General features: G+C 68.6%; 52 protein-coding genes and 1 riboswitch (1 of these 53 only partly in view). Of the genes, 20 read left to right on the forward strand and 32 right to left on the reverse strand.

Going from position 1 to position 55443, the window contains the following annotated elements; all coding sequences use genetic code 11:
- The first annotated feature begins 156 nt into the window (after positions 1-156).
- Positions 157-933, forward strand: a complete 777-nt coding sequence (locus EV657_RS00800) for a gamma-glutamyl-gamma-aminobutyrate hydrolase family protein (RefSeq protein WP_075786480.1) — start codon at positions 157-159, stop codon at positions 931-933.
- A gap of 39 nt (positions 934-972) precedes the next feature.
- Here EV657_RS00800 and EV657_RS00805 read toward each other — a convergent pair whose 3' ends face one another.
- Positions 973-1491, reverse strand: coding sequence for a GNAT family N-acetyltransferase (locus EV657_RS00805; protein WP_134076838.1), 519 nt, complete (start codon positions 1489-1491; stop codon positions 973-975).
- Entirely contained in the window at positions 1449-2642 is a 1194-nt protein-coding gene (kynU, locus tag EV657_RS00810) for a kynureninase (RefSeq protein ID WP_075786478.1), read from the reverse strand. The genes EV657_RS00805 and kynU overlap by 43 nt, the downstream gene beginning before the upstream one ends.
- A gap of 109 nt (positions 2643-2751) precedes the next feature.
- Here kynU and EV657_RS00815 point away from each other — a divergent pair, with 109 nt between their 5' ends.
- The 4 genes from EV657_RS00815 (at position 2752) to EV657_RS00830 (ending at position 7947) form a co-directional block, all read left to right on the forward strand.
- Positions 2752-3225, forward strand: coding sequence for a methyltransferase family protein (locus EV657_RS00815; protein ID WP_166673615.1), 474 nt, complete (start codon positions 2752-2754; stop codon positions 3223-3225).
- A gap of 119 nt (positions 3226-3344) precedes the next feature.
- On the forward strand, positions 3345-4919 hold the full coding sequence (locus tag EV657_RS00820) for a Re/Si-specific NAD(P)(+) transhydrogenase subunit alpha (protein WP_134076840.1): 1575 nt from the start codon (positions 3345-3347) through the stop codon (positions 4917-4919).
- 13 nt (positions 4920-4932) lie between these two features.
- Positions 4933-6378: an NAD(P)(+) transhydrogenase (Re/Si-specific) subunit beta gene (locus EV657_RS00825; RefSeq protein ID WP_113668359.1), complete on the forward strand. Its 1446-nt coding sequence runs from the start codon at positions 4933-4935 to the stop codon at positions 6376-6378.
- A gap of 285 nt (positions 6379-6663) precedes the next feature.
- On the forward strand, positions 6664-7947 hold the full coding sequence (locus EV657_RS00830) for a DUF3422 family protein (RefSeq protein ID WP_134076841.1): 1284 nt from the start codon (positions 6664-6666) through the stop codon (positions 7945-7947).
- 19 nt (positions 7948-7966) lie between these two features.
- Here EV657_RS00830 and EV657_RS00835 read toward each other — a convergent pair whose 3' ends face one another.
- The 5 genes from EV657_RS00835 to EV657_RS00855 all read right to left on the reverse strand — a co-directional run bounded on the left by EV657_RS00835 (position 7967) and on the right by EV657_RS00855 (position 13715).
- On the reverse strand, positions 7967-8887 hold the full coding sequence (locus EV657_RS00835; RefSeq protein WP_134076842.1) for an ABC transporter permease: 921 nt from the start codon (positions 8885-8887) through the stop codon (positions 7967-7969).
- Positions 8880-9890, reverse strand: a complete 1011-nt coding sequence (locus EV657_RS00840) for an ABC transporter permease (protein ID WP_134076843.1) — start codon at positions 9888-9890, stop codon at positions 8880-8882. The genes EV657_RS00835 and EV657_RS00840 overlap by 8 nt, the downstream gene beginning before the upstream one ends.
- Positions 9891-9957: 67 nt before the next feature.
- Entirely contained in the window at positions 9958-11655 is a 1698-nt protein-coding gene (locus EV657_RS00845) for a peptide ABC transporter substrate-binding protein (RefSeq protein ID WP_075786471.1), read from the reverse strand.
- Between the two features lies 1 nt (position 11656).
- A complete protein-coding gene (locus EV657_RS00850; protein ID WP_134076954.1) occupies positions 11657-12703 on the reverse strand; it encodes an ABC transporter ATP-binding protein in 1047 nt (348 codons plus the stop codon).
- Between the two features lie 7 nt (positions 12704-12710).
- Positions 12711-13715: an ABC transporter ATP-binding protein gene (locus EV657_RS00855; protein WP_113668362.1), complete on the reverse strand. Its 1005-nt coding sequence runs from the start codon at positions 13713-13715 to the stop codon at positions 12711-12713.
- 233 nt (positions 13716-13948) lie between these two features.
- Here EV657_RS00855 and argE point away from each other — a divergent pair, with 233 nt between their 5' ends.
- From argE to EV657_RS00870, 3 genes are all read left to right on the forward strand, one after another.
- The gene (gene argE / locus EV657_RS00860) at positions 13949-15115 is read left to right on the forward strand and encodes an acetylornithine deacetylase (RefSeq protein WP_134076844.1); all 1167 of its coding nucleotides are present in this window, start codon (positions 13949-13951) and stop codon (positions 15113-15115) included.
- 6 nt (positions 15116-15121) lie between these two features.
- Positions 15122-16288: a M20 aminoacylase family protein gene (locus EV657_RS00865; RefSeq protein WP_134076845.1), complete on the forward strand. Its 1167-nt coding sequence runs from the start codon at positions 15122-15124 to the stop codon at positions 16286-16288.
- Positions 16289-16428: 140 nt separating this feature from the next.
- Positions 16429-16698, forward strand: coding sequence for a hypothetical protein (locus EV657_RS00870; RefSeq protein WP_075786467.1), 270 nt, complete (start codon positions 16429-16431; stop codon positions 16696-16698).
- Here the strand turns inward: EV657_RS00870 and EV657_RS00875 are convergent.
- From EV657_RS00875 to EV657_RS00925, 11 genes are all read right to left on the reverse strand, one after another.
- On the reverse strand, positions 16695-17396 hold the full coding sequence (locus tag EV657_RS00875) for an HAD-IA family hydrolase (protein WP_134076846.1): 702 nt from the start codon (positions 17394-17396) through the stop codon (positions 16695-16697). The two genes, EV657_RS00870 and EV657_RS00875, sit on opposite strands and share 4 nt — an antisense overlap.
- Positions 17393-18055 carry a phosphoglycolate phosphatase gene (gene gph, locus EV657_RS00880; protein WP_113668365.1) on the reverse strand — a complete coding sequence of 221 codons (663 nt, stop codon included), beginning with the start codon at positions 18053-18055 and terminating at the stop codon, positions 17393-17395. Before gph ends, EV657_RS00875 begins: the two co-directional genes overlap by 4 nt.
- Positions 18052-18609 (reverse strand): thioredoxin family protein, encoded by a 558-nt coding sequence (locus EV657_RS00885; RefSeq protein WP_134076847.1) that lies wholly within the window; start codon positions 18607-18609, stop codon positions 18052-18054. The genes gph and EV657_RS00885 overlap by 4 nt, the downstream gene beginning before the upstream one ends.
- 168 nt (positions 18610-18777) lie before the next feature.
- Positions 18778-19473 (reverse strand): ribulose-phosphate 3-epimerase, encoded by a 696-nt coding sequence (gene rpe, locus EV657_RS00890; RefSeq protein WP_075786463.1) that lies wholly within the window; start codon positions 19471-19473, stop codon positions 18778-18780.
- Between the two features lie 71 nt (positions 19474-19544).
- Positions 19545-20930, reverse strand: a complete 1386-nt coding sequence (locus tag EV657_RS00895; RefSeq protein ID WP_075786462.1) for a ribulose-bisphosphate carboxylase — start codon at positions 20928-20930, stop codon at positions 19545-19547.
- 110 nt (positions 20931-21040) lie between these two features.
- Complete coding sequence (gene fba, locus EV657_RS00900; RefSeq protein ID WP_108027717.1) at positions 21041-22105, reverse strand: class II fructose-bisphosphate aldolase; 1065 nt, start codon at positions 22103-22105, stop codon at positions 21041-21043.
- 12 nt (positions 22106-22117) lie between these two features.
- On the reverse strand, positions 22118-23326 hold the full coding sequence (locus EV657_RS00905) for a phosphoglycerate kinase (RefSeq protein ID WP_075786460.1): 1209 nt from the start codon (positions 23324-23326) through the stop codon (positions 22118-22120).
- Entirely contained in the window at positions 23326-24327 is a 1002-nt protein-coding gene (gap, locus tag EV657_RS00910) for a type I glyceraldehyde-3-phosphate dehydrogenase (RefSeq protein WP_075786459.1), read from the reverse strand. The genes EV657_RS00905 and gap overlap by 1 nt, the downstream gene beginning before the upstream one ends.
- Positions 24328-24344: 17 nt before the next feature.
- On the reverse strand, positions 24345-26336 hold the full coding sequence (gene tkt, locus EV657_RS00915) for a transketolase (protein ID WP_134076848.1): 1992 nt from the start codon (positions 26334-26336) through the stop codon (positions 24345-24347).
- 11 nt (positions 26337-26347) lie between these two features.
- Positions 26348-27220 carry a phosphoribulokinase gene (locus tag EV657_RS00920; protein WP_113668370.1) on the reverse strand — a complete coding sequence of 291 codons (873 nt, stop codon included), beginning with the start codon at positions 27218-27220 and terminating at the stop codon, positions 26348-26350.
- 17 nt (positions 27221-27237) lie between these two features.
- Positions 27238-28245, reverse strand: coding sequence for a class 1 fructose-bisphosphatase (locus tag EV657_RS00925; protein ID WP_075786456.1), 1008 nt, complete (start codon positions 28243-28245; stop codon positions 27238-27240).
- Between the two features lie 110 nt (positions 28246-28355).
- Here EV657_RS00925 and EV657_RS00930 point away from each other — a divergent pair, with 110 nt between their 5' ends.
- From EV657_RS00930 to EV657_RS00970, 9 genes are all read left to right on the forward strand, one after another.
- Positions 28356-29279: a LysR family transcriptional regulator gene (locus tag EV657_RS00930; protein WP_075786455.1), complete on the forward strand. Its 924-nt coding sequence runs from the start codon at positions 28356-28358 to the stop codon at positions 29277-29279.
- Between the two features lie 157 nt (positions 29280-29436).
- Positions 29437-31878 carry a heavy metal translocating P-type ATPase gene (locus EV657_RS00935; protein WP_134076849.1) on the forward strand — a complete coding sequence of 814 codons (2442 nt, stop codon included), beginning with the start codon at positions 29437-29439 and terminating at the stop codon, positions 31876-31878.
- Entirely contained in the window at positions 31875-32264 is a 390-nt protein-coding gene (gene cueR / locus EV657_RS00940; RefSeq protein ID WP_075786453.1) for a Cu(I)-responsive transcriptional regulator, read from the forward strand. The genes EV657_RS00935 and cueR overlap by 4 nt, the downstream gene beginning before the upstream one ends.
- Positions 32265-32302: 38 nt before the next feature.
- Positions 32303-32504: riboswitch (cobalamin riboswitch) on the forward strand.
- Positions 32505-32673: 169 nt separating this feature from the next.
- Entirely contained in the window at positions 32674-33666 is a 993-nt protein-coding gene (locus EV657_RS00945) for a FecCD family ABC transporter permease (RefSeq protein ID WP_075786452.1), read from the forward strand.
- Positions 33663-34421 (forward strand): ABC transporter ATP-binding protein, encoded by a 759-nt coding sequence (locus tag EV657_RS00950; RefSeq protein ID WP_113668373.1) that lies wholly within the window; start codon positions 33663-33665, stop codon positions 34419-34421. The genes EV657_RS00945 and EV657_RS00950 overlap by 4 nt, the downstream gene beginning before the upstream one ends.
- Before the next feature lie 34 nt (positions 34422-34455).
- A complete protein-coding gene (locus EV657_RS00955) occupies positions 34456-35079 on the forward strand; it encodes a MotA/TolQ/ExbB proton channel family protein (protein ID WP_134076850.1) in 624 nt (207 codons plus the stop codon).
- The gene (locus EV657_RS00960) at positions 35079-35465 is read left to right on the forward strand and encodes an ExbD/TolR family protein (protein WP_113668375.1); all 387 of its coding nucleotides are present in this window, start codon (positions 35079-35081) and stop codon (positions 35463-35465) included. Before EV657_RS00955 ends, EV657_RS00960 begins: the two co-directional genes overlap by 1 nt.
- A 4-nt stretch (positions 35466-35469) precedes the next feature.
- Entirely contained in the window at positions 35470-35856 is a 387-nt protein-coding gene (locus EV657_RS00965; RefSeq protein WP_134076851.1) for an ExbD/TolR family protein, read from the forward strand.
- Positions 35853-36698 (forward strand): TonB family protein, encoded by an 846-nt coding sequence (locus tag EV657_RS00970; protein ID WP_134076852.1) that lies wholly within the window; start codon positions 35853-35855, stop codon positions 36696-36698. Before EV657_RS00965 ends, EV657_RS00970 begins: the two co-directional genes overlap by 4 nt.
- A gap of 29 nt (positions 36699-36727) precedes the next feature.
- On the opposite strand, the gene EV657_RS00975 is transcribed toward EV657_RS00970, so the two are convergent.
- The 6 genes from EV657_RS00975 to EV657_RS01000 form a co-directional block, all read right to left on the reverse strand.
- Complete coding sequence (locus EV657_RS00975; protein ID WP_075786446.1) at positions 36728-36949, reverse strand: formate dehydrogenase subunit delta; 222 nt, start codon at positions 36947-36949, stop codon at positions 36728-36730.
- A complete protein-coding gene (fdhD, locus tag EV657_RS00980) occupies positions 36939-37757 on the reverse strand; it encodes a formate dehydrogenase accessory sulfurtransferase FdhD (protein WP_134076853.1) in 819 nt (272 codons plus the stop codon). The genes EV657_RS00975 and fdhD overlap by 11 nt, the downstream gene beginning before the upstream one ends.
- A gap of 6 nt (positions 37758-37763) precedes the next feature.
- Entirely contained in the window at positions 37764-40634 is a 2871-nt protein-coding gene (gene fdhF, locus EV657_RS00985) for a formate dehydrogenase subunit alpha (protein WP_134076854.1), read from the reverse strand.
- Between the two features lie 259 nt (positions 40635-40893).
- Entirely contained in the window at positions 40894-42408 is a 1515-nt protein-coding gene (locus tag EV657_RS00990) for an NADH-ubiquinone oxidoreductase-F iron-sulfur binding region domain-containing protein (protein WP_134076855.1), read from the reverse strand.
- Positions 42405-42869 carry a formate dehydrogenase subunit gamma gene (locus EV657_RS00995; RefSeq protein WP_075786442.1) on the reverse strand — a complete coding sequence of 155 codons (465 nt, stop codon included), beginning with the start codon at positions 42867-42869 and terminating at the stop codon, positions 42405-42407. The genes EV657_RS00990 and EV657_RS00995 overlap by 4 nt, the downstream gene beginning before the upstream one ends.
- Before the next feature lie 96 nt (positions 42870-42965).
- Positions 42966-43850, reverse strand: a complete 885-nt coding sequence (locus EV657_RS01000) for a LysR family transcriptional regulator (protein ID WP_075786441.1) — start codon at positions 43848-43850, stop codon at positions 42966-42968.
- Positions 43851-44152: 302 nt separating this feature from the next.
- Here EV657_RS01000 and EV657_RS01005 point away from each other — a divergent pair, with 302 nt between their 5' ends.
- The 3 genes from EV657_RS01005 (at position 44153) to EV657_RS01015 (ending at position 48069) form a co-directional block, all read left to right on the forward strand.
- Positions 44153-45910 (forward strand): type I secretion system permease/ATPase, encoded by a 1758-nt coding sequence (locus EV657_RS01005; protein ID WP_113669572.1) that lies wholly within the window; start codon positions 44153-44155, stop codon positions 45908-45910.
- Complete coding sequence (locus tag EV657_RS01010) at positions 45907-47208, forward strand: HlyD family type I secretion periplasmic adaptor subunit (protein WP_113669573.1); 1302 nt, start codon at positions 45907-45909, stop codon at positions 47206-47208. Before EV657_RS01005 ends, EV657_RS01010 begins: the two co-directional genes overlap by 4 nt.
- Positions 47209-47298: 90 nt before the next feature.
- Complete coding sequence (locus EV657_RS01015) at positions 47299-48069, forward strand: HpcH/HpaI aldolase family protein (protein ID WP_134076856.1); 771 nt, start codon at positions 47299-47301, stop codon at positions 48067-48069.
- Positions 48070-48129: 60 nt separating this feature from the next.
- Here EV657_RS01015 and rpoN read toward each other — a convergent pair whose 3' ends face one another.
- The 8 genes from rpoN to EV657_RS01055 form a co-directional block, all read right to left on the reverse strand.
- Positions 48130-49437, reverse strand: a complete 1308-nt coding sequence (gene rpoN / locus EV657_RS01020) for an RNA polymerase factor sigma-54 (RefSeq protein WP_134076857.1) — start codon at positions 49435-49437, stop codon at positions 48130-48132.
- A 125-nt stretch (positions 49438-49562) separates the two neighbouring features.
- Entirely contained in the window at positions 49563-49874 is a 312-nt protein-coding gene (locus EV657_RS01025; protein ID WP_113669576.1) for a ferredoxin family protein, read from the reverse strand.
- Positions 49871-51181, reverse strand: coding sequence for an FAD-dependent oxidoreductase (locus tag EV657_RS01030; RefSeq protein ID WP_134076858.1), 1311 nt, complete (start codon positions 51179-51181; stop codon positions 49871-49873). Before EV657_RS01030 ends, EV657_RS01025 begins: the two co-directional genes overlap by 4 nt.
- 12 nt (positions 51182-51193) lie before the next feature.
- Positions 51194-52285, reverse strand: a complete 1092-nt coding sequence (locus tag EV657_RS01035) for an electron transfer flavoprotein subunit alpha/FixB family protein (protein ID WP_075786434.1) — start codon at positions 52283-52285, stop codon at positions 51194-51196.
- Positions 52286-52297: 12 nt separating this feature from the next.
- Complete coding sequence (locus tag EV657_RS01040) at positions 52298-53230, reverse strand: electron transfer flavoprotein subunit beta/FixA family protein (RefSeq protein WP_081382163.1); 933 nt, start codon at positions 53228-53230, stop codon at positions 52298-52300.
- Positions 53227-53562, reverse strand: a complete 336-nt coding sequence (gene nifW, locus EV657_RS01045; protein WP_243837454.1) for a nitrogenase-stabilizing/protective protein NifW — start codon at positions 53560-53562, stop codon at positions 53227-53229. Before nifW ends, EV657_RS01040 begins: the two co-directional genes overlap by 4 nt.
- The gene (nifV, locus tag EV657_RS01050; RefSeq protein WP_134076859.1) at positions 53559-54764 is read right to left on the reverse strand and encodes a homocitrate synthase; all 1206 of its coding nucleotides are present in this window, start codon (positions 54762-54764) and stop codon (positions 53559-53561) included. The genes nifW and nifV overlap by 4 nt, the downstream gene beginning before the upstream one ends.
- 11 nt (positions 54765-54775) lie before the next feature.
- Positions 54776-55443, reverse strand: the 3' portion of a protein-coding gene (locus tag EV657_RS01055; RefSeq protein ID WP_134076860.1) for a NifU family protein. The gene runs 34 nt beyond the window's last position; the window shows 668 of its 702 coding nt (coding positions 35-702); the start codon falls outside the window, past its right edge; the stop codon is at positions 54776-54778.

Raw genomic sequence — 55443 nt, forward strand, 5'->3', positions numbered from 1 at the left:
CGCGCCGAACCGGACAGGCCCGGGAAATAAGCGGAATCGCGTGAAAATGTGCGTCCGCAGGGCGTCATGCCGCAGCATCGCCGCGCCCCGGCCCCGGCTCTTCACCCTAGTGGAAATGCCCTATATCCTTACACGAAACGCGAACGCGAGGCTCCCATGGCACGCCCCAGGGTCGGTATCATCGGCAACAGCTATCTTTTGAACGACCAGTACCCCGCCCATGCCGGTGGCACGATGAACTCCGAGGCAGTGGCCGAGGTCGTGGGCGCGATCCCGCTGCTGATCCCGGCCGATCCGCGCTTCGTCTCCGTCCCCGAGCTGCTCGACTGTTTCGACGGCTTCCTGTTCACCGGCGGGCGGCCCAACGTCCATCCCGAGGAATATGGCGAGGCCGAGACCGAGGCCCATGGCGCCTTCGACCGGGCGCGCGATGCCATCGCCCTGCCCTTGATCCGCGCGCTGGTCGAGCGCGGGCAGCCCTTCTTCGCCATCTGCCGCGGTTTTCAGGAGGTCAATGTCGCGATGGGCGGCACGCTGCATCCCGAGATCCGCGATCTGCCCGGGCGCATGAACCACCGGATGCCGCCCGACGGGTCGCTGGAAGAGAAATTTGCCCTGCGCCACAAGGTCTGTCTGACCGAGGGCGGCATTTTCCACCGCATCCTGGGCGCGACCGAGGTGATGACCAACACGCTGCACGGGCAGGGGATCAAGCGGCCCGGGCCGCGGATCGTCATCGAGGGGGTGGCGCCTGACGGCACGCCCGAGGCGATTCATGTGGCCGATGCGCCGGGCTTTGCGCTGGCGGTGCAGTGGCATCCCGAATACCGCGCCGCCCGCGATCCGGTGTCGCGGCCGCTGTTCGAGGCGTTCGGCAAGGCCGTGGCCGCCTGGGCCGAGGGGACGCGCCCGGCGGTGCTGAAGACCGCCTGAGCCCGTGCCGAACCTCGCGCAACGCGCGAGAAGTGTCGCCTAAATATCTATTTCCATGCGAAAATTCGTCAGGGCAACACCATGGCGGATGACGCTTTGCCGGGCCGTCTCGCGCCAGCCATGGCGGGCGAAGAAGGGCCGGGCCACAAGGCTGGCCTCGGTCGAAAGACGGCCCAGCCCGGCGCGGCGCGCCTCGCGCAGGATCGCCTGCAACAGCGCCCGGCCGATGCCGCGTCCGGTCCAGTCGGGGGCGACATAGGCGAAGTCCAGATAACCGTCCTCGCCCAGCGTCATGAAGCCCACCGGCGCGCCGCGAATCTCGGCGATGACGGTGTGGCGGCTCAGGAGTTTCTGTTCCCAATCGGCCGGCGCCTCGGGCGAGGGCGACCAGGCGTCGCGCTCTTCGGGCGAATAGCTGAGCGAGGCGCCGCGATGCACCGCATCGTGAAACAGCGCGCGCGTCGGCGCCCCGTCGCCGGGGCGGGCCCGGCGAAGCCGGAGGCGGGGGCGCGCGCTCAGGTGACGGCGGCGCGGAAACGATAGGCCTGATCGTCCCATAGCCGGTTCTCCATCACGTCCTGAAGGATCGTCGCAGCCCGCAGCAGCTCGTCCTCGCCGACGTAAAGCGGGGTAATGCCGAACCGCATGATGTCGGGGGCGCGGAAATCGCCGACGACGCCGCGCGCGACCAGCGCCTGGATCGCGGCATAGCCTTCGGCAAAGCCGAACGACACCTGACTGCCGCGCTGCCGCGGATCGCGCGGGGTCAGCAGGGTCAGCTCCGGGCAACGGCTCTCGACCTCGGCGATGAACAGGTCGGACAGCGCGATCGACCGCCGCCGCACGTCGTCGAGCGAGACGCCCTCCCAGACCCCCAGCGCGGCCTCGACGACCGCCATCTGCAACACCGGCGGCGTGCCGATCCGCATCCGGGCGATGCCCGCGCCGGGCCGGTAGCCGGGCTCGAAGGCGAAGGGGGCGGCATGGCCGAACCAGCCTGACAGCGCGGGCAGCGCCATGTCGGAATGGCGCGGCGCCACATAGATATAGGCCGGGGCGCCGGGGCCGGCATTGAGGTACTTGTAGGTGCAGCCGGCCGCGAAATCGGCGCCGGCGCCCGCCAGATCGACGGGCAGCGCGCCCGCCGAATGCGCGAGATCCCAGATCGTCAGGGCGCCCGCCGCCTGCGCCCGCGCGGTCAGCCGGGCCATGTCGTGCAGCCGCCCGGTGCGGTAGTCGACCTCGGTCAGCAGCACGACCGCGACGTCGTCGTCGATGGCCGCCTCGACCTCCTCGGGCGCGACCATGCGCAAGGTGTGACCCCGGCCGAGGCTCGCGATCAGCCCCTGCGCCATGTACAGATCGGTCGGGAAATTGCCGCGATCGCTCAGCACCACACGGCGGTCGGGCCGCATCTCCAGCGCCGCCGCGAGCGCCTGGTAGATCTTGATCGACAGCGTGTCGCCAAGGACGACCGATCCCGGCTCGGCGCCGATCAGCTTGCCGATCCGGTCGCCGAGGACGCGGGGCATCTCGGTCCAGCCGGCCCGGTTCCAGCCGCCGATCAGCATTTCGCCCCATTCCTCGCGGACCGCCGCGGCCACCCGCGCCTCTGCCGTTCGCGGCAATGGCCCGAGCGAATTTCCGTCGAGATAGATCACATCCTCGGGAATATGGAACTGGGCTCGCGTGGCCGCAAAATCGGTCATATCGAGGTCTCCTTGCCCACAGACTAGGCGCGAGACGGCGCCGGGTTCAAGGGGGATGACGATTCAGCCCCTTGATCGTGGCGGCAGGGACTCTCTAAAGGAGGGCGACATGCGTGACGGAGATCCGATGGCCCGGCTGCTGCACTACCTGGAACTACCGCCGGTCTGGCTGGCCCTGTTCGCGGGGCTGGCCTGGTTGCAAGCGTCAGTGTTTCCGCTGGCCTTTCTGGGCCGGGCGGGGGATGTCGCGGGCGGGCTGGCGCTGGTCTTCGGGCTGGCGCTGTCCGGCTGGGCCGCGCTGCGGGTGGTTCTGGCCGGGACCTCGCTGATCCCGCGCGAGCGGCCCGATCGCCTGGTGGTCGAGGGACCCTATCGCCTGTCGCGCAATCCGATCTATCTTGCCGACGCGGCGATCCTGCTTGGGCTGATCCTGATCTGGGACGCGGTGCCGAGCCTGATCCTCGTGCCGGTTTTCCTGAAACTGATCGAATGGCGCTTCATCCTTCGGGAAGAAGCGCTGATCCGCGACGCCTTCGGATCGGAGTATGACGCCTATTGCGCCCGGGTGCGGCGCTGGATCTGATCTGACGGAAAAACCTGAAACAAGGGAATAGCCAACCCTGCAACTTGTGAAACATTGTTGCGCAATGCTATGAGACAGCGGCCTGCAGCGGCCCAACGCCTGAAAGAGGGGACTAGAACGTGAAAATCGGGGCACCGAAAGAGATCCTGGAGGGTGAGGCCCGCGTGGCCATGACCCCCGACTCTGCGGTCCAGCTTCGGAAGCTGGGCTATGACTGTCTGATCGAGGCCGGCGCGGGCGAGGCCGCCGGCTTCGCCGATGCGGCTTATGAAAAGGCCGGCGTCAAGGTGGTGCAATCCGCCGCGGCGCTCTGGCAGGGCGCCGACATCGTCGTCAAGGTGCGCGAGCCTGTCGCCGAGGAGGTGGCGCGGCTGCGCAAGGGGCAGACGCTGATCAGCTTCTTCTGGCCCGCTCAGAACGAGGCGCTGCTCGAGCAGTGCAAGGCCAGGGGCGCCACCGTGATCGCGATGGACATGGTGCCGCGGATCAGCCGGGCGCAGAAGATGGATGCGCTGTCCTCGATGGCCAATATCGCGGGCTACCGCGCGGTGATCGAGGCGGGGTCGAATTTCGGCCGCTTCTTCACCGGCCAGGTGACGGCGGCGGGCAAGGTGCCCCCGGCCAAGGTGCTGGTGGTCGGCGCGGGCGTCGCGGGTCTGGCCGCGATCGGCACCGCGACCTCGCTGGGTGCCATGGTCTTCGCCTTCGACGTGCGTCCCGAAGTGGCCGAACAGATCGAGTCGATGGGCGCCGAATTCGTGTTCCTCGACTTCGAGGAGGCCACCGCAGACGGGTCTGAATCGGGCGGCTATGCCAAGCCCTCCTCGCCCGAGTTCCGGGAAAAGCAGCTTGAGAAATTCCGCGAGCTGGCGCCCGAGATGGATATCGTCATCACCACCGCGCTGATCCCCGGCCGCCCCGCGCCCAAGCTCTGGCTCGAGGACATGGTGGCGGCGATGAAGCCCGGCTCGGTCATCGTCGATCTCGCCGCCGAGAAGGGCGGCAACTGCGACCTGACCCGGCCCGGCGAGAAGATCGTCAGCGACAACGGCGTGACCGTCGTCGGCTATACCGATTTCGCCAGCCGCATGGCGACGCAATCCTCGACGCTTTACGCCACCAACATCCGTCACATGATGACCGATCTGACACCGGCCAAGGACGGTCAGGTCGTGCATAACATGGAAGACGACGTGATCCGGGGCGCGACCGTCACCCATGAGGGCGAGATCACCTTCCCGCCGCCGCCGCCCAAGGTGAAGGCGATCGCGGCAGCCCCCAGGAAGGAAAAGCCGAAAGAGCTGACCCCCGAGGAGAAGAAGGCCCGGGAGGCCGCCGCCTTCCGAAAGCAGACGATCACCCAGGTCGCGATGCTGGCTGTCGGCGCGGCACTGATGCTGCTGGTCGGCGCCTTCGCGCCGGCAAGCTTCATGAGCCATTTCATCGTCTTCGCGCTGAGCTGCTTCGTCGGCTTCCAGGTGATCTGGAATGTCAGCCACTCGCTGCACACGCCGCTGATGGCGGTGACCAACGCGATCTCGGGGATCATCATCCTCGGCGCGCTGTTGCAGATCGGGTCTGGCAACTGGCTGGTGGTGATCCTCGCCACCGTCTCGGTCCTGATCGCGACGATCAACATCGTGGGTGGCTTCCTGGTGACACGCCGGATGCTGGCCATGTTCCAGAAATCTTGAGGGGGCAGGGGATATGTCCATCGGTATCGTTTCCGCGGCCTATATCGCCGCCGCCGTTCTCTTCATCCTCGCGCTCGGCGGGCTGTCGAACCAGGAAAAGGCCAAGCGCGCCGTCTGGTACGGCATCGTCGGCATGGGGCTGGCTGTGCTCGGCACCGTCTTCGGCCCCGGCATCGGCCATTACTGGCTGCTGATCCCGGCCGTCCTGATCGGCGGCTATGCAGGCTACGAGGTCGCACGCCGGGTCGAGATGACCGAGATGCCGCAGCTGGTGGCGGCGCTGCACAGCTTCGTCGGCCTCGCCGCGGTCTTCATCGGGCTCAACGCCCAGCTTGAACTCAACCACGTCATGGCGCTGAAGGCGGCCGATGACGGCGCGGCGGTCGAGGCGCTGAAGGGCTTCGCCGCGGTTCTGGCGCACAAGACGCCGGTCGAGATCTCGATCCTGAAGGTCGAGGTGTTCCTCGGCATCTTCATCGGGGCCGTCACCTTCACCGGGTCGGTCGTGGCCTTCGGCAAGCTTGCGGGCAAGATCGACGGCAAGCCGCACAAGCTGCCGGGCGGCCACATCCTGAACCTGGTCGCGGTGATCGCGGCCATCGCGCTGGGCTATCTCTACTTCACCGGCGCGGGCATCTGGACCATGGTCCTGATGGCGCTTCTCGCGGGCTTCATCGGCTGGCACCTGATCATGGGCATCGGCGGCGCCGACATGCCGGTCGTGGTCTCGATGCTGAACAGCTATTCGGGCTGGGCCGCGGCCGCCATCGGCTTCACGCTGGGCAATGACCTGCTGATCGTGACCGGCGCGCTCGTGGGCTCGTCGGGGGCGATCCTCAGCTACATCATGTGCCGCGCGATGAACCGGCATTTCGTCAGCGTGATCCTGGGCGGCTTCGGCGGCACCGGCGGTCCCGCGGCCGAGGTCGAGGGCGAGATGGTCGCGATCGACGCAGATGGCGTGGCCGCGGCGCTGGAAGATGCCGACAGCATCATCATCGTGCCGGGCTACGGCATGGCCGTCGCGCAGGCGCAGAACTCGGTTTCCGTGCTGACCGAGCATCTGCGCAAGCAGGGCAAGACCGTGCGCTTTGCCATCCACCCGGTGGCGGGGCGCTTGCCGGGGCACATGAACGTGCTGCTGGCCGAAGCCAAGGTCCCCTATGACATCGTGCTGGAGATGGACGAGATCAACGAGGACTTCCCGCAGACCGACGTGGCCATCGTCATCGGGTCGAACGACATCGTGAACCCGGCGGCCCAGGACGATCCGAATTCGCCCATCGCGGGCATGCCGGTTCTGGAGGTCTGGAAGGCCAAGCAGGTGATCGTGTCGAAACGCGGTCAGGGCACCGGCTATTCGGGGATCGAGAACCCGCTGTTCTACAAGGAGAACACGCGGATGTTCTATGGCGATGCCAAGCAGAGCCTCGACAAGCTGCTGACGCTGATCCGCTGATCCCCATCGGAGTCGCGACCCAGAGACGCCCCGCCCACCGGCGGGGCGTCTTGTCTTCGGCAGGTGGAAGAAGGTGCGCCTTCGGCGCAAGCTTTCAGGGGCGGCCCTTGCGGGCCGCGACCTTCGGGTATTTGGACCAAGAAGAAAGCGGCGCTGGTCTTCTTCCTGGCGAAAATACCCGGGCCCCGCAGGGGCTGCGCGCCCCCGGGCGCGCCCTGCCGCGTTTACAAATCGCGCGGCTCGGCTAGAGGTGAAGTGACTCGCGGGAACAGAAGGCCAGCCTCCATGCCGATCCAGGACCATCCGCTGCGCTATGCGCTGACGAACGAACTGCATGCGCGGCCCTTCCCCTCGCTGGAGGCACCCTGCCACGCGGCCTTTCTGGCCATCAAGCCGCCGGTCGATGCCGTGACCCGAGACCGCGATGCCGACCGGGCGCATGCGATCGACCTGCTCGACCGCTTCGGGGCGCAGCATCCCAAGCCCGGCGACACCCATTTCTTCGGCCAGATGGGCCGGCACAAGATGAAATGGGAAAGCCATACCGAGTTCGTCACCTATACCGTCTTCACCCCCGGTGTTGCCGACCGGCCGTTCGATCCGGCCGCCTTCGAGGTGTTTCCCGACGACTGGCTCGAGACCGCACCGGGCGCGCGGCTGACCTCGGCGCTGATCCGGATCGAGCAGGTGAAGGAGGGGCCCGGCCAGATCGGGGCGCGGCTGGGCGAATGGTTCGCGCCCGACAGCCTGTCGGCGGCGGCGATCCTCGACGACGCCGCGGTTATGGCCACCGATTTCCGCATCGACACTGGCGGACACATGCGCATGGCGGTCTTCGTCGAGCCGGGGATCGGCCAGCGGCGGATCGGGCGCATCGTCCAGCGGCTGACCGAGATCGAGACCTACAAGGCGATGTCGATGCTGGGCTTGCCGCGGGCGCGGCAGGTCAATGAGCGCCTGGCCGAGCTCGAGCCGCAGCTGAGCGAACTGGTGGGCGAGATGAACCGCGGCAACCGGATCCCGGAAGAGACGCTTCGGAACCTTCTGGCGGTCTCGGCCGAGCTGGAAAGCCTGCTAGCGCAGTCGGCCTTCCGCTTTTCGGCCACCACCGCCTATGAGGCGCTGGTGCATCAGCGGATCGAGGTCCTGCGCGAAGAGCGGTTCCAGCACCGCCAGACCTTCACCGAGTTCATGATGCGCCGCTACGACCCGTCGATGCGGACGGTGAAGGCGACCGAGGCGCAGCTCGATTCGATGACCCGGCGCGCGGTCCGCGCGGCCAACCTGCTGCGAACCCAGGTCGATGTCGAACGCTCGGCCCAGAACCAGAAGCTTCTGGAAAGCATGGACCGGCGGGCCGATCTGCAACTGCGTCTGCAGCGCACGGTCGAGGGGCTGTCGGTGGTCGCGATCAGCTATTACGCGGTCAGCCTCGTGGCCTACATGATCGCGCCGGGCGCCGAGGCGCTGGGGGTGTCGAAGGGGCTGGCCACCGCCGTTGCCACGCCGCTCGTGGTGCTGGTGGTCTGGCTGATGATCCGCCAGATCCGCCGCGGCATGGAGCACTGAGCCGCCGCCCTCCGGGGGCTCAGCGCCCCCGGATCCGCGGATCGAGCGCGTCGCGCAGCCCGTCGCCCATGTAGTTGACGCTCAGCACCGTCAGCGAGATCGCGAGGCCGGGCCAGATCACCCGTTCGGGATATTGCTGCAGATAATCGGTCGAATCGAACAGAAGCCGCCCCCAGGTCGGGAAATCGGACGGGAAGCCGAGCCCCAGGAAGGACAGCGCGCTTTCGGTGATGATCGCGCTGGCGATCCCCAGCGTCGCCGAGACCATGATCGGCGACAGCACGTTGGGCAGGATGTGGCGGGTGATCATCCGCCGCGAGGGCGTGCCGATGGATCGCGCGGCCAGCACGAATTCCTGTTCCTTCAGTGCCAGAACATCGCCCCGCACGATCCGCGCGGTCTGCATCCAGGATGTGATGCCGATCACGAAGACGATCAGCACGAAGATGCCCCCCTCGGGGCCGAAGGCGCTGCGCAGCGCGTCGCGGAAAAGCATGATGATGACCAGCAGCAAGGGCAGCAGCGGCAGCGCCAGGAACAGGTCGGTCAGCCGCATCAGTGCCCCGTCGAGCCGCCGGAAATAGCCCGCGAGCACGCCGATCAGCGTGCCCAGCACCAGCGACAGGCCCATCGCGGTCAGCCCCACCGCCAGCGAGACCTGCCCGCCCGCCAGCATCCGCGCCAGCGTGTCGCGCCCCAGCTGGTCGGTGCCGAAGGGATGGGCGAGGCTCGGACCCTGGTTGCGGGCGCGGATGTCGATATAGGTCGGGTCGATCTGCCAGATCAGCGGGCCCAGGAACACCGCCGCCAGGATGACGGCGAAGAAGGCCGCGCCCAGAAGCGCGCCGCGATGGCTGCGAAACTGGTCCCAGACATCGAGCCACTGGTTGCGGGGCGGTCGGGCGATTTCCATCGTCTCGATCATCGGGGCGTCAGTCATAGCGGATCCTCGGGTCGAGCAGGCCGTAAAGCACATCGGCGATCAGGTTGAACAGAACGATCAGCACCGCGAAGATGAAGGTCAGGGTCTGCACCGTGGGCACGTCGCCGCCCTGGATCGCGATGATCAGCAGCTGGCCGATGCCGTTCACCTTGAAGACCTGTTCGGTGATGATGGCGCCGCCAAAGACCGTGGGCACGCCCAGCGCGATCACCGTGACGACCGGGATCATCGAGTTTCTCAGAACGTGCAGCAGCACCACGACGCGCTCGGTCATGCCCTTGGCGCGGGCGGTCCGCACATAGTCCTGGTTGAGATTGTCCAGCATCGAGGCGCGCATGAAGCGGCTGATCTGGGCGGCGTTGTACAGTGCCAGCACCGCGACCGGCATGATCATCTGCTTGATCTGCAGCCAGAAGGTCGACAGGTCCGTGACCCTCAGCGTGGTGTCGTAGATCGAGGGGAACCAGCCCAGATGGACCGAGAAGATCACGATCAGCAGAACGCCCGTGAAGAAGGTCGGGACCGAGAAGCCCACCATCGACACGAAGGTGCCGATCTGGTCGAACCAGCTGTATTGCCGGTAGGCCGAGGCGATGCCGATGGGCAGTGCGATCAGCACCCCCACCACATAGGAGGTGCCGACGACCCAAAGCGTCTGCGGCAGGCGCTGCACGATCAGGTCGGCGACCGGGCTGCGGGTCTGCCAGCTGAGGATGCGCTGCATGTCCTCGCCGGCGAGGCTGAGCCCGAAGGCCTGGTCCAGCATGTGCAGGGGCTCGTAGAGGAAGAACTGCCTCAGCCACAGCAGGTAGCGCACGAGGATCGGCTCGTTCAGCCCCAGCGCCTCGCGCATCTGGGCGCGGACCTCGGAGGGGATCGACAGCGGCAGGTTCGCGGTCGGGTCGCTGGGGGCGAGCGTCACCACGAGAAAGATGATGAGGCTGATGACCAGCAGCGTCGGGATCGCGATCAGCAGCCGGCGGATCGTGTAGGTGAACATTATGGACGGCCTCGGGCTCGATGGGCGGGCAGGGAGGGGGCGCCCGGGCAGGGCGCCCCCCATGGGCTCATTTCACGCGATACCAGTCGGCCGCGTTCCAGAGCTCGCTGTCCCAGGCGTTCATGACGAAGCCGCCAAGCGACGTCGCGCGGGCCGAGACCCGGCCGCGATGCACCAGCGGCAGGATCACGTAATCCTGCATCAGGATGTCGTTCATCTTCTTGGCCAGCGCGATCCGTTCGTCCATCTTGCCGGTCTTGGCCATTTCGGCGACCAGCGCGTCATAGGCCGCGTTGCAGTAGCGCGGCATGTTGTTGCCCTGCCACTGGGTTTCGGGGCGGGGCGCCTGCTTGCATTCCCAGTTGGCCATGTAGGCCTCGGGGTCGGTGCCGTCGAAGCTGTTGGCATACATCTCGACATCGGCATAAAACTTCTGGAACGTGTCCGGGCTGCCCGGATCGCCGCCGAAGAAGACCGAGGCATCGACATTGCGCAGCTCGCTCTCGACGCCGATTTCCGACCACCACTGCTTGATCAGCGCCTGAAAGTCCTGCCGGACCGCATTGGTCGAGGACTGGAAGAGCATGCTCAGCCGCATGCCGTCCTTCTGGCGCACGCCGTCGGGGCCGGGGACCCAGCCCGCCTGATCGAGCAGCGCCTTTGCGCCCTCGATATCCTGCACGAGGCAGCCCTCGTTGGCCTCCGAGGCATAGATCTCGGGTGCGGCCAGCACGTTGCAGGTGGTGCGCCCGGCCTGCCCGTAGCCGATCTCGGTCAGAAGATCGCGGTCGATGGCCATCGACAACGCCTGGCGCACCGCCTTGTCGGTCAGGAACGGGTGCGGATGGTCGGCGGTCGCGCGGCGCTCGCCCCATTTCGGGTCGGGATCGGTGAAGTTGACCATGATCCGCTCGACCAGCGTGCCGAAGGCGACCTCGACCTCGCCCTTGCCGGCGGCGGCCATCTGGTCCAGCACCTCGGGCGCCAGTTGCAGGTTCCAGGCGAAATCGTATTCGCCGGTTTCCAGCACCGACCGGCCCGCGGCCATGGCATCGCCGCCGCCCTTGAAGTTCACGGTCGAGAAGGCGGGTTTCTCGGGATCGCGGTAATGCTCGTTCGCTTTCAGCGCGATCACGTCATTGGGCCGGAAATCGGTGACGATGAAGGGGCCGGTGCCGACCGGCATGAAATTGGCGCTGGTGCAGCCGGGCGCCTTCGGGCCGAGGCAGTCGGCGAATTGCGCGGCCTGCAGGATCGGGGCCTGATTGCCCACGAAGGGACCGTAGGGATAGGGCTTCGGCACCGAAAAGCGGACGATGGCAGTCAGTTCGTCGGGCGTCTCGACATCGGCCACGTCGTTGTATTTTTCCGACTGCGAACAGCCGCCGCCCTCGGCCGTGCAGTATTGCCAGGTAAAGCGCACATCGGCCGAGGTGACGGGGGTGCCGTCCGACCACAGCAGCCCCGGCTTGATCTTCCAGGTGACCGATTTCAGGTCCTCGGACACGCCGCCGTTTTCCAGCGTCGGCACGGTTTCGGCCAGGAAGGGCACCATGTTGCCATCGGGATCGTAGCGCGCCAGCGGTTCCAGCGACAGGCTTGCCGCCTCCAGCTCCTTGATGCCGCCCGACAGATACGGGTTCATCGTCGAGGGGCCCTGCCAGTAGATGATGTTCACCTGACCGTCGCTGCCGCGTTCGGCAAAGGCGGCGGGCGCCAGGGCAAGGGCCGCGGCGGCGCCCAGAAGGGCGTGTTTCGCTCTCATGTCACTCTCCTTGTTGGGGTTGGTCGTTCGCCGCCGTTGATCCAGCGGTCGGGATATGGTCCGGATCGTGCAGGTGGCAGGCCGCGAAATGGCCGGGCCTCGGCTCGCGCATTTCGGGGTCGATCCGGTGGCAGATGGGCATCGCCTGCGGGCAGCGGGTGCAGAAGTTGCACCCCTCTGGCGGATTGGCGGGCGAGGGCACGTCGCCTTTCAGGATGATGTGGCGGCGGCTCGCTTCCAGGTCCGGGTCGGGCTCGGGCACCGCCGACAGAAGCGCCTGCGTGTAGGGGTGCAGCGGCGCGCCATAGAGGCTGTCGCGGGGCGCCAGCTCGACCACGCGGCCCAGATACATCACGGCCACCCGATCGGCGATATGGCGCACCATCGACAGGTCGTGGCTGATGAAAAGATAGGTCAGCCCGAACCGGTCCTGCAGGTCTTCCAGCAGATTGACCACCTGCGCTTGGATCGACACGTCAAGCGCCGCGATGGGTTCGTCGCAGACGATGAATTTGGGGTTCAAGGCCAGCGCCCGCGCGATCCCGATCCGCTGGCGCTGCCCGCCCGAGAACTGGTGCGGATAGCGGTTCGCGAAATTCCGGTTCAGCCCGACCGCATCCATCAGCTCGTAGATCCGGTCACGCTTTTCGGCGCGGCTCAGCGTCGTGTGTTCGTCCAGCGGTTCGCCGATGATGCGGGCGACCGTCATGCGCGGGTTGAGGCTGGCCTGCGGGTCCTGAAACACCATCTGCATCCGCGGCCGACGCGGGCGCAGCGCGTCCTGACCGAGCGTGCCGATCTCGTCGCCCTCGATCCGGATCGAGCCCGAGGTGATGTCGTAAAGCCTCAGGATCGCGCGGCCGCAGGTGGATTTCCCGCAGCCCGATTCGCCGACGAGGCCCAGCGTCTCGCCCTCGTGGATGTCGAAGCTGACGCCATCGACCGCGCGCACCGCGCCGACCCGGCGGCGCAGCACCCCGGCATGGATCGGGAAGTGCATCCTGAGGTCGCGTATCTCGACCAGCGGCCGGGGGCTTCGATCCGACATTGCGGTTTCAGACATGGCGCGGCGCTCCCCGGTCGACATCCCAGAAACAGGCGGCGTCATGGTCGGGGCCGACCGCGACGCGCGCCGGATTGGCCCGCGCGCAGGTTTCGAAGGCATGGGCGCAGCGGGCGCGGAACGGGCAGGCGCGGGGCGGGCCCGACAGCACCGGCGGCTGGCCCTCGATCACCTTCAGCCGCTCGGCCCGGGCGCCGGTGACATGGGGCACGGTCTGCAGAAGTGCGCGGGTATAGGGGTGCTGGGGCCGGGCAAACAGCGCCCTGACCGGCGCCTGTTCGACCACCTGGCCGCCATACATCACCATCACCCGGTCGGCGATGCCCGCGATCACGCCCAGATCGTGGGTGATCCAGATCACTGCCATCCCCAGCCGCTCGCGCAGGTCCTTCATCAGTTCCAGGATCTGGGCCTGGATCGTTACGTCGAGCGCGGTGGTGGGCTCGTCCGCGATCAGCACCTCTGGATCGCAGGCCAGCGCCATGGCGATCATCACCCGCTGCCGCATGCCGCCCGAGAACTGGTGCGGGAAATCGCCCAGCCGCCGCGCGGCATCGGGGATGCCGACCAGCTCCAGCAGTTCCTGCGCACGGCGCCGGGCGGCGGCGCGGTCGAGCCCCATATGCTTGCGCAGCGGCTCCATGATCTGAAAGCCCACCGGAAAGACCGGGTTGAGGCTGGTCATCGGGTCCTGAAAGACAAAGCCGATGCGCGCGCCGCGAATGTCGCGCAGCTGTCGGGCGGGCATCCGCAGCAGGTCGTCGCCGCCGAAGCGCACCGTACCCGCCCGCACCTCGGCCGGGGGCGAGGGCAGAAGCCCGATCAGCGACATCATGGTGACGGATTTGCCCGAGCCGCTTTCTCCGACCACACCCAGCAATTCCCCGGGTTGCAGGTGGAAATCGACGGAATTGACCGCGTGAATATCGCCGCCCCGGGTGCGAAACACGGTCTGCAGACCCTGCACCTCGAGGATGGGCGAAGCCCCATCTGGCATGCAAACTCCCTGAAGTTGCTGCTACGATTGTACTTTTCTGGTTTCCCGGACGTGGCGCCGGTGATTTTGCCCAAAGTGTGACCAGTGAAACCGCGCTCGGCAATATCAATCTGCCTCAGGGCCGCCCGACCTTGCGGAATTTTTGACCTTGCGTTCAATATTTCAGCGTTCGCGCTTGACCTCGATCGGTGCGGGCCGCAGTCTCGGCGCAAGACCCATCCCGGAGCCCCGCCATGGTCAGCCCGCTGACACCTCGTCAACTGTTTGAAAAACTTGTTTCTTTCCCCACGGTCAGCCGCGATGGCAACCTCGATCTGATCGACTGGGTCGAGGAGTATCTGACCGGGTTCGGCATCCATTGCGCCCGGGTCTGGAACCCGGTGCGGTCCAAGGCCAGCCTCTATGCCCATGCCGGACCCTGGGCGCCGGGCGGCGTGATGCTGTCGGGCCATACCGATGTGGTGCCCGTCGACGGCCAGGACTGGAGCTCGGACCCCTGGGAGCTGACCGAACGGAACGGGCGGCTTTACGGGCGCGGCGCCTGCGACATGAAGGGCTTCGATGCGCTGGCGCTCTGGGCGCTGGTCGAGGCCAGGACCCGCGACGTGGCGCGCCCGCTGCAACTGGCGCTGAGCTATGACGAAGAGCTGGGCTGCCTGGCCGCACCGGCGCTGATCGCGGCGATGGCGCGTGCGGACCTGCCCAAGGCCGCGGCGGTGATCGTGGGCGAGCCCTCGATGCTGCAGGTGGTGACCGGCCACAAGGGCAATATCGGCTTCGAGATCCGGCTGAAGGGCCATGAGGTGCATTCCTCGATGCAACACAAGGGCGTCTCGGCGGTGATGGAGGCGGGGCGGCTGATCCAGTGGGCGAATGACGTGAATGACCTGAACCGCGCCCGCCCGCCCGCAGGCGATGACGGGCTGTTCGATCCGCCCTGGACGACCGCTCATGTCGGCGAGATCGCGGGCGGCACCGCGCAGAACATCACTGCCGCCGATTGCCGGATGGGGCTCGATTACCGCTGCGTGCCCTCGGATAGCCTCGAAGCCTGCCGCGCGGCGCTGATGGCCGAGGTGGCGCGGGTCGAGGCGGGCATGAAGGCCATCCGTCCCGAGACCGGCATCGCGGTCGACGAGACCTTCTCGGTGCCCGCGCTCGCCCCCGAGACGGACGGCGCGGCCGAGGCTCTGGCTCGCCGGCTGACCGGCGACAACGCCACCCATGTGGTCAGCTACGCGACCGAGGCCGGGCAGTTCCAGGAGGGCGGCTTTTCGACCGTCGTCTGCGGCCCCGGCGACATCGCCCAGGCGCACCAGCCCGACGAATACATCACCCTCGACCAGTTCCGGCAGGGCGAGGCCTTCATGGCCCGGCTGCTCGACCATCTGAAGGAGTAAACGCGCATGCCCGTCAAGAACCGCCTCGCCGAGATGCAGCCCGAGATCGCTGCCTGGCGCCGGGACATCCACGAGAATCCCGAACTGATGTACGATCTGCCGCGCACCTCGGCGCTGGTGGCCGCGAAGCTGAGGGAATTCGGCTGCGACGAGGTGGTCGAGGGCATCGGGCGGTCGGGCGTCGTCGGCGTGATCAAGGGCCGGTCGGACGGGCAGGGGCGGGCGATCGGGCTGCGCGCCGACATGGACGCCTTGCCGATCCACGAGGCGACGGGGCTGCCCTATGCCTCGAAGACGCCGGGCAAGATGCATGCCTGCGGCCATGACGGCCACACCGCGATGCTGCTGGGGGCCGCGAAATACCTGGCCGAGACCCGCAATTTCGACGGCCGCGCGGTGGTGATCTTCCAGCCCGCCGAAGAGGGCGGCGCGGGCGGTCTGGCGATGTGCGAGGACGGGTTGATGGCGCGGTTCGGCATCGAGGAAGTCTATGGCATGCACAACATGCCCGGCATCCCGGTCGGCGCCTTCGCGATCCGGCCCGGGCCGATCATGGCCGCGACCGACGAATTCGACATCACCGTCACCGGCAGGGGCGGGCATGCCGCCAAGCCCCATGAATGCATCGACACGACGCTGGTGGCCTCGCATATCGTCGTCGCGCTGCAATCCATCGCTTCGCGGAATGCCGATCCGCTGAAACAGATCGTGGTGTCGGTCTGCACCTTCCGCACCGAATCCGAGGCCTATAACGTGATCCCGCAGACCGTCGAGCTGAAAGGCACGGTCCGGACGCTGGAAGAGGGCATGCGCGATCTGGCCGAGGCGCGCGTCGCCGCGGTGGCCGAGGCGACGGCGGCGGCCTATGGGGCGACGGCCAAGGTGCGCTATCAGCGCAACTACCCGGTGACCGCCAACGCCCCCGAGCAGACCGATTTCGCGGCCGCGATGGCCGAGAAGGTCTCGGGCCGGGTCGATCGGGCGACCGCGCCGCTGATGGGGGGCGAGGATTTCAGCTACATGCTGCTGGAACGCCCCGGCGCCTATATCTTCCTTGGCAATGGCGACACCGCCTCGGTGCACCACCCGGCCTACAATTTCGACGACGAGGCGATCCCCTTCGGGTCCTCCTGGTATGTCGAACTGGTCGAGAACCGGCTGCCCGCCGTCTGAGGGCGGCGACGGGCGCGGGGTCGGCCGCGGCCGTTTCGCCACGGCCCGGCCGCGGCCTCGCCCCTGCGCTCTCTGGGCCTATGGCGCGATCTTCGGTCCGGGGGTAACCTGCTGAAAAGAGGCGCATGCGAGGGACCCCCATGACCGGAACGAATGACGAGCGGTTTCCGAAAAGCCTGATCCAGGCCGACCGGATCGTGACCGATACCAAATGGAACCTGGCCGAGAACGGCTCGACCCCGTTTTCCGATTTCTTCGGCGTGGCGATGCTGTCGAAGGGCGCGGTCACCGCGGCGCTGACGATGCGGCGGCCGACGCCCTTTTCGGGCGCGCTGCACCTGCCGATGATCTTCCGCCGCCGGTCGAAGACGCGGCTCTGGACCGGCGGCCGGCTGCTGTCCTGGCGCTAGTAGCTCAGCAGCATCGCCTTCAGGATCAGCGGCCAGTTGCGCTGTTCCAGCGTCGGTGCGCAATGCGCGGCGCCGGTGAAATCCTCGTTCGCGGTATAGGTGCTGGGGGTGATGACGACCCCCAGCCCCGCGGCCCGCGCCGATTGCAGGCCGATATGGCTATCCTCGAAGGCAAGGCACTCGCGCGGCGGCAGCCCCAGCCGGTCGAGCGCCAGCCGGTAGATCGCCGGGTCGGGTTTCTTGCGCTCGACCTCGTCGCCCGAGGCGATCACGTCGAAGACCCGGTCGGCGGGCTTGCCCCAGCAGGTCCGCGCCAGCACCTCGACATTGGGCCGCGAGGTGGTGGTGGCCATGGCGATCGCCATGTCGGCCTCGCGGGCATGCAGGATCAGGTCCTCGACCCCGGGGCGCAGCCCGACCGCGCCTTCGGCGATCATCCGGCCGAAGGTTTCGGTCTTCTCGGCATGCAGCCGGACCAGCTCGGCCTCGGGCAGCCGCGCCGCCTCGGGCAGCCCCGCCTGAAACGCGCGCAGCCGTTCCTTGCCGCCGCCGGTCTTCAGCAGAACGGCATAGTCGTCGCGTGACCAGTGCCAGTCGAGCCCATGGGCGGCGAAAGTCGCGTTGAATGCCGCCCGGTGGGTTTCCTCGGTCTCGGCCAGCGTGCCGTCGAGATCGAAGATCAGGGCCTTGATGGTCATCTCAGCTCGTCGGCGAGCCGCGCCACGATGGCGACCAGCACGTCGTAATCGGAAAACCGCGCGTCCTGCGGGATGTCGTCGACATCCTCGGACCGGTGATAGCCCTCGGTAAAGAGCGCAAAGCGCATGCCGGTGGCCTGGGCCGTCGCCGCGTCGATCTCGCTGTCGCCGACAAAGACCGCCTGCTTGGCCTGAAGCTGGTCGCGCACCGCCAGCAGCGGTTTCGGGTCGGGTTTCCTGACCTCGAGCGTGTCGCCGCCGACCACCGCGCCGAAGAAACCGTCGATGCCGAAGGTCTTGAGGATGGCGCGCGAGGGCGCCTCGGGCTTGTTGGTGCACACGCCCATCGCCCAGCCCTCGTCGCGGAACTGTTCCAGCGCGTCCTGCACCCCGGGATACAGCGTCGTCAGCGTCGCCGGGTCGGCTTCGTAATGGCCAAGGAAGGTCTCGACCATGGCGTCGCGCTGATCGGGTTCGAGCCCGCGGGCCTCGATCACGCGTTCCATCAGCACCTGCACCCCGTCGCCGATGAAGGCGCGGATGGTCTCGAGGTCAAGCGCCTCGCGGCCCATCCCGGCAAGCGTCCGGTTCACGGCGGCATGGATATCGGGGGCGCTGTCGATCAGCGTCCCGTCGAGATCGAAGATGATGGCCTTCACGCGGCATCCTTCCATTTGATCGAGCATCCCATCGACGGGATCTGCTCGGCGGGTCCGTGGCCGATCTCGGCCACCTGTTTCATCGCCTCGTAAAGGTCGCGGCGCAGGTCGGGCGGGCCCGCCTGCTTGCGCGAGGCATCCAGCCGTCCGCGATATTGCAGCCCCATCCCGGCATCGAAGCCGAAGAAATCGGGGGTGCAGACAGCGCCATAGGCCCGTGCGACCGACTGGTCCTCGTCATGGAGATAGGGGAAGGGAAGGTCAAGTTCCTCGGCGACGCGGCGCATGCCCTCGATCCCGTCCTCGGGATAGGCCGAGGCGTCGTTCGAACAGATCGCGGCGACGCCGATGCCCAGGGCCTGCAGGTCGCGCGCGTCGCGGATCATCCGGTCGCGGACCGCCAGCACATAGGGGCAGTGGTTGCAGATGAACATGATCAGCGTGCCCTTCGGGCCGCGGATGTCCTTCAGGGCGTAGGTCCTGCCGTCGGTGCCGGGCAGGGCAAGGTCCGGGGCGGTCCAGCCGAAATCGCAGACAGGGGGAGAGACGGCCATGAAAACCTCCTTCGAATGGGACTGGGGTGCCGGAAAGAAGGTAACGCTGCGCGGCGGGCGGGCCAGCCGGTCCTTTGGTGGCGGTCCCTCAGTGTGACGGAGCCGCCCGGGGGCAACGGGGCGAGGGAGGGCGCGCGGTCCGCGCCCTCCCGGACCTGTGGTCGGGCCTCAGGCCGCTTTCCGTGCGCCTTCGGCGGCCTCGCGGATCGCGCGGATATTGGCGCCATAGACCTCGGGCGTGTCGACCGAGCCGCCCTTGAAGACGGCCGAGCCCGCGACCAGCACATCGGCGCCCGCCTCGACCACCAGCGGCGCCGTCTCGGGGGTGATGCCGCCGTCGATCTGGATATGGATCGGGCGGTCGCCGATCATGGCGCGAACCTTGCGGGTCTTCTCGATGCCGGAATGGATGAATTTCTGCCCGCCGAAGCCCGGGTTCACGGTCATGATCAGGACCATGTCGCACAGATCGAGGATATGCTCGACGCTTTCGGCCGGGGTCGCGGGGTTCAGCACCACGCCCGCCTTGACGCCCTGTGCCTTGATCGCCTGCAGGGTGCGGTGGATATGCGGCCCCGCCTCGATATGGGCGGTGATCATGTCGGCGCCCGCCTCGGCATAGGCCTCGATATAGGCATCGACCGGCGAGATCATCAGATGGACGTCCATGAAGGTCTTCACATGCGGGCGGAAGGCCTTCACCGCGGGCGGGCCGAAGGTCAGGTTCGGCACGAAATGCCCGTCCATCACGTCGACATGCACCCAGTCGGCGCCCTGCGCCTCGATGGCCCGGATCTCGGCGCCGAAATTCGCGAAATCGGCAGACAGGATCGAGGGCGCGATCTTGATCGAACGGTCGAACATCTTGGGGTTCCTCCCGAAGGGGCCGGTTTTTCAAGGATGGCGCGGCCCCGGGGCAGGGCCGCGCCGGATCGTCATTCGGCGGCGACGGCGCCCAGCGCCTCGCGCCAGCCCGGGTAAAGCTTGTCGGCATCCTGCGGGAAGCTTTCGAAGGCCCGGGCCAGTTCCTTGTGCTCCTTGGCGTAGTCGACGAGGTTCACACCCGACTTCCACGCATCATGGGCCTGGCGCAGCGAGATCGCGCCCGCGGTGCCGCCATCGACATGGCCGAAGGCGCCGCCGCCCGAGGTCTGGATCACGTTGGAATGGCCCAGATTGTCGAAGAAGCCCGGCAGGCGCAGCGCGTTCATGCCACCCGAGATGATCGGCGTGGTGGGTTTCATCCCCAGCCAGTCCTGACGGTAGAAGGGGCCGTCCGCCACGTCGTCGGTCAGCATGAAGGCCATGATCTTGTCGGATGGATCGCCCTCCATCTTGCCAAAGCCCATGGTGCCGGTGTGGATCCCCGAGGCGCCCTGCAGACGCGCCATCTTGGACAGCACGAAGGCGGTGTAGCCGCGTTGCGATTCCGGCGAGGTCACGGCGCCGTGGCCTGCGCGGTGATAATGCAGGAACTGGTGCGGGAAGGCGCGGCGCGCGGTGGTGATGGCCGCGGGACCGGCGACATAGCCGTCGACGAGGAAGGCGACGTGATCGGCATTCTCGCCGAAGGTCTCAAGGATGTATTCGCCCCGGGCCAGCATTTCGTAATGGTCGTCGGCGGTGATGTTGGCCGAGAACAGCTTGGCCTCGCCGGTTTCGTCCTGGGCGCGCCTCATCGCGTCGGCCACCAGACGGATCGTCTCTTTCAGCGGCGCGAAGACCTGGTTGCCCTGGGGCTCGTCGTTCTTGATGAAATCGCCGCCCAGCCAGAATTCATGGCAGGCATCGGCGAAGGGCTGCGGGCGCAGGCCAAGCTTGGGCTTGATGATGGTGCCCACCACCATGCCGCCATCGGTGACGCTGCGGCCCAGCACGCGCCACATGTCGGCGATGTTCATCACCGGCCCGTCGAAAAGCCGCAGATAGGCGGGCGGCACGTAGAAGTCGCGCATCTTCGCGTGCTCGACATCGCCCATGCCCTGGTTGTTGCCGATCGTCAGCGTCAGGAACGAGGCCAGCATGGCGCGGCCGTCGATGATGTTGCGGTCGAACAGCTCGACCGGATAGGCGATCTTCATCACCTCGTTTTCGGGGTCGATCTCGTAGACGAGCGCATCGACGCCCTTGGTGAAATCGTCGGTGGTGTGCACCTCGACATTGGTGCCGGTCGAGCTTTCGGCGGCGAAATGCGCGGCCGTCGCAAGGTAGTCCCCGCCGTCCTTCGGCTTCATCGTATAGGCGCAGAGCACGTGGCGGCCGCCGGCGATGAGCGCTTTCTCATCGAGGTCGAGGCGGGCATATCGGTTCGACTGATCCATTTCCTATGGCCTTTCGGTTCGTCTTGTCCCTGGGTTCCGGTGGTCTTTGTTCTACGTTGCGCGCGTTTCCGGAGCGGGCCCGGCCCCCGCGAGGGCCGGGCGCCAGAGGTTTATTTCGTCTTCGGATCGAGGCTGCCGTCGGCATAGCGCTTGGCCATGTCCTCCATCGGGATCGGCTTGATCCGCGAGGCATTGCCCGCGGTGCCGAAGCGTTCGAAGCGGTCCTTGCACAGCTTGGTCATCTCGGCCATCGCGGGTTTGAGGAATTTCCGCGGGTCGAATTCGGCCGGGTTCTCCTGGGCGATGCGGCGGAAGGTGCCGGTCATCGCCATCCGGTTGTCGGTGTCGATATTGACCTTGCGCACGCCCATCTTGATGCCGCGCTCGATCTCTTCGACCGGCACGCCATAGGTCTGGGGCATCGCGCCGCCATTCTCGTTGATCAGGTCCTGCAGGTATTGCGGCACCGAGGACGAGCCGTGCATCACCAGGTGCGTGTCGGGCAGCTTGGCGTGGATCTTCTCGATCACGCTCATCGCCAGGGTCTCGCCCGTGGGCTTCTGGGTGAACTTGTAGGCGCCGTGGCTGGTGCCGCAGGCGATGGCCAGCGCATCGACCCGGGTCTTGGCGACGAAATCGGCGGCCTGGTCGGGGTCGGTCAGCAGCTGGTCGTGGCTCAGCTCGCCTTCGGCGCCATGGCCGTCCTCGGCCTCGCCCATGCCGGTTTCCAGGCTGCCCAGGACGCCCAGTTCGCCCTCGACCGAGGCGCCGACCCAATGCGCCATGTCGGCCACGCGCTTGGTGATGTCGACGTTATACTCGTAGGACGCAGGGGTCTTGCCGTCGCCTTCCAGCGAGCCGTCCATCATCACCGAGGTAAAGCCGTGCTTGATGGCCGACAGGCAGGTCGCCTCGTTGTTGCCGTGGTCCTGATGCATGCAGAGCGGGATGTCGGGATAGATCATCGACAGCGCCTCGATCATCTTCGCCAGCATGATGTCATTGGCATATTGGCGCGCGCCGCGGCTCGCCTGGATGATGACCGGTGCGTCGCAGGCCTTCGCGGCCTCCATGATCGACAGGCCCTGTTCCATGTTGTTGATGTTGAAGGCGGGCACGCCGTAGCCGTGCTCGGCCGCATGGTCCAGAAGTTGCCGCAGGGTGATAAGAGCCATCGTTAATCTCCGTCAGTCAGCGCGCTCGGCGCGTTCCAAAGCTTCGAGACCGGGGAGCGGCCGCCCCTCCAGCCATTCGAGGAATGCTCCACCGGCGGTGGAGACATAGGTGAAATCATGGGCATGGCCCGAGCGGTTCAGCGCGACCAGCGTATCGCCGCCGCCCGCCACCGACACGCACAGCCCGGCCCGGGTCTGTTCGGCCACGGTTTCGGCCAGTGCCCGGGTCGCGCCGTCGAAGGGCGGCGTCTCGTAGGTGCCCAAGGGCCCGTTCCAGACGATGGTGCGGGCCTTGCGCAGGAGGCCGCGATACAGCTCGACCGTGTTCGGGCCCAGATCGTAGACCCGGCGGTTCGGGCGGATGCCGCCCAGCGGCACCGGATAGGCATGCTGGCCCGCATGTTGCAGCCCGTCGACGACGAAGTCCCTGGGCATTACGATCCTGCAGCCCGCGACCTCGGCCAGCGCCGCGATCTCGAGGATCTCGTCGGCCAGTTCGGGTTCGCAGAACGACTTGCCGACGCTGTAGCCGCGCGCGAAGAGGAAGGTGTTGGCCAGCCCGCCGCCCAGCAGGATGGTGTCGATCTTGGCCACCAGCCGTTTCAGAAGCCCCAGCCGTTCGGCCATCGACCGCCCGCCGACCAGCGCCACCGAGGGCGAGAGCGGGGTATCGAGCGCCCGGTCGAGCTGGGCCAGCTCTTCCAGCAGCAAGGGTCCGGCGGCGACCGTCTGGGCCGCGTCGACCGCCGCCGTGGTCGAGGCATGCAGCCGGTGACAGCAGGAAAAGGCATCGTTGACATAGATGTCGCCCAGCCGGGCCAGATCCGCCCCGAGCCGAGGGTCGTTCACTTCCTCGCCGCGTTCGAAGCGCAGGTTCTCGCAGAGCAGGACCTCGCCCGGCGCCAGCGCAAGGCTGGTGCGCTCGGCCATCGGCCCCGCGCAGGTGTCGATGAAGCGGACCGGCGCCTCCAGCGCGTCCGCCAGCGCGGTCTGTACCCGTTCCAGCGACAGGGCCGGGGTCAGTTCGCCCTCGGGACGGCCGAGATGGCTGAGAACCACCAGCCGCGCGCCCTGCGCCAGAAGCGGTTTCATGCCCCTGGCGAACCGGGCGATGCGCGTGGCATCGCCCACCCCGCCGGGGCCGAGCGGAACGTTCAGATCCGCCCGGACCGCCAGGCGCCTGCCCGAAACATCCAGCGATGTCAGGGGCGTCGGCGCCATCAGATCAGGGCCCCCATGGCCACGGCGGTATCCGCCATGCGGTTGGAGAAGCCCCATTCGTTGTCATACCAGGTCAGGATGCGGACCATCGTGCCGTCCATGACCTTGGTCTGATCCATGTGGAAGACCGAGGAATGCGGGTCGTGGTTGAAGTCCGACGAGACCAGTTTCTCGTCGGTATAGCCGAGAATGCCCTTCATCGGGCCGTCGGCTGCCGCCCGGATGGCCGCGTTGACCTCGTCGACGGTGGTCGCCTTCGATGCCTCGAACACCAGATCGACGACCGACACGTTCGGCGTCGGCACCCGGATCGCGACGCCGTCGAGCTTGCCGTTCAGTTCCGGCAGCACGAGGCCCACGGCCTTGGCGGCCCCGGTCGAGGTCGGGATCATCGACATCGCGGCCGCGCGGGCGCGGTAAAGATCCTTGTGCATGGTGTCCAGCGTGGGCTGGTCGCCGGTGTAGCTGTGGATCGTGGTCATGAAGCCGCGGGTGATGCCGATGGCATCGTTCAGGGCCTTGGCGACCGGCGACAGGCAGTTCGTCGTGCAGGACGCGTTCGAGACGACCAGATCGTCCTTGGTCAGCACGTCATGGTTGACGCCATAGACGATGGTCTTGTCGGCCCCGGCGCCCGGCGCCGAGATCAGCACCCGCTTCGAGCCGTTTTCCAGATGGATCGCGGCCTTGTCGCGGGCGGTGAAGATGCCCGTGCATTCCAGCGCCACGTCGACATCGCCCCAGGGCAGCTCCTTCGGGTCGCGGATCGCGGTCACCTTGATCGGGCCGCGGCCCACGTCGATGGTGTCGCCGCTCACGGTCACGGTGCCGGGGAAGCGGCCGTGCACGCTGTCATAGCGCATCAGGTGGGCGTTGGTCTCGACCGGACCCAGATCGTTGATCGCGACGACCTCGATATCGGTGCGGCCCGATTCCACGATCGCCCGCAGCACGTTGCGCCCGATCCGGCCAAAGCCGTTGATTGCTACCTTAACTGTCATCTTCCACCCTTCTTGTCTTATCGGATCAGTTTCTTCGCGGCGGCGGCCACGGCTTCGGCGGTGATGCCGAAATGCTTGTAAAGGTCGTCTGCCGGCGCCGAGGCGCCGAAGCCGGTCATGCCCACGAAGGCGGATCTGGCGCCCAGAAGCGGCGACCAGCCCTGTTCCACGGCGGCCTCGACCCCGACCCGGGGCGCGTCACCGAGGACGGATGCCCGGTAGGCCTCGTCCTGGGCTGCGAATAGCTCGAAACAGGGGGCAGAGACAACGGCCGCCCTGACGTCCTGGCGCGCCAGTTCGTCGGCGGCATTCATCGCGATCTCGACTTCCGAGCCGGTGGCGATCAGCGTCACGTCGCGGCCGCCCTCGGGCTCGCGCAGCACATAGGCGCCCTTCGCGGTCAGGTTCTCGGACCGGTGCTCGGTCCGCAGGCAGGGCAGGTTCTGGCGCGACAGCGCCAGCAGGCTCGGGGTCTTCTCCGAGGTCGCGGCGATTTCCCAGGCCTCGGCGGTCTCGACCACGTCTGCGGGGCGGAAGACGTTGAGGTTGGGCATGGCGCGCAGGCTGGCCAGATGCTCGACCGGCTGGTGGGTCGGGCCGTCCTCGCCCAGACCGATCGAGTCATGGGTCATCACGTAAGCCACCGGCAGCCCCATCAGCGCCGACAGCCGGATCGCGGGGCGGGCATAGTCGGCGAAGACGAGGAAGGTGCCGCCATAGGGGAAGAAGCCGCCATGCAGCGCGATGCCGTTCATCGCCGCCGACATGCCGAATTCGCGGATCCCGTAATGGATGTAGTTGCCGCCGTAATTGTCTTTCGACACCGGCGACATGCCCTTGGTCAGCGTCAGGTTCGAGCCGGTCAGGTCGGCCGAGCCGCCGATGGCGTTGGGCAGGGTGGCATTGACCACGGCCAGCGCCATTTCCGAGGCCTTCCGGGTCGCGACCTTGGGCGCGTCGGCCGAAAGCTGTTGCTTGTAGGCCGTGATCGCCTCGGCCATGGCTGCCTTGTCCGGCTTGGCCAGCGACTTTTCGAAGGCGCCGCCATGCTCGTTGCACAACAGCCGCGCCTCCCAGCCCTCGCGGGCCTCGCGGCCGCGCGCGGCGACCGCCTGCCAGGCGGCATAGACCTCTTTCGGCAGGGTAAAGGCCTCATGGGCCCAGCCCAGCGCCGTGCGGCTCGCGGCGATTTCCTCGGCACCCAGAGGCGCGCCATGGACCTTGTGGCTGCCGGCCTTGTTGGGCGCGCCCTGGCCGATCACGGTCTTGCAGTCGATCAGCGAGGGGCGGGGGTCCTTCTTCGCGGCCTCGATGGCGGCGGCGACCGCCTCGCGGTCATGGCCGTCGACCTCCTGCACATGCCAGCCGGCGGCGGCGAAACGGGCCTTCTGGTCGACCGAGGTCGACAGTTCGGTCGAGCCGTCGATGGTGATCTTGTTGTCGTCCCACAGCACGATCATCCGGCCCAGCTGCCAGTGCCCGGCCATGTCGATGGCCTCGTGGCTGATGCCCTCCATCAGGCAGCCGTCGCCCGCGATGACATAGGTGTAGTGATCGACCAGATCGTCGCCGAAACGGGCATTGTGCATCCGTTCGGCCAGCGCCATGCCGACCGCGGTGGTGATGCCCTGTCCCAGCGGGCCGGTCGTGGTCTCGATCCCGTCGGCATGGCCGTATTCCGGGTGACCGGCCGTGCGGGCGCCCCATTGCCGGAAGCTGCGGATCTGGTCCATGTCCATGTCGGCATAGCCCAGCATGTGGTTGATCGAATAGACCAGCATGGACCCGTGCCCCGCCGACAGCACGAAGCGGTCGCGGTCGGGCCATTTCGGGCAGGACGGGTCGATCTGCATGAACCGGTTGAACAGCACCGCGGCCGCATCGGCCATGCCCATCGGCATGCCCGGATGGCCCGAATTGGCGGCTTGGACCGCATCCATGGTCAGGACCCGGATGGCGGTGGCCATCAGCGCTTCGGCGCTGGTGTCGATCTTGGTGGGCGCGTTCATGTGAACCCTCCTCAGGCGCGTTTCGATTCGGAGACGAGGCGATTGATCATCGGCGTCAGGATAAGCTGCATCGCGAGGTCGAGCTTGCCGCCCGGGATCACGATCGAGTTGGCGCGGCTCATCCAGGACCCGTGGATCATCGAGACCAGGTAGGAAAAGTCGATCCCGCGCGGGTTGCGGAACCGGATCACGACGAGGCTTTCGTCGGGGGTCGGGATCCAGCGGGCGACGAAGGGGTTCGAGGTATCGACCACGGGCACGCGCTGGAAGTTGATGTCGGTTTCGGTGAATTGCGGGCAGATGCAATGCACATAGGCATACATCCGGCGCAGGATCACATCGGTGATCGCCTCCGTCGTATAGCCGCGCTTTTCCTTGTCGCGGTGGATCTTCTGGATCCATTCGAGGTTGATGACCGGCACCACCCCGATCTTGAGGTCGGCATGGCGGGCGATGTTCACATCGTCATTGACGACCGAGCCGTGCAGACCTTCATAGAACAGCAGGTCCGACCCGTCCTCGAACGGCGCCCACTCGGTGAACTCGCCGGGGGGCACGCCGTATTTCTCGGCCTCGTCGGCATCGTGCACATAGTGGCGGGTGCGACCGGTGCCGGTCTCGCCATACTGGCTGAAGACCTTTTCCAGCTCCTTCAGCTCGTTCGCTTCGAAGCTGAAATGGCTGAAGCCGACATTGCCGCCGGCATACTGGCGGTCGAGTTCGGACTTCATGTCCTTGCGGTTGAACCGGTGGAAGGCGTCGCCCTCGATCGAGACCGCGTTCACGCCCTCGCGGCGGAAGATCTGGTCGAAGGTGTGCTTGACCGTCGAGGTGCCAGCCCCGGAGGAGCCGGTGACAGAAATGATCGGATGCTTCTTGCTCATGACAATCCTCCAGGAACTCAGACGCGGAACAGGCCGCGATTGCCGAACAGGGCGTTGACCTCTTCGTCCGGCAGGTCGTGATAGGCGGCGATGCGGCTGACCTTGTCGGTCGAACCGAAGACGAAGGGCGTGCGCGCATGCAGGCTTTCGGCGGTCTTGCCGAGGATCGGATCCTGCGCGTCGGTGGCAAGGCCTCCGGCCTGCTGGATCACGAAGGCGATGGGCGCGCATTCATAGACCATCCGCAGACGGCCGCGCTCGTAGCCCTTGCGGGCATCGCCGGGGTACAGGAAGACGCCGCCCCGGGTCAGGATGCGGTGGGTCTCGGCCACCAGCGAGGCGACCCAGCGCATGTTGAAGTTCGAGGCGCGCGGGCCTTCCTCACCGGCGAGGCAGTCGTCGATATAGGCCCGGATCGGCCGCGACCAGTGCCGGTAGTTCGACGCGTTGATGGCGAATTCGCGCGAGGTGTCGGGCACCATCACCGCCTCGGCCACCAGCACGAACTGCTTGCTGTCGGGATCGAGCAGGTATTCCTGGGTGCCCTTGCCGAAGGTGCAGACCAGCATCGTCTGCGGCCCGTAGATGATGTAGCCCGCGCCGATCTGTTCGCTGGCCGGGCGCAGCACGCTGGCATCGCCGGTCGCGGCCGCCTCGAAGATCGAGAAGATCGTGCCGATCGAGACGTTGACGTCGATGTTCGAGGATCCGTCGAGCGGGTCGATGGCGACGGCATAGGCGCCGGCCGGGTCAAGCTCGGCCACGACGTCCTGCTCTTCCGAGGCATAGAAGCGGACATTGGCGGACTTGAGACGTTCGCAGAAGGCGTCGTCGGCCATCAGGTCCAGCGCCTTCTGGGTATCGCCGCCCAGGTTCTCGCCGACCGCGGCCCCCAGCGCGCCGCCCAGCGGCCCGCGCTGGATCACCCGCGACAGGTCGATGCCGACCTCGCAGAGCGCGTTCAGGATCGGCTGAAGCGCGGCGGGGATATGCTGCAAATCCCGGATCGGATTCTCTCGTTGCATAAATTTCTCCCGAATCTGGCGACGCGTTGTCGATACCGGTTGCTAAAGGATGAAGGCATGGTGGAGAATTTAAAAACACGGAACCTGCGTTAGATTTTTTTGAAAACCTCATGTCGACACTCCGGCCCGAAGCGGTAACCTTCAAGCAACTCAGGGCTTTGCGCGCCGTGGCCGAGCACGGAACGCTGACGGCGGCGGCCGAGTCGATCCACCTGACGACCCCGGCCGTCCATACCCAGCTGCGCCAGCTCGAAGAGAATTTCGGCGCCCGCTTGGTCGATCGCGGTCCCCAGGGCGTGGCGCGACTCACGCGCCAGGGCGAGGCGGTTCTGGTGGGCGCGCGCGCGATCGAGACCGCGCTCGAGGCCTGCGTCGATCATGTGCGCGCGCTCAACGAGGGGATGGAGGGGATGGTGACGCTGGGCGTGGTCGCCACCGCCAAGTATTTCGCGCCGCGCCTGGTGGCCGAGCTGCACCGCGCCTTTGCCGAAATCGACGTGATCCTGCGTGTGGGCTCGCGCGAGATGGTGGTGACGGCGCTGCAGGCGGCAAGCGTCGATATCGCGATCATGGGGCGGCCGCCCCGGGTGCCCGAGGTGCATGCGACAGTGCTGGGGCCGCATCCCCATGTGCTGATCGCGCCGCCCGATCATCCGCTGGCCGGGCAGGAGCGGATCGCGGCCGAACGGGTGCTGGCCGAGACCTTCCTCGCGCGCGAGATCGAGTCGGGAACCCGCGTGCTGATGGAGCGGTTCATCGAGCGGCTGGGCAAGGGGCGTCCGCAACGGGTCGTCGAGCTGGAAAGCAACGAGACCATCAAGCAGGCGGTGATGGCGGGGCTCGGGATCGCGCTGATCTCGCGTCACACGGTGGTCGAGGAACTGGCCGCCGGGCGGCTGGTCGAGCTGGATGCCCCCGCGCTGCCGCTGGTGCGGCAGTGGTTCCTGGTCCATCGCAGCGATACCGCCCTCAGTGCGGCCGGCCGGCGCATCCACGGCTACATAGTGGGCCGCCAGGGCGCGTTCCTGCCGTGATAGGCCGGTTTCCGGCCCCGAATTTTCGCAGAAAATTCGCGCGAACCTCCAGACAGTCGGTTTCCCTGACAAAACGCGGCAGTGCCCTTGACCTTCCAGCGACTGGAGGCCCTATCTGAGGGGCATCCAATCCGACGGACGCTGCACGGAGGCTGTCATGACCGCGATCACCACCACCAGGCTGAAGCTCGAAGGGCTGCATTGCGCGGGCTGTGTGCGGCGGGTCGAGCGCGCCCTGACCGACCTGCCTGAGGTCGGTGCGGCCCGGGTGAATCTCGCCACCGGCACCGCCGAGGTCGAGCATTCCGGACCGCCTGCGCCGCTCATCGGCGCGGTCGAGGGGGCGGGCTTCGGCGTCGCCCGGACCGAAATCGCGCTCAACGTCGAGGGCGCGACCTGCGCCTCCTGCACCGGCCGGATCGAGCGTACTCTGCTGGCCCAGCCCGGGGTTCTGTCGGCTGCGATGAACCTCGCGACCGGTCAGGCCCGCGTGACCGCCGCCGAGGGCCTGGCCGATGCCCGTGCGCTGGCCCGCGCGGTCACAGAGGCTGGCTATCCGGCGACCCCGCTGACCGCCGAGGCGCGGCCCGAACCCGGCGCGGCCCAGGCTGCCGAGGCCCGCGCGCTGGCCCGCCGGGCCTGGATCGCGGGCCTGCTGGCGCTGCCCGTGGTGCTTCTGGAAATGGGCGGTCACGTGATCCCTGGTGCCCGCGAGGCGCTGGCCGGGATTGTCTCGGAAACCGGGCTGCGCGTCGTCTCGTTCCTGCTGACCACCGCGATCCTCGCCGGTCCGGGCCGGTCCTTCTTTCTCAAGGGCGTGCCGCTCCTGCTGAAGGGCGCGCCCGACATGAACGCGCTGGTCGCGCTCGGCACCGGCGCCGCCTGGGGGTACTCGACCCTCGCGACCTTCGCGCCCGGCCTGCTGCCCGCCGGCACGGCCCATGTCTATTTCGAGGCCGCCGCGGTCATCGTCACCCTGATCCTGATCGGCCGCACCTTTGAGGCCCGCGCCCGGGGCCGCACCGGCGAGGCGATCCGGCATCTGATGGGCCTGCAACCCCGCAGCGCCCGGGTCGTCACTGAAACGGGTCTCGAGGACCGGCCCGTCGAGCTGCTTGCCCCCGGCGATCTGATCGAGGTCCGCCCCGGCGAGCGCATCCCCACCGATGGCGAGATCGTCGCGGGGCAGGGGCCGGTCGACGAATCGATGCTGACCGGCGAGCCGATGCCCGCCGACAAGGCGCCCGGTGACGCGGTCACCGGCGGCACCGTCAATGGCGCCTCCGCGCTGCGGTTCCGCGCCACCCGGGTCGGCCGCGATACCGCGCTGGCCCAGATCGTGGCCATGGTCGAGACCGCGCAGGGCGCCAAGCTGCCGGTGCAGGCGCTGGCCGACCGGATCACCGGCATCTTCGTGCCCGCGGTCCTGGCCGCCGCCGCGCTGACCGTCGCGGTCTGGCTGATCGTCGGGCCCGACCCGGCGCTGGGGCTTGCACTGGTCGCGGGCGTCTCGGTTCTGATCGTGGCCTGTCCCTGCGCCATGGGGCTGGCCACGCCGACCTCGGTGATGGTCGGTACCGGCCGCGCCGCCGAGATGGGGGTGCTGTTCCGCAAGGGCGATGCGCTGCAAAGCCTGTCGGGCGTTGCGACGGTTGCCTTCGACAAGACCGGCACGCTGACCGAGGGCCGCCCCGAACTGACCGGGGCGCGGCTGGCCGAGGGCTTTGATCGCGGCGAGGTTCTGGCCGCGGCCGGCGCGCTCGAGGCCCGGTCGGAACATCCGCTGGCCCGCGCCATCCTCGCCGCCGCCCCCGATCATCCCGAGGCCGAAGGCGTCGAGGCGCTGCCCGGCTTCGGCGTCCGGGGGCGGATCGGGGGCCGCGCGGTGCTGGTGGGCGCCGAACGGCTGATGGCGCGCGAGGGCATCGCGCTTGGACCCCTCGCGGCCGAGGCCGCGGCGCTGGCCGCGACCGGCGCAACCCCGGTCTTCGTGGCCCTCGGCGGGCGCGCGGCGGGGGTGCTGGCGCTGGCCGACCCGATCAAGCCCTCGGCGCGCGCGGCCATCGCGGGACTGCACCGCATGGGTGTCCGGACGGCGCTGATCACCGGCGATACCGAGCCGACCGCGCGCGCCGTCGCGGCCGAGCTTGGCATCGGCCATGTCGTGGCGGGCGTCCTGCCCGGCGGCAAGGTCGAGGCGCTGGAGGGGCTGCGCGCCGACGGCCCTGTCGCCTTCGTCGGCGACGGGCTGAATGACGCGCCCGCGCTGGCGGCGGCCGATGTGGGGCTGGCCATCGGCACCGGCACCGATGTCGCCATCGAGGCGGGCGATGTGGTGCTGATGTCGGGCGACCCGCAGGGCGTCGTCAACGCGCTCCATGTCAGCCGCCGGACGCTGGCCAATATCCGTCAGAACCTGTTCTGGGCCTTCGCCTATAACGTGGCCCTCATTCCGGTCGCGGCAGGCGTGCTCTATCAGCTGAACGGCCTTCTTCTGTCGCCGATGCTGGCGGCGGGGGCCATGGCCTGTTCAAGCCTCTTCGTGCTGTCGAACGCCCTGCGGCTGCGCGGACTCGGACCCCTGGAGGCCCGGTCATGAATATCGGCGACATCTCGAAGGCGACCGGGCTGCCGGCCAAGACCATCCGCTATTACGAGGAGATCGGCCTGATCCGCCCCGCTCGGGGCGCCAATGGCTACCGGCATTTCTCGGAAACCGATTTGCACAACCTGACCTTTCTGGGCCGGGCGCGGTCGCTTGGGTTTTCCATCGAGGAATGCCGGGCGCTTCTGGCGCTTTACACCGACAAGGACCGCGCCAGCGCCGATGTGAAACAGATCGCCCGCGTCCATCTGGCGCAGATCGACGCCAAGATCGCCGAATTGCAGGCGATGCGCGCCACCCTGGCCGAGCTGGTTTCGGCCTGCGCGGGCGATCAGCGCCCCGACTGCCCGATCCTGAAGGGGCTGGCCGGAGAGGGCTGAGCCGCCCGCAAAGGGCTTTGACAATGCCCGCCGATCGGCTAGGCAGGAGCGACTTCGGTTCCGGTCCGCAAGGCCGGAGAAAAGGGAACGCGGTGCGCCCCCGCAAGGGCAATTCCGCGGCTGCCCCCGCAACTGTAGGCGGAGAGCGCGGCTGACAGATGCCACTGGGCCCGGCGCCCGGGAAGGCCAGCCAAGCGACGACCCGCAAGCCAGGAGACCTGCCGAAGCGACGATCACCCTTTCCGGGCGCGGGGCGCGCCCCGGAGCGGCCAGCCCGCAGCGGTGAGAAAGATCACCGTCCGGGGGGCTGGCGCGATGCCACCGTGCCCCGGACCGCCCGCAAGGGCAGGGAAGGCAGGGCGATGGACGATCCGGATACAAGACCGGCCGACCGAGACGGAGCGCGCGCATGAGGGGGCAGGGGCTCTTCTGGGCGCTTGCGCTGCTGGTCGCGGCCCTTTTCGCGCTGTCGCTGCTGATCGGCCCCGCGGGACTGTCGGTCAGGGACAGCCTCTCGGCGCTGCTGGCCGGGCGCGGCGAGGCGGCGGTTCTGGTCATGCGCGAGATCCGGCTGCCGCGCGCGATCCTGGCCGTGCTGGTGGGCGCGAGCCTCGGGCTCTCGGGCGCGGCGCTTCAGGGCTACATGCGCAACCCGCTGGCCGAGCCCGCTCTGATCGGCGTCTCGTCGAGCGCCGCGCTGGGCGCGGTGCTGGCGCTGCAGACGGGGCTTGCCTCGGCGCATGTGCTGGCGCTTCCCGCTTCGGCGCTGACAGGCGCGCTGATCGCCGTCTCGCTGCTGCTGCTGCTGGCCGGGCCGCGCGGGGGCGCCTTCACGCTGATCCTCGCGGGCATCGCCCTTTCGGCGCTGGCGGGCGCGCTGACGCAGCTGGTGCTGAACCTCTCGCCCAACCCCTATGCCACGGCCGATATCGTGTTCTGGCTGATGGGCTCGCTCGCCGACCGGTCCTTCACCCATGTCTGGCTGGCGCTGCCGCTGACGCTTCTGGGCTGGCTGATGCTGGCGGGGCTCGGCCGCGGGCTTGATGCGCTGACGCTGGGCGAGGATGCGGCGGCGGCGCTGGGCATCCGGCTCGGGCGGCTGCGCCTCGCGCTGGTCCTCGGCGTCGCGGCCTCGGTGGGCGCAGGCGTGGCGGTCGCGGGCGCCATCGGCTTTGTCGGTCTGATCGTGCCGCATCTTCTGCGCCCGCTGGTGGGCGCGCGGCCCGGGCGGCTGCTGGCGGCCTCGGCGCTGGGGGGGGCGGCGCTTTTGCTGGCGGCCGATATCGGCGTGCGGCTGGTGCTGCCCGACCGCGACCTCAAGCTGGGCGTCGTCACCGCACTGATCGGCGCGCCGCTTTTCATCCGGCTGATCTACCGGACCCGGGCGGAGGCGGGCGCATGACCGGGATTGAGCTTTCGCATCTGACCGTCCGGCGCGGGCGCTGTCCGGTGGTCGACGATGTCACCGCGACGCTGTCCCCCGGCGACTGCGTTGGCCTTGTCGGTCCCAATGGCGCAGGCAAGACCACCCTGATGCGCGCAACCCTCGGCCTCGTGCCGCACAAGGGCACATCGAGCCTTGCGTGCCTTCCCGCGTCCGAGCGTGCCCGCGCCGCCGCCTGGTTGCCGCAAACGCGCGAGATCGCCTGGCCGGTCAGCGTCGAGACCCTGGTCGGGCTTGGCCGCACGCCGCATCTGGGACCGGGCCAGCGTCCCGGACCCGCCGACCGCGCCGCCGTCGGTGCCGCGATGGCCCGCCTCGACCTGACCGGGTTCGCCACGCGGCGCGCGACCGAGCTGTCGGGCGGCGAACAGGCGCGGGTGCTGATCGCCCGGGCGCTGGCGCAGGAGGCGCCGGTGCTGATGGCTGACGAACCCATTGCCGGGCTCGACCCGGCGCATCAGTTCACCACCATGGCGCTGTTTGCAGGGCTCGCCGCCGAAGGCCGCCTCGTGATGATCTCGCTCCACGATCTGGGCCTGGCGGTGCGGTTCTGCACCCGGCTTCTGCTGATGCATCGCGGCCGTCTGGTGGCCGACGGCCCGCCCCGCGCGGTTCTGAGCGAGGCCAATCTGGCCGAGGTCTTCGGGCTGCGCGCCTATCTTGCCGACACCCCCGACGGCCCGGTCTTTCAGCCGCTCGAGGTGGTGCGATGACCCCCGATACCTGCCCGGCCGAGGAGCCCGCCGCATGATCGACCCGATCCTGTCCTTCCTTCACACCGGCGGCGCGGCGATGTGGGCCATCGCGGCCCTGTCGGTGGCGACGCTCAGCCTGATCCTCTGGAAGCTCTGGGGCCTCGCGCGGATGGGGGCCTTCGCGGGCGCCCGGGCCGAACGCGCCGTGCTGCTCTGGCAGGAGGGTGCGCGCGAGGCGGCGGCCGAGGCGGTCTCGGGCCGGGTCGGTCTGCGCGCCCGGCTGGTGGGCGCGGCCATCGGGGCGCTGGCGCGGGGCCTGCCCGAGGCGAAGGCCCGCGAAGAGACCACCCGCGTCGCCCGGCGGCTCTTGGTCGAGGCGCGTTCGGGGCTGCGCGCGCTGGAACTGATCGCGGTGATCGCGCCGCTGCTGGGGCTTCTGGGCACCGTTCTGGGCATGATCGACGCCTTTCAGGCGCTGCAATCGGCGGGTTCGGCGGCCGACCCGGCCGATCTGGCGGGCGGTATCTGGGAGGCGCTTCTGACCACGGCCGCCGGCATGGCGGTGGCGATCCCGGCGGCGGTTTCGCTCAGCTGGTTCGAATCCGTGGCCGACAGCGCCCGCGCCGACATGGAAGACCTCGCGACCCGGCTTTTTCTGGCCACGGAGGCGGGGTGATGTTCAGTTTCGACACGCCCCGGCCGACGCGGCGCCCGAGCCTCACGCCAATGATCGACGTGGTTTTCCTGCTGCTCGTCTTCTTCATGATCGCCGCCCGCTTCGGCCCCGAGGCGGGGATCGGGATCGTCGCGGCCAGGGGCGGCGGGGCGGGCGACTGGCAGGGGCCGCCAAGACTGATCGAGGTGCGCCCCGACGGGCTGTCCCTGAACGGGCAGGCGATGATGGCGCCCGATGCCATCGCGGCCGAACTGGCGCGGATCACGCCCGCGCCCGGCGATCCGGTCCTGCTGCGCGCCCGGGACGGGGCCGACCTGCAGGCGCTGGTCGATGCGATGGACGCGCTCGGCCGGGCCGGGGTCGCGGGGCTCATGCTGGTGGAGTGAGGCGATGCTCGACTTCGGCGCGGACGACCGGCAGCGCAGGCACGGCGAAAGCATTGTGCCGATGATCAATGTCGTCTTCCTTTTGCTGATCTTCTTCCTGATGAGCGCGCGGCTGGTGCCGCCCGCGCCCTTCGAGACCGCGCCGCCGCGGGCGGACGGGGCCGAGCCCGCAACGGGGGACATGCTGCACCTGTCGGCCGCGGGCGATCTGGCCTTCGGCGATCTGCGGGGCGAGGCGGTTTTTGCGGCGCTCGCCGCGCGGCCCGACGGCGCCGGGCCGCTGGTGATCCGGGCCGATGCCGGGGTCGAGGCGGCCGCATTGGCGCGGCTTGCCGCGCGGCTGACCGCCGAGGGGCGCGGCCCGCTGCGGCTGGTGACGGTGCCGCGATGACACGGGCGGGCGAGCTTCTGGCCTTCATGCCGCTGGCGCTGGCGCTCCATGTCGGGGCCTTTGCGCTGGCGCGGCCGCCGATGGGGGGCGTTGCCGGGGCGGCAGGCGGGCCGGGGGGCGATGCGCTGGTGACGCTGGCGGCGGCGCCTGCGTCCTATGCCAGGCTTGCCGAGGACTGGACCGAGGCCCCGGCGCCTGACACCGACCTTGCAGACCTGCCAGCGCCAGAGCCAGAGCCTGAAAGCGTGCCGCGCGCCGATCCGGACCCCGCGCCCGACCGTGCCGCGATGCCGGTTCCCGCCCTGCCGACGCTTTCCGAACCGCGCCCCGAGGCCGACCTGCCCGTGCCCTCCAGCCCGCCCGAGAGACGCGAGCCGGACCCGGCGTCGGCGCTTCGGCCCGAGTCACGCCCCGAGCCTCCGGCCAGGACCGCCCGCTCTGCCGCGCCGCCCTCGGAGGCGCGCGCGGCGCAGGTGGCGCGGGGCCGGTCAGAGGCCGCCGAGGCCGGGGCGGGGGCCACCGGCGGCGCGCCGACGCTGACGCCTGCCCGGGCCTCGGCGCTGCAGGCCGAATGGGGCGCGCGGATCCGGGCGCGGGTCGACCGCAGCCACCGCTATCCGCGTGGCACGCGGGCCAGCGGCCGGGCGCTGATCGAGCTGGTGCTGGCGCGCGACGGGCGGCTGGTCTCGGCCCGTCTGGTCCAAAGCGCGGGCGACCCGCGCCTCGACGCGGCTGCGCTGGCGGCGGTGCGCCGCGCCGGCCGGTTCCCGCCCGCACCCCGGGGGCTCGAGGCCGCGCGCTACAGCTTTACCCTGCCGCTGAGGTTCGAGTGGCAGGGCTAGCGCCCGCCCGATCCGGACGGACGACGCCCTCAGGCGGTCTCGGGCCGCCGGATCAGTGCCGCCGCGCCACGCGCCCGGTCGGAAAGCCCGGTTTTCGGGCTTTCGGCCAGGCTCAGCAGCCGCGCCCGCATGCGCGGGTCCCAGAACTGGTCGATATGGGCGGCGATGGCGGCCTCGGCCTCGTCATCGGGCAGGCGGGCAAAGGCGGTTGCGATCTGATTGGCCATATAGGCCAGCTTGTCAGGGGTCATGTTGGATCTCCTTCGCAGCGATCCGCCGGGCATGGGTGTGAATGTCGAAACTCTGACCGCGCGCCCGGGCGATGAGGGTCAGCCCTGCGGCGTCTGCCGCGGCGACGGCGCGGGCGGTCGGCGCCGAGACGGCGATCAGCGCCGGTGCGCGGGCAAGAACCGCCTTCTGCACCAGTTCGATCGAGACCCGCGAGGTCAGCAGGATCGCGCCGCCCGAGGCGTCGCGCCCCATCCGGGCCAGCCGTCCCACCAGCTTGTCGAGCGCATTGTGCCGCCCGACATCCTCGCACAGCGCGACCAGCCCCTCCGCGCGGGTCCAGAACCCCGCCGCATGGGCCGCCCGCGTCGCGCCGTGCAGCTCCTGGGCGAGGCTCAGCGCGGTCATCGCCCCGGCGATCTCGGGCGGCGTCAGGCACAGCCCGTCCGGCGGCAGCACCGGCAGCGGACGGCTCGCTTCGGCAAGGCTTTCGACACCGCAAAGCCCGCAACCGACGGGCCCCGCCATGCGGCGGCGCCGCCCGGCCAGCCGCGCGCCGAGACCCGGCGCCAGCCAGATCCGCAGCTCGATCCCCTCGTCATGATCCGCACGCTCGATCCGCGCGATCTGACCGGGGCGCTCGACGATGCCTTCGGTCAGCGAAAAGCCCAGCGCGAAATCGTCAAGATCGGCGGGGCTGGCCAGCATCACCGCATGGGTGCTGCCGTCATAGCAAAGGGCGACCGGCACCTCCTCGGCCAGCCGCCGGATGTCGGGCGCGGCCCCGTCGGGGCCGACGCTTTGCACCTGCGATGTTGTCCAGCCCCGCATCCGGGCTCATTCCGCGGCGGGCAGGATGCGGCGGGCGGCGCGGGCCTGGGCGGCGTAATCCTCCTGCCAGTCCGAGGGCCCGTTCGACAGCGCCACCTGTACCGCGGTCACCTTGTATTCGGGGCAATTGGTGGCCCAGTCGGAATAGTCCGAGGTCACCACATTGGCCTGGGTCTCGGGGTGGTGGAAGGTGGTGTAGACGACGCCCGGGCTGACCCGGTCGGTCAGGGTCGCCCGCAGCGAGGTCTCGCCCGAGCGCGAGGCCAGCCGCACCCAGTCGCCCTCGGCGATGCCCCGGGTTTCCGCGTCATGGGGATGGATCTCCAGCCGGTCCTCGCCATGCCAGGCGGTATTGGCAGTGCGCCGGGTCTGGGCGCCCACATTGTACTGGCTGAGGATCCGCCCCGTCGTCAGCAGGAGCGGGAAGCGCGGGCCGGTACGCTCGTCGGTCGGCACATAGTCGGTGATGACGAAGAGCCCCTTGCCGCGCACGAAGCCTGCCTCGTGCATGACCGGCGTGCCCTTGGGCGCGGCCTCGTTGCAGGGCCATTGCACCGAGCCCTCGCGGTCGAGCAGATCGTAGCTGACACCCGCGAAGCTGGGGGTGGTGGCGGCGATCTCGTCCATGATCTCGGAAGGGTGGGCATAGTCCCAGCCCGCGCCCATGGCATTGGCCAGCGCCATGGTGACCTCCCAGTCGGCCAGCCCGGTCATGGGCGCCATCACCCGGCGGACGCGGTTCAACCGCCGTTCGGCATTGGTGAAGGTGCCGTCTTTTTCCAGAAAGCTCGACCCCGGCAGGAAGACATGGGCATAGTTCGCGGTCTCGTTCAGGAAAAGATCGTGGACGATCACGCAATCCATCGCCGCGAGCCCCGCCGCCACATGCCTGGTGTCGGGGTCCGATTGCAGGATGTCCTCGCCCTGGACGTAAAGCCCGCGGAAGCTGCCATCGACGGCGGCGTCCAGCATGTTGGGGATGCGCAGTCCGGGCTCGTCCGAGATGGTCACGTTCCAGAGCCGCTCGAACACGCCGCGCGCCTCGGGGTCATGGACATGGCGATAGCCCGGCAACTCGTGCGGGAAGCTGCCCATGTCGCAGGAGCCCTGCACGTTGTTCTGGCCGCGCAGCGGGTTCACGCCGACACCCGGCCGCCCGATATTGCCGGTTGCCATGGCAAGATTCGCGATCGCCATGACGGTGGTCGAGCCCTGGCTGTGTTCGGTCACCCCCAGCCCGTAATAGATCGCAGCATTGCCGCCCGTGGCATAAAGCCGTGCGGCCTGCCGCACCTGATCGGCCGGTACGCCGGTCAGCGCCTCGGTCGCTTCTGGGCCAAGATGGTCTTCCGCCACGAACGCCGCCCAGTCGGCGAAGGCCTCGGCATCGCAGCGCTCGGCGATGAAGGCGCTGTCGGTCAGCCCCTCGGTCACGATGACATGGGCCATGGCGGTCAGAAGCGCCACATTGGTCCCCGGCCGCAGCGCCAGATGATGGGCGGCCTGCACATGGGGGCCCTTGACCAGATCGATCCGGCGCGGATCGGCCACGATCAGCCGGGCGCCCTGCCGCAGCCGCTTTTTCAGCCGCGAGGCAAAGACCGGGTGGCCGTCTGTCGGGTTCGCGCCGATCACCAGCACCACATCGGCCGCCTCGACGCTGTCGAAATCCTGCGTGCCCGCCGAGGTGCCGAAGGTGGTCTTGAGGCCATAGCCCGTGGGCGAATGGCAGACCCGGGCGCAGGTGTCGACATTGTTGTTGCCGAAGACCTGCCGGATCAGCTTCTGCACGAGGAAGGTCTCCTCGTTGGTGCAGCGCGACGAGGTGATGCCGCCGATGGCGCCGGTGCCGCTTTCGGCCTGGATCCTGCGCAGCCTTTGCGCGGTGAAGGCCAGCGCCTCGTCCCACGAGACCTCGCGCCAGGGCTGGTCGATGGTTTCGCGGATCATCGGGCTCTGGATGCGGTCGGGATGGGCGGCATAGCCGAAGGCGAAGCGGCCCTTGACGCAGCTATGGCCGCGATTGGCCTTGCCGTCCTTCCAGGGCACCATGCGCACCAACTGATCGCCCTTCATCTCGGCCCGGAACGAACAGCCCACGCCGCAATAGGCGCAGGTGGTGACGATGGCGCGGTCGGGCGTGCCCATCTCGATCACCGCGTTTTCCTGCAGCGTCGCGGTCGGGCAGGCCTGCACGCAGGCGCCGCAGCTCACGCAGTCGGAACTCAGGAAATCGGTGGTGCCCGACGCGATCCGCGCCGCGAAGCCGCGTCCCTCGACGGTCAGCGCGAAGGTGCCCTGCACCTCTTCGCAGGCCCGCACGCAGCGGAAGCAGGCGATGCATTTCGCCGGATCATAGGTGAAATAGGGGTTCGAGGTATCCTTGGCCTCGAAGCGCGGGTTGGCCTCGCCGTTCTGCCGGGTCTCGAAATGGTTGGCGCCGGGGGTATAGCGCACCTCGCGCAGGCCCACCGCGCCCGCCATGTCCTGCAACTGGCAGTCGCCATTGGCCGCACAGGTCAGGCAGTCGAGCGGGTGGTCCGAAATGTAAAGCTCCATCACCCCGCGCCGCAGTTTGGCGAGCTTCGGCGTCTGGGTCTGGACCGCCATGCCGTCCGCAGCGGGCGTGGTGCAGGAGGCGGGCGTGCCGCGGCGGCCCTCGATCTCGACCATGCAGAGGCGGCAGGACCCGATGGGTTCCAGGCTGTCGGTGGCGCAAAGCTTGGGGATCTCGATCCCGGCCATGGCGGCGGCGCGCATGACCGAGGTGCCTTCGGGCACAGTCACGTCCGTGCCGTCGATGGTGAGGGTGACAGTCTTGTCCGAGCGGCGGGCGGGGGTGCCGAAATCGGCATCGGGAAGGATGAAGTCTTTCATCTGCTGGCCTCCGGGCTGGCGGATTGGTCATGCGATGCGAGAAGGGCTGCGCCCGATCCGGGGAGGGCGTCGGCTGAGAGAAGATCGGCGCGGTTCATGGTGCAATCTGCCGCCACGCGTTCCGCTGCTTGAAACGTCGCAATGCGCCCTCCCGGGGGGAGGATCGGGCGCGGCGCGGGCCGGGCGCCCGGGCCAGAGGGGTGGACACCTCGGGACAGGACGGCGGAGCGTTGCGCCATCGAAGGCATTTCGGACACGATCATTCCGCCGCCTCCCGTGCCCCGCCGAAATCCTCGGGGAAGTGGCGCAGAGCACTTTCCACAGGGTAAGGGGTGAAGCCCCCCAACGCACAAAGCGAGCCCGCGCGCATCGTCTCGCACAGATCGGCCAGGATCGCGGGCGCGGCCGGATCGCCCGCGAGGATGCGGTCGATGGTCTCCATGCCCCGGACCGCGCCGATCCGGCAGGGGGTGCAGGTGCCGCAGCTTTCGACCGCGCAGAATTCCATGGCAAAGCGGGCCATCGCGCCCATCTCGACGGTGTCGTCGAAGACCACGAGCCCGGCATGGCCGATCAGTCCGCCCGCCGCGTCGCATTCCTCATAGCCGAGCGGCGTGTCGAACAGCGACCGGGGGAAATAGGCGCCCAGAGGCCCGCCGATCTGCACCGCCTTCACCGGACGGCCCGAGGCGGTGCCGCCGCATACACCCTCGACGAGTTCGCCGATGGTCATGCCGAAGGCCGCCTCGAAGAGCCCGCCATATCTGACATTGCCCGCGATCTGCAGCGGCACGGTGCCAAGCGAGCGGCCCAGCCCGAACGACCGGTAATGCTCGGCCCCTTCCGACAGGATCGCCGGGACCGAGGCCAGCGTGATCAGGTTGTTGACGACGGTCGGCCGCCCCATGAAGCCCTTATGGGCGGGCAAGGGCGGCTTGGGGCGTACGATGCCGCGCTTGCCCTCCATGGAATTCAGAAGCGCGGTTTCCTCGCCGCAGACATAGGACCCGGCGCCGACCCGGTCCTCGATGTCGAAGTGATCGCCCAGAATGCCCGCCTCGCGCGCGACGCGCAGCGAGGCGTCGAGCATCGCGATCGCCTGCGGATATTCCGAGCGCATGTAGACATAGCCCCGGTCGGCACCGACCGCGCGGGCACAGATCGCCATGCCCTCGATCAGGCAGAACGGATCGCCCTCGATCAGCATCCGGTCGGCAAAGGTGCCGCTGTCGCCCTCGTCGGCATTGCAGACCACGGCCTTGCGCGCGCCCTCGGCCTCCAGCACGGTCTTCCACTTGATGCCGGTCGGAAAGCCCGCGCCGCCCCGGCCACGCAGGCCCGAGGCGGTGATCTCGGCCACGATCTCTTCGGGCGTCATCGTCATCGCCCGCTCCAGCCCCTTCATGCCGCCCTGAGCGCGGTAGGCGTCAAGATCCAGAGGCTCGACAATGCCGCAGCGGGCGAAGGCAAGACGGGTCTGGCGGGCGAAGAACGGGATCTGTTCGACCGGGCCAAGCGCCTTTGGGTGATCCTCGAAGGCGCTGTCGAACAGCGCGGGCACATCGGCGGGCTCGAGCGGGCCGAAGCCCATGCGCAGGCCGTTTTCCTCGATTTCCAGCAGAGGCTCCAGCCAGACCATGCCGCGGGTGCCGGTGCGCTTCAGCACCAGATCGAGCCCGCGCGCCTCGGCCTCGGTCCGAAGGGCCTCTGCGATCTCGTCGGCGCCCAGCGCCAGCGCGGCCGCATCGAGCGGCAGATACAGCGTGAGGCTCATGCCGATCCCTCCCGCGCCAGGCGTTCCAGCCGGTCTGCGGTGACCCGGCCCAGCGGACGGTCATCGACCAGCGCCGCGGGCGCGCAGGCGCAAAGCCCCAGGCAATAGGCCGGTTCCAGCGTCACCGCGCCATCTTCGGTCGTGCCGTGCCATTCGACCCCGAGCCGCGCCTTCAGATCCTCGCCCAGCGCGGCCGCGCCCATCGCCTGACAGGCCTCGGCGCGGCAGACCCGCAGCACCCGGCGGCCGCCGGGCTCGGTCCGGAAATCGGGGTAGAAGCTGACCACGCCATGGATCTCGGCCGCACTCAGGCCCAGTTCCTCGGCCAGCGCCGGATAGGCCGCGACCGGCACATGGCCGAAGCTTTCCTGAACGGCATGCAGCACGGGCAGCAGCGGGCCGTCCAGATGCGCATGGGCCGCGGCGATGCCGCGGCATCGCGCGATGATGTCGGTGGTCATGCAGTCCTCCCTTTGCATGCCATTTTGCATGCCATAGTGTGCCGACTCGCCCCCGGCGGGATCAATGCCCGCGATTCGTCGGGCGATAGAAATAATCTATTGAAAAGCCGCCTTGCGGGCGGCCTCCATCAGGGCATCGAGCACCGGCGTCATCGGTTCGCGATGGGGCGCGATCAGCCCGACGACATGCTCGGCCACGGGCTCTGTCAGCGGCACCGCGACCAGCGATCCGGTGCCCAGAAACGGCTGGGCGCTGCGCAAGGGCAGGATCGTGACCCAGCCCGAGGCCTGCACATGGGCGATGAGCGCCAGCAGCGAATTCGATTCAAGCCGCGCCCGGGCCACGGCGCCGGCTTCGGCCAGGTGGCGGTCGACGATCCGGCGGTTCTGCATGTCGGGGGTCAGCAGGCACAAAGGCTCGGACGCGGCCTCGGCCCAGGGCACCGCCTCGCGCCCGGCCAGGGGATGATCGGCGCGCATCACCAGATTGTAATGCTCGGCATAAAGCGGGACGGTGGCGACCCGGCCGAGCGGCTCGTTTTCAAGATAGGTGATTCCCGCATCGACCTGCAGATCGTCCAGCATCTGCACGATGGCCGCCGAGTTTCGCGAGAAGACGGTGATTCGCAAATTCGGGTGACGCAGCGTCAATGGGCCGGTCAGCGCGGTGATCGCGGCCAGCGCGGTCGGCACCGCCGCCAGCCGCAGATCGCCCGAGAGCCCGCGCTTGGCGGTGCGCATCTCCTCGCGCAGCGCCCGTGTATCGGCGACGATCACCCGGGCGCGTTCCAGCACCCGCGCGCCCTCGGGCGTGAGCCCCCCGAAGCGCGAGCCGCGCCAGACCAGAAGCACGCCAAGCTGTTCCTCCAACTGCTTGATTGCGGCCGAAAGCGTGGGCTGCGTCACCCCGCAGGCCTCGGCCGCGCGGCCGAAATGGCGCTCGCGCGCGAGCGCTATGAACATCTCGAGCTTGTCGATCATCGGTCCCCTCCCGGCGCCAGACTGCACCAAGCGGCGCGCGCGGCAAAGGGCCTTAACCGAACTGTAACATGAATACGATCTGTGGGGGTGTCGTGCGTCGCCGTGAATGCGTGCGCTTGAAAAGTGACCGAGAAGCCGTTTTGACTGCGGCACGTGGCCCCGCGCGCCAACGGGGCCGAACCGAAAGGACGCCAGATGAGGCCCCGCCAGCCCGCCCCTTGCCTGTTCCGCCAGTTCTGCACTGCGCCGGACCGGGGACCCGACCCCGTGCCCGCAGCGGGCCGAGATGCGGGGGCCGCGCGATGAGCCTCAGAACCCCGCAGAAGGAACTGACGCTGGGCCGGGCGCAAAGCCGCGGCCTGCTGGTCGCGGTGCTGGTCTTCAGCGTCTTCACCAACCTGCTGATGCTGACCGGGCCGCTGTTCATGCTGCAGGTCTATGACCGGGTGCTGGGCTCGCGGTCCGAAGAGACGCTGGTCGCGCTCTTCATCCTGGTGGGCGCGCTTTATCTCTTCTACTGGCTGCTCGACTATGCCCGCGGCCGGGTGATGGCCCGGATCGGCGCGCGGCTGCAGGCGTCGCTGGCGCGGCGGGTGTTCTCGGCCATGGTCGAACGCGCGGCGCTGCGCGGCGGGCAGGGGCCGGGCGCGACCGCCATCGGCGATCTCGACGCGATCCGGAACCTCTTTGCGGCGCCGGTGCTGCTGGCGCTGTTCGACATGCCCTGGACGCCGTTCTTCCTGGCCGCGATCTTCCTGTTCCACCCCTTGCTGGGGCTGGCGGCCATCGGCGGCGGCGCCGTGCTGATCCTGGCCACGCTGATCAACCGCTGGGTCACGAATGGGGCGCTGGAACGGTCGCAGGCCAAGTCCTCGCGCGCGGCGCGGCTGGCACGGCAGGCCGAAGAGGGCGGCGGGCTGATCTGGTCGCAGGGCATGGCCTCGGTCATGGCGGATCGCTGGGCGCGGATGCAGGAGGATGCCAGCGCCGAGGGCATGGATGCCAACGACCGCAGCGGTACGCTTGCCAGCTTCTCGCGCGCCTTCCGGTTCTTCCTGCAATCGGGGCTGCTGGCGCTGGGCGCCTATCTGGTGCTGCAGCACGCGGTGACGCCGGGCGCGATGATCGCCTCGTCGATCCTGATGGGCCGGGCGCTCGCGCCGATCGAGCAGGTGCTGGGCCAGTGGGCGCTGATCCAGCGTGCCCGCAGCGGCTGGAAGACGCTGGGCGAGTTCCTGCAAACGGTGCCCGAGCGGATCCAGCCGACCCAGTTGCCCGATCCGGTGGCGCAGCTGACGGTGACGAATATCGGTCTGCGCGCCTCGGCGCCCGGCGCGCCGCCGGTGCTGCAGGGCATCAGCTTCGAGCTCAATCCCGGCGAGGCGCTGGGCGTGATCGGCAAAAGCGGCGTCGGCAAGACCACGCTGGCGCGGATCATCCAGGGCCTGTTGCCGCCCACCACCGGCGAGGTCCGGCTGGCGGGCGCGACGCTCGACCAATACGGCCACGAACGGCTGGGCCGGGTGATGGGCTGCCTGCCGCAGGAGGTGCGCTTCTTCGACGGCACCGTGGCCGAGAACATCGCCCATATGGAACTGAATCCCGATCCGGCGCGGGTCGTGCAGGCGGCCACGCTGGCGCGGGTGCATGACATCATCCTCAAGCTGCCGCAGGGCTACGACACCATGCTGATCGAGGGCAGCGGGCTTCTGTCGGGCGGTCAGCGCCAGCGGCTGGCACTGGCGCGCGCGCTCTATCACGACCCGGTGCTGCTGGTGCTGGACGAGCCCAACTCGGCGCTCGATGCCGACGGGTCCGAGGCGCTGAACGCGGTCGTCGCCGACATGAAACGCGCCGGCAAGTCGGTCCTGATCATGACCCACCGGCCGACCGCCATCGCGGTCTGCGACCGGCTGATGGTGATCGATGCGGGCCAGCAAAAGGCGCTGGGTCCGCGCGACGAGGTGTTGAAAAGCGTGATCCGCAACGCGCCCGAGGTGCAGCGTGCCATGGGCGCGGCGCGCGTGAACGTGGTGCCCCAGAAGGAGGCGCAGGGATGAGCGCGAAATCGCAGATCAGCGCCCGGCTGCCGCTGGTGGTGGGCATGATCGCCGTGGTCTGCCTGGTCGGGGGCATCGGGGTCTGGAGCGTGGCGACCAGCATCGCGGGCGCGGTGGTGGCGCCGGGCACGATCAAGGTCGAATCCGAACGTCAGGTCGTGCAGCATGCCGATGGCGGCGTGGTGGGCGAGATCCTGGCCAAGGATGGCGATACGGTCGCGGCGGGTCAGGTTCTGGTGCGGCTCGACGGCACCTTCCTGCGGTCCGAACTGATGATCGTCGAACGGCAGTTGTTGGAGATCCAGGCCCGCAAGGCCCGTCTGGTGGCCGAGCGCGACAGCGTGGACAGCCCCGATTTCAGCGGGCTCGACAGTTTCAGCAATATCGAACCGTTCTGGGTGGCCGAACATATCGACGGCCAGACCCGGCTCTTTGCCGCGCGCAAGGCCGCGCTGGCGCAGGAACTGGACCAGCTGCACGAACAGACCGTGCAGATCGAGAACCAGATCGACGGTACCGGGTCTCAGCAGGGCGCGCTGGTCAAGCAGCTTGCCCTGATCGAGAAGGAACTGGCCGACAAGATGACGCTTTACAAGCAGAACCTCGTGCCCGCGAGCCAGGTTCTGGCCCTGCAGCGCGAAGAGGCGGGGCTTGAGGGCGATATCGGCCGGTTGACCTCGCAGGAGGCCGAGCTGCGCGCCAAGATTTCCGAACTGGCGGTGCAGGGGCTTCGGCTTCAGGAAAGCCGCCGCGAAGATGCGATCACCACGCTGCGCGACCTGCAATATTCCGAAATCGAGCTGCAGGAACGCCGGCTGAGCCTGACCGAGCGGCTGTCGCGGCTCGACGTGCGCAGCCCGGTCGACGGGGTGGTCTTCGGCTCGAAGGTGTTTGCCCTGGGCTCGGTGGTGCAGGCGGCTGAACCGATGCTTTATGTCGTGCCGGGCGGGCAGGCGCTGCTGGTGTCGGCCAAGGTCGAGACCACCGATATCGACGAGGTGTTCCCGGGCCAGCCGGTCTCGCTGAAATTCACCACCTTCGACAGCCGCACGACGCCCAATGTCTCGGGCACCGTGCTGCGGGTCTCGGCCGATGCGCTGACCGACGAGGCGACGCGCGAGACCTATTACGAGGTGGTGATTCAGCCCGATATCGACGAGATGGCGGCGCTTCCGAATATCGAGCTGGTGCCCGGCATGCCGGTCGAATCCTTCATCCGCACCCGCGACCGCTCGCCTCTGTCCTATCTGCTGCATCCGCTCGCGGTCTATTTCGAGCGCGCCTTCCGCGAGACCTGATCCCGCCCGGCCCGGCCGCCGGTCCGGGCTTGACCCCGGCCCGGCCGCGTCGCAGCCTGCGCCCCGTTACGGGCAAGCGGGAGGAGACGCATGGAAAATCCGGTCAACAGGTTCAAGGCGGGGCTGAGGGACGGGCGCCATCAGCTTGGGGTGTGGAACGCGATCCCGCATCCGACGGTCACCGAATGTCTGGCCGCGTGCGGCTTCGACTGGATCGTGATCGACACCGAACATGGCGCGATGGAGGTGACCGATGCGCTGCCCGCGTTGCAGGCGGTGGCGGGCTATCCGGCGGCCTCGGCCGTGGTCCGACCGGCGATCAACGACTGGGTGCTGATCAAGCGCCATCTCGATCAGGGGGCGCAGACGCTGATGCTGCCTTATGTGCAATCGCGCGACGAGGCCGAGGCGGCGGTTCGCGCGATGCGCTATCCGCCGCGCGGGCTGCGGGGTGTCGCGGGGATGACGCGGGCCAGCCGCTACGGGCTGGTCGAGGACTACACCCGCCGCGCCGAGGACGAGCTGTGCCTGATCCTGCAGGTCGAGACCGCCGCCGCGCTCGACCGGCTGGAAGAGATCGCGACCGTCGAGGGCGTCGACGGCATCTTCATCGGTCCGGCGGATCTTTCGGCCAGCATGGGCCATCCGGGCCAGCCCGAGCATCCCGCCGTGGTTGCGGCCATCGAAGGCGCCATCGCCCGGCTGAAGGCCGTGGGCGTGCCCTCGGGTATCCTGACGCTCGATCCCGATTTCGCCCGGCACTGCATCGCGCTTGGCACCGGGTTCACGGCGGTCGGCGTCGACATGCTGTCGCTGCGAAACGGGACGAGGGCGCTGGTCGAGGCCTTCGGCAGCGCCTGAGGCGCTCAGGCCGACAGCCGCGCCGGGCGGCGCTTGACATACAGCCGCGCCGAGTGGCGCTCAGGCCGACAGCCGCGCCGTGTGCCGCCGGTCATAGGAGGACGGAATCCCCAGCACGTCGCGGTATTTTGCGACGGTGCGGCGGGCCAGCGTAAAGCCCGCCGCCTTGGCTTGGGTCACGATCGCCGCATCCGACAGCGGCCGGGCCGGGTTTTCCCTGGCCACGATGTCGCCCACCAGCGCGATCAGCGCGTCCTGCGACGGCCCGTCCTCGCCCGATCCGGGCGTGAAGGCGCGGCTGAAGAAGGCCCGCAGCGGCACCGTGCCCCGGGGCGTCTCGATCATCCGGTGCAGCACCGCGCGGCTGATAGTCGAGGCATGCAGCCCCAGTTCCCCGGCCACGTCCTCGGTGCTGAGCGGGCGCAGATGACGCGGCCCGCTGTCCAGATAGTCGGTCTGCCGCCGCACCAGACAGACCGCCGCCGCCAGCAGCGTCGAATGCCGCCGTTCGACCGCGCGGGCCAGCCACTGCGCGCGCGACCGGGCGCGGGCAGCGAAGGTCCGCGCGGCGGCATCGCGCCCGGTGTCCGGCGGTTCGGTGATCTTGATGGCGGGCAGGCTCGAGCGGTTCAGCTCGACCGCCCAGGTGCCGTCCTTGCGGATCACCCGCAGATCGGGCGGCAGGATCGGCGGTTCGGTCGCGGCGAAGGCCAGCCCCGGCTTGGGGTCGAGCCCGCGAATGGACCGCAGGGCGTTGCGCACGTCCTGGGGGGTGCCGTCGCACAGGTCGGCCAGCGCGTCGATCCGGCCCGCGGCGACCATATCGAGATTGTCGAGGATCACCGACAGTTCCCAGGTCAGCATGCCCCGATCCTCGGCCTGCAGCCTGAGGCATTCGGCCAGTCCCCGGGCGAAAAGACCGGCCGGTTCGAACTGCTGCAGCCGCGCCAGCACCGCCTCGGCGACGCTCAGCGGCACCCGGGTCGCGGCGGCGACGGTCTCGGGCGCGGCGCCCAGCCAGCCGGTCGGCTCCAGCGCCTCGGCAAAGGCTTCGGCCACGCGGGCGAGGCGCGGATTGGGAAAGGCCAGCGCGATCTGGCGCAACACATGCTCGTAAAGGCTTGGCTTGTCGGAGGCCAGCGCCGCGATCGCGTCGAAATCGGACCCCGCGCCGCTGCCCGCGACCCCTGTCGGCACGGCGCGCAACGCCTGCGGCACCGAGACTTCAAGGCAGGGGTTTTCCAGCGCCTCCTCGGCCAGATAGGCCGACAGGTCGACCGCGGTCATCTGCAGGATCTTGAGCGCCGCCTGCATCTTTGCGGTCATGGCCAGACCCTGGGTCTGGCGCTGGGAAACTGTCATCTCCATGGCAGCATCCTAGCACGGAAACGGTTGCCGGGGGCAATTACGGGATCGCCCGGCCCGGGACCGAAGGCCCTGTGAGCAGGCGCCCGGCCGCGCGGAACGGGCCGGGCTGCCTCATCTTGCGGCGTTCAGCCGAATTTGAAGAGGATCCCGTAGCCGCCGCGCGGATAGGACCATTCCAGTTCGCCCGTGGCCTGGCACACGATCCGGCAGGTGCCGCATTCCATGCAGCCATCCGCCGCCACCTCGACCTGGCCGTCCTCGTTGATCGAGTAGCAGCCCGCCGGGCAGATCTTGATCAGCGCCTTCAGCTCTTCGCTGTCGCCGCCCGGCTGATGGTTGATCTTCACATGCGGCCGACCCTCGTCCACCTGGTAGCGGTTCTGATAAAGCCGCTCTTCCATGCGGGGGGATTTGCTGCCGTTGGTCTTGTCCGTCATCGCCAGGCCCTCGCCAGTTTAAGCATGTCAAAGGCAACATTGAGCCAGTTGCCGCGGGCTGTCTTGAGACCCTTCAGGATCTCGGCTTCCTTGGACCGCTTGTCGCGACCGTCGACCCGCAGGAAAGCGTTCATCGAGCGGTTGAGCAAGGCGGGATAGGTGGTGAAAAGCTGCCGGTTCTTCTCGAGCAGCCCCGGGATCTTGCGGTATTTCTTGAGGTCCTTGATCACGACGCTGTCTTCCAGCGCGTCGCGATACAGCTTGAGGTTCTCATTCGTTGCGGGCAGGCCCTGCGCCTTCAGCGCGATCAGGCTTTCGCCTGCCAGCCGTCCCGAGGTCATCGCCAGGTTCGAGCCCTCGCGGTGGACCGCGTTCACGAACTGCCCGGCATCGCCCACGATCAGCCAGCCGTCGCCCGTGAGCTGCGGGATCGCGTCATAGCCGCCCTCGGGGATCAGGTGGGCGACATATTCCTTCATCTCGGCACCCTTCAGCAGCGGCTTGACCGAGGGGTGGTTCTTGAACCGGTCGAGCAGTTCGTAGGGCGGGATCTTCTCGCGGGCGAAATCTGCGACCAGACAGCCGACGCCGATCGAGATCGATTCCTTGTTGGTGTAAAGAAACCCGGTCCCGACCATGCCGGAAGACACCGATCCCAGCACCTCGATCACCACACCCTCGTCCTCGTCGGCGAGGTTGAAGCGCTCGCGCACGGTTTCCTCGGGCAGGAAATGGGTTTCCTTGACCGCAAGCGCCACGTGCTGCGGCTTGATCTCGCTCCGCAGGCCGGACCGCTGGCCCACGAGCCCGTTCACGCCCTCGGCCAGCACCACCACATCGGCATAGACCGGGCCGCCCTCGCGGTCGGTCAGCACGCCGATGACCTTGCCGACCTCGTTCTTGACCAGCTCGGTCACCGTGGTCTCGGTGATCAGCGTGACCCCGGCCTCGCGCACCTGCTTGGAAAACCACTTGTCGAACTGCGCGCGCAGGATCGTGTAGCGGTTGGGTTTTTCCTCGTTGAAGGTGTCCGACCGGTGGTGTGTGCCGGTGTGGGATTTCTCCGACAGCATCCAGAACCGCTGTTCCACCACATGGCGTTCCAGAGGCGCGGTCTCGCGGAAATCGGGGATGATGCGTTCCAGGGCATCGGCATAGAGGATCGCGCCCTGCACGTTCTTCGAGCCGGGATATTCGCCCCGGTCGATCTGCAGCACGTTCAGTCCCGCCTTGCCCATCGTGTAGGCCGCCGCGTTGCCGGACGGACCGGCCCCGACGACGATGGCATCGAAATGTTCAGCAGGCATCGGTCAGTCCTCTCAGCTGGCCATCGCACGCGCCGAAAGGCGGCGGGCGAAGGCGTCGGTCAGGGCCGGCAACACGGTCAGCGCGTCGGCCACCACGCCCAGATGGGCGAATTCGAAGATCTTGGCCTCGGGGTCGGTGTTGATCGCGATGATCAGGTCCGCCCCCTCGACGCCCACCCGGTGCTGGATCGCGCCCGAGATCCCGGCGGCGATGTAAAGCTTCGGCCGGATCGTGTTGCCGGTCTGGCCGATCTGGCGTTCGGCCGGCGCCCAGCCCTTCTGCACCAGCGGCCGCGACACGCCCCATTCGGCGCCCAGCACCGCGGCCAGCCGCTGCACCAGCGCCAGGTTCTGCGGTTGCTGCAGCCCCATGCCGCCCGCGACCACGATATCGGCATAGGCGAGGTTGGCCTTCTCGACCTGCGCGTCCGAGACGAATTCCAGCACCTTGGTGACGATGTCGTCTTCCTTCATCCGCAGCGAATGCCAGACCATCCGGCCCGAGCGCGAGGTGTCGGGCTCGGGCATCGCCATCACGCGGGGCCGCACCGTCGCCATCTGCGGGCGGTGGTTCAGCGTGTGGATGGTGCACAGAAGCGTGCCGCCGAAGGTCGGCCGGGTCGCGGCCAGCGACTTGTCGTCGGCGATCTTCAGTTCGGTCGAGTCGGCCGTCAGCCCGGTCTGCAGCGTGGTCGCGACCGATCCCGCGAGGTCGCGGCCCAGAGGCGTCGCGCCCAAGAGCAGGATCTCGGGCTGGTACTTGTTGACCAGATCGGTCATCGCCCGGGTATAGGGCTCGTTGCGGTAATCGGCGAGCAGCGGGTCCTCGCAGATATAGCAGACATCGGCGCCGTAGTGATAGGCCTCCTTGATCGCCTGCTTGGTGCCCTCGTCGCGCGGGCCCAGAACGACGCCGCACAGATCGACGCCCAGGTCATCGGCCAGCTTGCGGCCTTCGCCCATCAGCTCCCACGACACCGGGTGGACCTTGCCGCGCTCGATCTCGACGAAGACCCAGACATGCTTGTAGCTCTTGAATTTCTCGGCCAGCTGCATCTGCATCGCAGCGCGGCTGCTGGCGGGGTTTTGCGGAGCTTGTGCCATCACGCGATCTCCTTACGCAGTGATCTTGGCGGACACGTCCGCCTCGAGTTTCGGGCTCTTCGCGAAAAGAACGTCGAGGATCGCGTCGCCGATCTGGGCGGGCGTCTTGCCCTCGACGGCGACCATCTCGGCCTTCTCGGCGCGGGGCTGGGGCGCGAAGACGCGCTTGACGACCGTGGGCGAGCCGCGCAGGCCGCATTTCATCGGGTCCTCGATGCCCGCATCGTCGGCCGACCAGACCGTCAGCGGCGCGCGGGCGGCGCGCAGCATGTCCTGCAGGGTGCCGCGGCGCAGGTGGTTGGTGTCCTCGAGCATGGTGATGAGGCAGGGCAGCTTCGATTGCAGCACCTGCACCCCGCCCTCGGACCGGCGGCGCACGGTGATGGTGGCGGCCTCGGTTTCCAGCGAGTCGATGGCCGAGACATAGGTCAGCTGGTTCAGCCCCATCCGCCGGGCGATGCCGGGGCCCACCTGCGCGGTGTCGCCGTCGATGGTCTGCTTGCCGGTGAAGACGATGTCGATGGGCGCCTCCTCGGCCAGCTTGGTCAGCGCCGAGGTCAGCGCGAAGGACGTGGCCAGCGTGTCCGACCCGGCAAAGCGGCGGTCGGTGATCAGCACCGCCTTGTCGGCGCCAAGACCCAGCGCGCGGCGCAGCGCGTCCTCGGCCATGGGCGGGCCCATGGTCAGGACGGTGACCGTCCCGCCGTAATCGTCCCGAAGCCGCATCGCCTCTTCGAGCGCGAACAGGTCATAGGGGTTGATGATCGTCGGCACGCCCTGACGCATGATCGTGTTGGTGACCGGGTGGACCCGGATCTGGGCCGAATCCGGCACCTGCTTGATGCAGACGACGATGTTGAGGCCCGTCCGGGTCTCGACGGGCTCTTCGGGCGCGTCGATGGCCTCGGCGGCGGGGAAGTCGGGTTCGTGCAGTTTCTCGCTCATTGGACAGACAGCCGAAGCCCCTCCATCGGCACGACATTGCCGCGCGGTTGCGTGTAGATCTTCAGCGCCTTCTGGGCGCGCGGGGTGGAATTGACGAAATCGGCATGGGCCTTTTGCAGGGCCGCGCGGGCGGCGGCGCGCACGCCCTCGTCGTCAAGCTGGCCGAGATCGGAGTCGGCCAGATACTGGCCCATCCGCTTCATCACATGCAGACGCGCCCGGTTGAGCACCGCCTGATCGAAAGGCAGGTCGAGAAAGGCGAAGATGTCTTCGGCCGAGGACAGGGCGTAGAGCTGGTCGAGCATGCTCGGCCGGGGCGCGGGGCGTGTCATGTCAGGCTCCGTTCTTGGGTTTCGGTCGGTCCGGGATGGCGGGCAAGCGCCTCGGCCCGGGCGGTGAGAAGAATGAGATCGGCCGGGGTGGCCGCGCGCTTTTCGCGGTCGGCCCAGTCGCGCAGAAGCGGCAGCACGGCGCGCGCGGTGGTCTCGTCCGAGGGCAGGCCCGCGGCCGCCAGCGCCTGGATCAGGGCTGCCAGCCCCGAATGCTTGCCCAGCACGATTTCGCGGGCGCGGCCGAAGCGGGCCGGGCTCAGCGCCTGGGCCTCGTAGGTACCGGGGTCCTTCAGAAGCCCGTCGACATGGATGCCGCTTTCATGGCTGAAGACATTGGCGCCGACGATGGGCCGGGTCGGCGACAGCGGCCGGTTCGAGGCCCGGGCGACGATCTGCGACAGCCCGCAAAGCCTATCGAGCGCAACCCCGGTCGGCCGGCCCTGAACGGCCAGCGCCGCCACGACCTGTTCCAGCGCGGCATTGCCCGCGCGTTCGCCAAGCCCGTTGATCGTCACCGACAGGAAGGCCGCGCCGCCGCGATGGGCGGCCAGGGTGTTGGCGGTGGCGAGCCCCAGATCGTCATGGGCGTGAAATTCCAGCGGCAGCGGCCCCGGCGCCAGGATCGAGACCAGCGTATGGGCCGCGAACGGGTCCATCAGCCCCAGCGTATCGGCCAGCCGCATCCGGATCGCGCCCGCCTCGGCCGCGACCTGCGCGAGCTGGGCCAGAAAGCCGATATCGGCGCGCGAGGCATCCTCGGCGCCGACCGATACCGCAAAACCCGCCCGCGCGGCCAGCCCGACCAGCCGCGAAACCTCTTTCAGCGCCCAGTCGCGGTCGCGGCCCAGCTTGCCTGCAAGCTGGCGGTCCGAGGCGGGCACCGTCAGGTGGATGCGCGACAGCGCGGTCATCGCCGCCAGTTCCAGGTCGCTGTCGCGCAGCCGGCACCAGGCGACGCCCCGGGCGCGGGTCAGATGCGCGCCCGCCTCGCGGATCGCCGCAACCTCGGCCATGCCCATGGCGGGCACGCCCAGTTCGATCTCGGCCACGCCCGCCCGGTCGAGCGCCACCGCGATCTCGACCTTCTCGGCGGCCGAGAAGGCGACGCCCGCCGCCTGTTCGCCGTCCCGGAGCGTGGTGTCGCAGATCTCGGCCGGGGGCGGGGCGGGGGTGAACTGGTCGGGGACATAGGGGGCAGTCATGGCGGTGGTCCTCAACGGCTGGGGGCGGGAACGACGAAGACCGGCCGGCCGAGTTCCTCGGCAAGTCGTTTCTGCAGGCCGCCGAGGGTCAGCCCGGCCAACTGGCAACCCGAGCAGCTGCCCTTCAGATGCACCCGGACCCGGGGACCCAGAATGTCGTGGAAGGCAACATCGCCGCCATCGGCGCGAAACCGGGGCCGCATTTCCTCCAGCACCGCCTCGACCCGGGCGCGTTCCTCGTTGGCCGAAAGCCTGGGGGCGCCGGCTGTCGAGGGCCGCGCGGGCTTGATCGGGGCAACGCCCAGCGGCTGGGCGACCCGGATGCCCTGGGCGGCCCGGAAGGCCGGGGGCTGGGCGTAGTCCTTCAGCGCGGCGACAAGGCCCTCGGCCGCGACCTCGGCGGCCGAGCGGTCCTCGGCGGGCAGCCCGCCCAGTGCGGCCTCGATGGCGTCGGCGTCGATCTTGCGCGCCTCGGCAAGCGCCTTGCCGATCACCAGCTCTGTCAGGGCCGAGCCCGCGGCGACTTCGGGCCCGCCGCCGGTCGACTGGAACATCGCGGCAGCGATGCGCCCGGCGTCGATCTTCAGGGTCAGGCGGAAGGCATTGCCGCTGCGCACCGCCCCGGCCTCGCCCAGCGCATTGGCGCCCTCGAGCGTGCCGCGGTTGCGCGGGTTCAGGA

The organism is Rhodovulum visakhapatnamense, assembly GCF_004365965.1.
Lineage (GTDB): Bacteria > Pseudomonadota > Alphaproteobacteria > Rhodobacterales > Rhodobacteraceae > Rhodovulum > Rhodovulum visakhapatnamense.

Excerpts from the sequence above, each read along its gene's own strand:
- EV657_RS00800 (WP_075786480.1), top strand. The coding sequence starts at position 157 with ATGGCACGCCCCAGGGTCGGTATCATCGGCAACAGCTATCTTTTGAAC.
- EV657_RS00805 (WP_134076838.1), bottom strand. The coding sequence starts at position 1,491 with ATGGGACGATCAGGCCTATCGTTTCCGCGCCGCCGTCACCTGAGCGCG.
- kynU (WP_075786478.1), bottom strand. The coding sequence starts at position 2,642 with ATGACCGATTTTGCGGCCACGCGAGCCCAGTTCCATATTCCCGAGGAT.
- EV657_RS00815 (WP_166673615.1), top strand. The coding sequence starts at position 2,752 with ATGCGTGACGGAGATCCGATGGCCCGGCTGCTGCACTACCTGGAACTA.
- EV657_RS00825 (WP_113668359.1), top strand. The coding sequence starts at position 4,933 with ATGTCCATCGGTATCGTTTCCGCGGCCTATATCGCCGCCGCCGTTCTC.
- EV657_RS00830 (WP_134076841.1), top strand. The coding sequence starts at position 6,664 with ATGCCGATCCAGGACCATCCGCTGCGCTATGCGCTGACGAACGAACTG.
- EV657_RS00835 (WP_134076842.1), bottom strand. The coding sequence starts at position 8,887 with ATGACTGACGCCCCGATGATCGAGACGATGGAAATCGCCCGACCGCCC.
- EV657_RS00840 (WP_134076843.1), bottom strand. The coding sequence starts at position 9,890 with ATGTTCACCTACACGATCCGCCGGCTGCTGATCGCGATCCCGACGCTG.
- EV657_RS00845 (WP_075786471.1), bottom strand. The coding sequence starts at position 11,655 with ATGAGAGCGAAACACGCCCTTCTGGGCGCCGCCGCGGCCCTTGCCCTG.
- EV657_RS00850 (WP_134076954.1), bottom strand. The coding sequence starts at position 12,703 with ATGTCGGATCGAAGCCCCCGGCCGCTGGTCGAGATACGCGACCTCAGG.
- EV657_RS00855 (WP_113668362.1), bottom strand. The coding sequence starts at position 13,715 with ATGCCAGATGGGGCTTCGCCCATCCTCGAGGTGCAGGGTCTGCAGACC.
- argE (WP_134076844.1), top strand. The coding sequence starts at position 13,949 with ATGGTCAGCCCGCTGACACCTCGTCAACTGTTTGAAAAACTTGTTTCT.
- EV657_RS00865 (WP_134076845.1), top strand. The coding sequence starts at position 15,122 with ATGCCCGTCAAGAACCGCCTCGCCGAGATGCAGCCCGAGATCGCTGCC.
- EV657_RS00870 (WP_075786467.1), top strand. The coding sequence starts at position 16,429 with ATGACCGGAACGAATGACGAGCGGTTTCCGAAAAGCCTGATCCAGGCC.
- EV657_RS00875 (WP_134076846.1), bottom strand. The coding sequence starts at position 17,396 with ATGACCATCAAGGCCCTGATCTTCGATCTCGACGGCACGCTGGCCGAG.
- EV657_RS00885 (WP_134076847.1), bottom strand. The coding sequence starts at position 18,609 with ATGGCCGTCTCTCCCCCTGTCTGCGATTTCGGCTGGACCGCCCCGGAC.
- rpe (WP_075786463.1), bottom strand. The coding sequence starts at position 19,473 with ATGTTCGACCGTTCGATCAAGATCGCGCCCTCGATCCTGTCTGCCGAT.
- EV657_RS00895 (WP_075786462.1), bottom strand. The coding sequence starts at position 20,930 with ATGGATCAGTCGAACCGATATGCCCGCCTCGACCTCGATGAGAAAGCG.
- fba (WP_108027717.1), bottom strand. The coding sequence starts at position 22,105 with ATGGCTCTTATCACCCTGCGGCAACTTCTGGACCATGCGGCCGAGCAC.
- EV657_RS00905 (WP_075786460.1), bottom strand. The coding sequence starts at position 23,326 with ATGGCGCCGACGCCCCTGACATCGCTGGATGTTTCGGGCAGGCGCCTG.
- gap (WP_075786459.1), bottom strand. The coding sequence starts at position 24,327 with ATGACAGTTAAGGTAGCAATCAACGGCTTTGGCCGGATCGGGCGCAAC.
- tkt (WP_134076848.1), bottom strand. The coding sequence starts at position 26,336 with ATGAACGCGCCCACCAAGATCGACACCAGCGCCGAAGCGCTGATGGCC.
- EV657_RS00920 (WP_113668370.1), bottom strand. The coding sequence starts at position 27,220 with ATGAGCAAGAAGCATCCGATCATTTCTGTCACCGGCTCCTCCGGGGCT.
- EV657_RS00925 (WP_075786456.1), bottom strand. The coding sequence starts at position 28,245 with ATGCAACGAGAGAATCCGATCCGGGATTTGCAGCATATCCCCGCCGCG.
- EV657_RS00930 (WP_075786455.1), top strand. The coding sequence starts at position 28,356 with ATGTCGACACTCCGGCCCGAAGCGGTAACCTTCAAGCAACTCAGGGCT.
- EV657_RS00935 (WP_134076849.1), top strand. The coding sequence starts at position 29,437 with ATGACCGCGATCACCACCACCAGGCTGAAGCTCGAAGGGCTGCATTGC.
- cueR (WP_075786453.1), top strand. The coding sequence starts at position 31,875 with ATGAATATCGGCGACATCTCGAAGGCGACCGGGCTGCCGGCCAAGACC.
- EV657_RS00945 (WP_075786452.1), top strand. The coding sequence starts at position 32,674 with ATGAGGGGGCAGGGGCTCTTCTGGGCGCTTGCGCTGCTGGTCGCGGCC.
- EV657_RS00950 (WP_113668373.1), top strand. The coding sequence starts at position 33,663 with ATGACCGGGATTGAGCTTTCGCATCTGACCGTCCGGCGCGGGCGCTGT.
- EV657_RS00955 (WP_134076850.1), top strand. The coding sequence starts at position 34,456 with ATGATCGACCCGATCCTGTCCTTCCTTCACACCGGCGGCGCGGCGATG.
- EV657_RS00960 (WP_113668375.1), top strand. The coding sequence starts at position 35,079 with ATGTTCAGTTTCGACACGCCCCGGCCGACGCGGCGCCCGAGCCTCACG.
- EV657_RS00965 (WP_134076851.1), top strand. The coding sequence starts at position 35,470 with ATGCTCGACTTCGGCGCGGACGACCGGCAGCGCAGGCACGGCGAAAGC.
- EV657_RS00970 (WP_134076852.1), top strand. The coding sequence starts at position 35,853 with ATGACACGGGCGGGCGAGCTTCTGGCCTTCATGCCGCTGGCGCTGGCG.
- EV657_RS00975 (WP_075786446.1), bottom strand. The coding sequence starts at position 36,949 with ATGACCCCTGACAAGCTGGCCTATATGGCCAATCAGATCGCAACCGCC.
- fdhD (WP_134076853.1), bottom strand. The coding sequence starts at position 37,757 with ATGCGGGGCTGGACAACATCGCAGGTGCAAAGCGTCGGCCCCGACGGG.
- fdhF (WP_134076854.1), bottom strand. The coding sequence starts at position 40,634 with ATGAAAGACTTCATCCTTCCCGATGCCGATTTCGGCACCCCCGCCCGC.
- EV657_RS00990 (WP_134076855.1), bottom strand. The coding sequence starts at position 42,408 with ATGAGCCTCACGCTGTATCTGCCGCTCGATGCGGCCGCGCTGGCGCTG.
- EV657_RS00995 (WP_075786442.1), bottom strand. The coding sequence starts at position 42,869 with ATGACCACCGACATCATCGCGCGATGCCGCGGCATCGCCGCGGCCCAT.
- EV657_RS01000 (WP_075786441.1), bottom strand. The coding sequence starts at position 43,850 with ATGATCGACAAGCTCGAGATGTTCATAGCGCTCGCGCGCGAGCGCCAT.
- EV657_RS01005 (WP_113669572.1), top strand. The coding sequence starts at position 44,153 with ATGAGCCTCAGAACCCCGCAGAAGGAACTGACGCTGGGCCGGGCGCAA.
- EV657_RS01010 (WP_113669573.1), top strand. The coding sequence starts at position 45,907 with ATGAGCGCGAAATCGCAGATCAGCGCCCGGCTGCCGCTGGTGGTGGGC.
- EV657_RS01015 (WP_134076856.1), top strand. The coding sequence starts at position 47,299 with ATGGAAAATCCGGTCAACAGGTTCAAGGCGGGGCTGAGGGACGGGCGC.
- rpoN (WP_134076857.1), bottom strand. The coding sequence starts at position 49,437 with ATGGAGATGACAGTTTCCCAGCGCCAGACCCAGGGTCTGGCCATGACC.
- EV657_RS01025 (WP_113669576.1), bottom strand. The coding sequence starts at position 49,874 with ATGACGGACAAGACCAACGGCAGCAAATCCCCCCGCATGGAAGAGCGG.
- EV657_RS01030 (WP_134076858.1), bottom strand. The coding sequence starts at position 51,181 with ATGCCTGCTGAACATTTCGATGCCATCGTCGTCGGGGCCGGTCCGTCC.
- EV657_RS01035 (WP_075786434.1), bottom strand. The coding sequence starts at position 52,285 with ATGGCACAAGCTCCGCAAAACCCCGCCAGCAGCCGCGCTGCGATGCAG.
- EV657_RS01040 (WP_081382163.1), bottom strand. The coding sequence starts at position 53,230 with ATGAGCGAGAAACTGCACGAACCCGACTTCCCCGCCGCCGAGGCCATC.
- nifW (WP_243837454.1), bottom strand. The coding sequence starts at position 53,562 with ATGACACGCCCCGCGCCCCGGCCGAGCATGCTCGACCAGCTCTACGCC.
- nifV (WP_134076859.1), bottom strand. The coding sequence starts at position 54,764 with ATGACTGCCCCCTATGTCCCCGACCAGTTCACCCCCGCCCCGCCCCCG.